The sequence below is a fragment of the Streptomyces sp. NPDC004647 genome (assembly GCF_040609575.1).
Classification (GTDB): Bacteria; Actinomycetota; Actinomycetes; order Streptomycetales; family Streptomycetaceae; genus Streptomyces.
Map to the genome: position 1 here is coordinate 1 of NZ_JBEXKU010000001.1, position 57,671 is coordinate 57,671.

Consider the following 57,671-nt stretch of genomic DNA (forward strand, 5'->3'; position numbering starts at 1 on the left):
GAGGGTGTCCACGTCGTTCGTCACAAAACGATCTTGGACACCCTCGTTCTCGTCTCCGCAGGCACCCCTTGGACCACACCACCAGGAGGAACCAGTGTCATACCCGCAACTACTCACCCCCGAGGAGAAGCTCGCCGACGCGAAGAAGCAGCTGAGCCTCCCGCGTATCGTCGTGATCTGCGGCTCCACCCGCTTCATGACCGAGATGACCGAGGCCGATCTGCGGGAGACCAAAGCCGGAAAGATTGTCGTCAAACCGGGCTGTGACATGAAGTCGCCGCACGAACTTTGGTCCGATCCTGTCGAGGCCGAGGCGCTGAAGGTTCGACTCGACGATCTGCACCGAGCGAAGATCCGGCTCGCTGATGAGGTGCTCGTAGTCGGCGACTACATCGGAGACAGCACCCGAGCCGAAATCGCCTACGCCCGGTCACTGGGCAAGCCCGTGCGGTTCACGCACCCCGAAGTCGACCCTGACGCCTGACCGCCCGCTGCCACCTCGACAACCAGGGCCGGCAGCCCGCCGCCTGACCGTCTCGCGGTGGCTTCGGCCGCCGCCCACCCCACCCCCTCCGCAGGCATCCCTTGGAATTGATCATCTAGGGCAGCAACAGCCCTGATGCTGCCACGACGTCGGACCACCTCCCCACGACGCTTACGCACAGTGAACGTCCGCCATCATGATCCGCAAACTAACTCTCTCAAGATCCGCAAACAAAAACTCTTAACGCGCTTCTGACCTGCACGGTTCAGTTCATGATCCGCAAACTAAAATCCTCGGTCACAGCGGTGAGGCGGGGGGTGCGCAGATGGGTCCCGGCGCTGGAGAGGCGGGCCACGCACTGCGGGTAATCGGAGCCGGTGACCAAGACGTGCCCGGTTCGGCGCAGGGGGCCGACGCGGTGCTCTGTGTCGTAGTGGGCGACGTGGATGAAGGGGGTGGGGGCCGCAGCGTCCGGGGTGGTGCTGAATGCTGTGGCCGTTGTGCCGTGGAGGTAGCGCACGGCCATCGCGCCGAGCGGTGCCGGTTCGATGCGGGCGGTGTGGCCGACCGCGTGAGCGGCGGTCGCGGTGACGAGGTCGACACCGGTGACCTGTTCGATGAGCTGGGCGGCCAGAGGGTCGGTCAGGTGGGGCGAGATGCTGATGATGCGCGGTCCAGTCGCGGTGATACGGAGGCGTACCTGCGCGGGGCCTGTGTGGAGACCGACTGCGGCGAGGGCTCTGCTGACGCTGGCTTCGATCGCGGTGACGCACACGTCGTCGGCGTCGACGACGAGTTCGGCAGGGACGAGGGCGTGCTCGGCGGCAGGATCAAATGTCGTGTGGGAGAGAGCGATGACGTGGGTTCCGCTGTGAGTGCCGTAGGTGTAGGCGGTGGCCTCGAGGCCGTCGAGGAGCGGCTCGATGACGGTGCCGGTACCTGGCCAGGTCGCGGTGGTCACGGCCGAGAATGCTTCGGCGAGATCGGGCAGGGCGCTCACCGTTCGCGCGGCGTAGCGTCGGCGCGGGGAGTCGGGCTTGCATATGAGGGGAAAGCCGACGTGGTGGGCTGCTTCGAGGGCCTGCTGGTAGGAGTCAGCCCGGAGGCTAGAGCTGCCTTCGATCCCGGCCCTTTCGAGGACCGCGGCAGTGCGGTGCCGCGCGCCGCAGGTTTGAAGGGCCTTGGTGTCCGGGCCGGGTAGGCCGAGCTCCTGGCGTACGAGGGCGGCCGCGCGCTGGTAGGCGGGTTGGAAGGTCATGATGCCGTCAATGGTGTGGCTGTTGGCGAGCTCTTGTACGACCTGGAGCACCTGTGTGGGCTCCAGGAGGCTCGCGGTTCTTGCTGCAGCGAGGTAGGGGCGCTGCCAGGTCGGCGGGCGCTCGTCGAGGAGGAGTAGGGGGCTTGCTGCGGCCAGGCGCTGCATGGCGTGCTCCCACTCGGCGCACGGTCCGGTTCCGAGCAGGAGCAGGTGGCTCGGGGGACTCATGGTGTCGTCCTGTGGCGGCATTGGCTGTTCAACGGCGGTGCTCCTTGGGGTGGTTGCGGTGCACCGGGGGTGAGCCGCTGAGGTGGCTGGGGCCACTCTTTCGGCGTGTGCATGAAGGGGCAATGGCTTCTCCTTGGATCCTCCCTGGCAGCGGGCGACTTGGGCGCTGTGTGCCACATGGCGGGATGCGAACCGATGTATCGATCTCTGCTGGCGGGAGGCGTTCCGCCCAGTGGGTCTTAACGTTGAAGCACCTGGTCAGGCTGGTGTCCTGGAGGAGCTGGGCTCGGCGCGGTTCGTTGCGGATAAGTCGCCGCGGATTAGTTTTCTGGGTGGCTTCTGGCGGAGGGTCAACGCTCACAGACCGGATTTGACCTGGACTGATACCCAGCCGTTAGGTCGATTCGGTGTCCTGTCAGACCTGTTGGGACTCGATAGGAAGTGCCGCTTCCTGGAAGAGGCCGTTCCTCCCAACTTCGCGGTTAGAGAGTAGAGATGTTCCTTGACGGGCCCGTGTGGCGGGACCGGGGCAGCTTCGATGGGGAGGGGTAGTCGATGATCGAGTCTGATGTCGTTGCCGCAACGGGCTTGGCCGACGACGGGATGACTGCGCATTCGCGGGTTTACCTGGTGCTGCAGACGCTCAACAGAATGGGACCCGGTCTGCATCCTCTGAGGAGGATCATCGACGAGTCGGGTGTCACCAAGAGCACGGTGCACCGGATTCTGCGCGCCGGCGTCGCGGCCAAGCATCTCGTCTATCGCGCCCCGGGCCGGTACGGCGTCGCTACCGACGTCGCGAATCATCGCCCGGACGCGAGTGTGCATCTGAACTTGGCTCACAACAGTGCTCTGGAGCGAGAGACCACGGCTCTGCAGCGCCAGACCGCGCAGGTTGCGATGGCGTTCGGGGCGGTCCTCATCGATGACACTCCCGGTCGCCTGATGCTTAACCACTCCTACGGGAGGAGGAGTGACTTCCAGGCGGCGTTTAGCCATGCCAGCGTCGATATCAGGGTCGCTCTGCGGTATTCGCCGCTGCATGCAGACGCGGCGGGTCTGGTGATCCTCAGCCATCTTGACGGCGCTTCGCAGAGCCATGTGATGCGGGAGATCCGCTCCGAGGGATACGTGCTGACCCCGTCGCCGTTGCCCGACTGGCTCATGCTGGCCGTTCCGCTGTGGCGAGGTCAGACTGTGACTGGTGCCCTCAGCGTTGTGGGTCTGCGACCTCAGATGCAGCGTAATCGGTCCGAGTACGCCTCTGCCGCGCTGGCTTCTGCTGCCCGGCTCAGCCACCGTTGTGAGCTGGCGAGCGGGCAAATGCGCCTGGCCGGCTGATGCACCAGCGTCCAGCGAAGGGAGCGGATGTGTGACTGAGCGCTTTAGACGGCGGGTGAATGCGCTACCTGGCGGATCTGAGCGTCGTACCTGGCGAGCGCATCGCCGCAGCTCACGCCGAAAATGCCCCGATGTCGAGCCTTCCCCGAAGCACTGCCACAGTACCTCGCCGTACGCCTGAACCTGCTTATCAGCCTCAGCTTACCCGTACGTCGTTGCGGATCGCGTCCACTTCACCGGCAAAGGCATCAAGGTTCACGTCTTCGGGCTTGACCGTCGAGCGCAGCACCTCTCTCACCGTCGCGACCGTGGAGGCGTCTGCCCAAGTGCATGCCGCTTCTACCGTGTCGAAGTCCACGTCAGGCATCCGCCGAGTGGTCACGCGGCACTGCAGCGGTTCCTGGGAGCCGGGCGGGGTGATCGTGCGGGGTCCGACCAAGGGGCGCGGTCCGTTATCGCGGCGATCCAGTACCCGAAGGAGTTCATCACGTGCCGTCACTGGGCTCAGGACGGTGCCATAGACCCCGGTGACCGACAGGGCCAGCGCCTGAGAGCGTTTAGAAACGGGGTTGTAGGCGCCAAAGGCAGCCGTCGGGTGCTCGACTTGCCCCGACATCAGCTCAGCCAGAGTCTTGTCCGGGCCAGCTGCATCACGGGTACGTCGGTAGTGGCCGTGCGCCAGGGTGTCCGGCACGACCAGCCGGTGGTACACCGACGCTGTCCGCTGCGGTTTCGGGGATGACTGGGCCATGTCCGAGCCGGAACCGCTGCCGCATCCGGCTGTCGCCGCCACTACCGCTATGACAGCCGCCCATGCCGTACGCCTCACACAAGACTCCCCGTTGATACAGCAGTAGATGACCACGACAGCTTTGCAGACTTGACCGGTGCAGGGGACACCGACCGGTCTCTCCGACCTGAACGTGAGCGCGGTAGGTGGCGAAACCAGCCACCTACCGTGCTCAGTCACAACCAGCGTCCAGCGAAGGGAGCGGATGTGACTGCTCCCTTCACCTAGCCCCCGTAGCACTGGTGTTGGCCGGCACAGGGGCAAGTCAGAGCGATGGACTCCGCTATTCACACGCTCCGGAGCGGCAACTACAGGATCTGTCACCCGACTGTCGAGCGAGGTGGCGTTGCAGCTCGATGTGCCGGAACTGGTACACCGCCCCGACTTGCCGCAGTACACCCCGACGCTCGTGCGCATCCTGAAGGAACGTCATCAGATCCCACGGGGTTTTGTGGCCTACTGTCAGGTAGGCCCTGGTCAGCGTGAAGTCTGCCCATGCTGTTTCCTTCCGTCCAGCTCCGAATCCGGCCGCGATTCCGACCACGAGGCCACTCGCGAGACCGCCGTGGCGGCCGAACGCAAACCCGACCACGAGACCGCACATGAGCCCGGACGGAAGGGCCAGCGTGAGGAAGGTGCGTCGGTCCAAGGCGAGCAGTGTGGCAGGTCCGACCGCGGTAGTCAGGTCTTGTCTCTCTACCGCGTGCCCGAGCACGAGCCCGAGCAGGAGTGCGCCCCCGATTCCGCTCGCGAGGCCGTCCGCCATCCCGATCCCGACCGCGAGTCCAGCCGCGAGCGACTTGGGAGACCAGCGCAGCCGGGCGCTCGGGCCGCGGCCGCCTGGGCGCACTCCCTGGCCTATGAACGCCGCCCACCCGGCCACGAACCCGCCCAGGAACCCGACAATGAGCCCCGACACGAGTCCGCTCATCAGCCCCACCACAAGGCCCAACCCGAGCCCGACCGCCAGCGCGGACAGTAGCGGCCATAGCCGGCGGGTGTGGGAGGGGATGGCGTGGTGGAGTGCCCACCAACCGATGTCGGGGCTGCCTGCGCGGTGGGTTTCTAAGTGCTGAGCGACGAAGACAAAAGTGCGGTGGGCCTGGTCTACGGACCAGTGCGGCGGGTTGGGGCTGTGGGGAGCGTAGGCGGCGGGGATGAAGGTGTTGAGCAGGTGGGTATGGAGAGCGGTGGCGGTGGGGAAGGCCGCAGCGTTGCAGAGTTCGTCCGGGTGGGGGGCAGGGCCCGGCGATGCCTGTGGGTGGGGGCGGGGGTTGTAGATGGTCCGGGCCAGGAACAGTCCCAGCGGGGTACTCAGGGCCTGCGCGAGGGGAGTATTGGTGCCCAGCTGGGAAACCACTGCGTTCCAGCGGTCGGCTGCGGCAGTGTGGGCGCCGCCCGCATCGCGACGTAGGTAGGCGGCGGCGTGGTCGGGGGGGGGGAGGGGGAGCAGTTGGATGCCTGCGGCCCCGTTGAGCCGCACCACGGTGTCCGGTCGGGTGAGGGCGGCGCGGTACTCGGTACTTCGGCTTGCCAGGATCACGGGGTGTTTGGGCGGCAGGGACTGGTTGAGGGTGTCCAGCGCCAGGGCGTGCAGGGCCGGGGGAAGTTCATCGAAGCCGTCGAGGATCGGCAGGATGCGTCTGGCGTCCATTAGGGCCTGGGCCAGGTCGTTGGGGCCGGATCCGGGCATGGCTGCAGTGCCGGGGGCGGAGGTGCGTAGGGCAGGGTGGCTTTGCCGCAGAGTATCGGCCATCCACCCTTCCAGTTCCTGGTTGGCAGGGTGCCAAGTAGCGAGGGAGAAGATCACCGGCACCATGCCGCCGCCTTCGGGACGCCGCTCGATCAGATCCTGCAGCAAACGGATCAGCAGCACGGTCTTGCCTGAACCGGGATCTCCCAGCACAACCAGGCGCCGGGTGGGCACGCGCTGGGCGAAGACCTCGCCGATCTGGGCGTCGGTTCCTGCCAGCCCCGCGGCGCCTGGGGGCCAACGGGCGGGATCGCCCGGCGATCCGCCAGGCCAGGCATGCGCCATACCGGTCAGCAGGCTCCATGGCTCGATCAGGTCAGCATCGGCCGCCCGCCAGGCGACCGGCAGTGGATAGGGGTCGTTCACCCGACGGATTCCCGTCTCGATGTCCCACTGCTTCCTCACTGCTCGCGCCAACTGGTCGGCGACTGCATCCAAACCCGCTGCGGTGGCTTCGGCGCGGTCGTGGTGGAAAGCGGTCCAGGCCAGGTAGGCCGGCCCCAGAGTGGGCAGCAACGTGGCCGCCGTCTCGGCCACCCCCAGCTCGAAATGTCGGGCCAAGGCCAGCGCCGCGACCATCCCCAACGCTGTGAGCAGCACATACCGGCTGCCCACTCGCGCCGGTCCACCGCCGTGTCCCCTAGTTCCCACGTCGACTATCCTGCCGCCTCCCGCACCGCATGGAGTGCCCTTTCAACAAGGCAGGGTTACTCCTCCGCGGCGGTCGCTCCCCCAGGCCATCCTCGCGCCGGCGATCGTGCGGCCCAGCAGGCTGATGACCGCCGGTCCCCCCAGACCGAGCGCTATGGGTTCCTGACCGCATAGGCGGCGGCCTCTGCCGGAGGGTTACTCCGGTTGGATGTTCAGCCGGAGGGCGGCGGTCACTGGGCGTTGTGGTCGTGGGTGGTTCGCTGCGTCTGAGGGGGCACGCCGCGAATACTGTCGCCTGCTGGTGCGGTGGGCACCATCGTGATGCGGGTGTATCCCATGGCCTGCAGGTGCCTGGGTGTCTCTCCTACGAGCCTGCAGCCGGTCTGGCTCAATTGCGGGTTCGGGTGGTGCAGGGCCCGCGTGGCGCCGTGCTGCTGGAGGACATCTGCCCCGGAGGACAGTACCCAACTGGGCAGGGCGTACAGGTACAGGTTGTGGAGGTCGGGGCGCAGAGCGACTTCTCTGCGGATGGCGTGCAGGGCGCGGTCCTGGTCGTGGACTTCCAGCGCTGACGAGAGCTGGGCCAGCATGGGGAGCAGCCAGCTGTTTTTGTGGTCGGCCAGGACGCTGGGTGCATCTGGGTGAAACAGTACGAATCGCAGGAAGTTGCGTTCCGGCATGGCGGTGGGGTGCTGCCGGATGCTGTCGAACAGGGCGCGGTACGCCGGGTTCGCCATCTTCACGTCCCAGCGGTGGTTGATGAGGAATGAGGGGAAGGCGACGGCGTCCATCATGGTGGCGTAGTCGTGCAGGAATGCCTGCGTCTCTGGGTCATCGGGCATGACGTGCCCGGCCAGCGACCTCAGGGCCTGCTGGGGGTCGCGGTTCACGGCGAGTCGGAAAAGACGCTGCTCCTGGTGTGCGGTCATTTCCAGGGCTTCGGACAGTGCGTGGAGCTTGTGGTCGGTCCACTCTTTGACCCGTCCGCGTTCCCAGGTGCCGTATGCGCGGGGACTGATGTCGAGTCGGACGGCGATGTCGACCTGGCGCAGTCCGAGCTGCAGCCGGCGGCTTTTGAGGAGGGCGTTGAGCCGCTCTCCCCGCAGAGCTGCGGCTTTGTGATGTGTGGTCGCGGTCAGTGGCGATGGGCGGTGGTGGGTTCGGGCCGTTGCCTCTCGCTCTCGACTTTGCGGGGCGGGCCGCCGCTGGAGTTGGCCGGGCTGTGGGAGGAGTGGGCGCTGGAGCGGAGTGGTGGGCTGCTGGGCCCACCGGCGGACCGCGGGCTGTCGCACTGCAAGAGGGGTGGCCATCGAGGTCCTGGTCCTTCCGTGGTGGTGTCCGCTGGTGGGGGCCGTTGGCGGTGTGCTCTCGGCCGGGTGGATCAGGCGGCTGCGCGTGTCGGGCTGCGAGCTCCTGCGGCGAGTTCGCTGGCGAGCGCGGCAGCGGCGGCGATGCCCGCTGGGCCGGGTGTGGCTTGGAGGAGTCGGATCAGGGCAGAGCCGACGATGACGGCGTCTGCGTAGTGGCTGACCTGGGCCGCGGCTTCGGCGGTGGACAGTCCGATGCCTACGGCGATGGGAAGCGTGGTGATGCCGCGAAGCCGTTCCACGGTGTGGGGCAGCCCGGGATCGAGGGGCCCGGTGTGCCCGGAGACGGCACGCGCTGCCGGGACGTAGATCATGCCGGTGGCGGCTGCGCATACGGAGGCCAGGCGGGCGGTGTGCGCGTGGGGGGCGACGAGGGGAACGGTGTGCAGGCCGTGTGTGCGGGCGGCGAGCAGCCAGGGTTGTGCTTCTTCGAGCGGTAGGTCGGGGATGATGGCCCCGGCAGCGCCGGCCTGGACGAGGTCGGCTGAGAATCGGTCCGGGCCGTAGTGGGCGACGGGCTGCCAGTAGGTCATGATCAGCAGGCTGGCCGGTGATGACGCGCGGAGCTCTCGAACGGCCGCGAACAGATGGTGAAGTCGAAAGCCGGCACGGAGGGCTTGCGCTGTGGCGAGTTGGATCGTGGGTCCGTCGAGCAGTGGGTCGGAGTAGGGAACGCCGAGCTCGAGGACCTCGGCGTGCTGCCCGAGGGCGTGGAGGGTGGCGAGGGACTGTCGGAATGTCGGATAGCCCACCGGCAGGTATGCGGCGAGTGCGGCCCGGCCCTCGGAGCGGACGGTTCTGAACGTGTGGTCCAGTTCCGCGGCGGCCTCGTTCGGGGCCGGCGGTGTCGTGTCGAGGGGCACAGGAGCTCCGTAGGGGTGAGGTAGGGCAGCCGGGGGCTGCCTTCAGGGGCGGGGAGTGGGGGGCCTTGCGGCTCTCGCCCCCGGTACCGGGCCCGGCAGGGGGGGTGTGGTCGGTGCGAGCCGGGAGGGTGGCGCCGGGGTCGTGTGGCCAGGGGCCGAGGAGTTTGGAGGCTGGCAGTGCGACCGCATAGAGGTGAGGGGGCAAGCGGGCCTGGTACTCGGCGAGTTCTCGGGTGCCGGACGGTTGCGGGGCGTTGATGGCCGCTGCTTGGAGCAGGCTGATCGCTTGGTGGGCTTGCGTTTCTGGCCCGCTCCAGCGGATGGCGAGGAGGTCACAGCCTTCCGGCACGCGTTCCGGAAGGCTGTGAGTGGAGGCCTGTCTCCAGCGTGGGCAGGGGTCGATGACGATGACGGCGTAGAAGCTGCCCCAGCGGTGGTGGGCGGCCTGCACCGGGGAGGTGAAGGTCATCGATGCGGGTCCTGCCGGGGCGTGGTGGAGGGCGTGGGGATGAGGAACGGCCTGTATGGCAGGGGCCGGGGACGGCAGTGGGGTGGGATAGGTCAAGTGGCTGGGGGGTGGCCGCGTGGTCATGCCGTGGTCCAGCCGTACAGGCCGAGGCTCTCTGCGGCGCGGATGGTTTGGTGGTCTTGGTTGATGGCGCGTATGTCGTCGGCCATCAGCAGCAGTTGTCCCGGGCTGGTGCCGGCGAGGACGGAGGCGCCGGGGTCGAGCGGGGTAGTGGCGACCACTGTGGGCAGGTTGACCAAGGTGTGCAGCAGCGGTTCGCAGAGCGCGCCGTGGCGGTTGGCCACGAGGGAGACCTTGGTGAGGTGGGGGCGGCGGCCGGTGCGTGCGAGACCTTCGGCGCGGCCGGTGGTGAGGGTATGGACGGTGTCGCGGATCGGGTTACTGCCGGTGGCCTGGTACAGGACGTCGGCGGTGAACGTGTCGTGTGGATCGGTGCGTAGGGAGAGCAGGACGGGGCCGCGGTCGGGCTCGTAGATGATCTGGCTGCGGGCTGGGCCGTGGGTGATGCCGAGCGCGGTGAGGATGCGCAGGGTGTAGAGGGCGAGGGCGCGCGGCAGGAGTCCGTGCCGGCTCATCAGGTCGGTGCGGTAGGGGCGATGGTCCGTGGTGCGGGTGTCGGACCAGATTTCGGTGACCGTGTGGTTGGGGGTGCCGTCAAGTCCGGGGCTGCTGACGGTGTGGACGAGGTACTGGGTGCCGTGCAGATGCTCTTGGAGGACGAGGGGGCGGGGCGCGTGGGCGGGGTGCTGCAAGAACTGCCATGCGCTGCGGATGTCGCCGCTGGTGCGGCACAGGTGGCCGCTGTCAGGGCTGGTGGGGTCGGCAGGCTTGAGGACGCTCTGCGGAAGGCGGCAGTGGGCTGCCCAGGCGAGGGCTTCTTCGAGGTGGGTGGTCCGGATGACTCGGGGTGCGGTGATTCCGGCGCGTGTCAGGGCTGCCGCGGTGCGGCCGAGGTCTTGGCGGAGCTCGGACCGCGTGGGGTCGTTGCCTGGTAGCTCCAGGCGGTGCGCGATCCGGTCGGCGAGTTCGGTGCCGTCGGCGGATCCAGCGATGACGGCGCCGACACCGAGTGCACGAAGCGCCTTCGTTGTGCGGCGCAGGCTGCCGTCGTGCCGGACGCGATGGAGGTACGGGGGGGCGGCGGTCCCGCAAAGTTCTGCTGCGGGGCGGGCGGTGGGAAGGATGACGGCGACGCAGTCCCAGCCCTGTCGGGCGAGCTCGGTGCAGTAGTGATGACCGGCGCCAGCAGGCCCGATGACAGCTGCGACGCCCGTGCGCCAGGCCGGGGGCGCGGCCACTGCAAGGGCTGAGCTAGCAAGGGCCATGGGTGAGGACTCCAAGGGGTTCGGTCCGGTGAGGCGGGGCGGCAGGTGCAGCGGTCAGTGCCGGGCGGGCGGCGGGTGAGTGGGGGCGCCTGGACGCGGGGTACGTCCGGGGCGCCCCCACGCTCAGTCGAGGGCTGGCCGCTCAGGGGGGGAGCGAGCGGGGAGCGTTGGCGGGGAGGCCGGTCTCGCCTCAACTGGTCCTGGTCAGGGGGTGTGGGATGGGCCCTCTGGCCAGGAGATCTGCAGTTCAGGGAGCGGTGGTCCCCCTGGTTCGCTGGGGGTCGGCGGCATGCCGAAGGCCCGCGGGTCGCGGCGTCGGCTGTGCGCGCCAGGAGAACCGGTCTTTGATGCAGGAGGCTGAGGGGGTGTGTGGCCGGCAGGAGCTGGTGCTGGGAGGGCCAGCTCCTGCCGGTCCACTCGCTCAAGGAGAGTTGCTGGCTCCCCATGGCGATGACGGCCGGCCCAGGTAGCTAGTCCGGGCCGGCGGGCCGTCGTCGGGCGGTTGCTAGCCGCGGTGTCCGACGACGTCGGGATTTCGCTCGTTGACCCCGCCCCGGCCGCCCGCTCTGCCGCCGGGTTTTGTACGCGTATCGGCCCTCAGGTAGGCCCCGTCGTGTGGCCAGGTCTGGCCGGAGGCGAGGGGTCGGTTGCCTTGGGAGGGCTGGCCGATGGGGCCGTGAGTGGGTGAGGGTTCTCGGCGGGGGTGTGTGCCGGTGGCGGCGGGTGTCTCGATCGGCTTGTGCTGGTCGTTGTCGGTGCATGCCGTGGGCAGGGAGCGTTTCGCTGCCTGGGGTGCGCCGAATGCGGTCAGCTCGAGAGCTGTTGCCGCGGCGATCGGTTCCGCTTCTGCGGTGAGGCGTCCGCGCATGGGTGGTTCCCCTCCGGTACGGGGCTGGCTACTCAGGAGGTTGACCGGTGCCCTGTCCCTGCCGGGATGAGCTGGTCTATCCTGAGTACCGCCGATGAGGTGCATCTCGTCGGTGGCAAGCCCCAGTGGGTTGTTTGATCTGCTGGGTTCAGTCATGTAGCGGCCGGTTGTGGTTCAGCAGACGGCCGCTGGGTGCGGGTGTGAGTGCTAGGTGCTGGGCGGGCTGGGTGTTATCGGTCCCCCCGGTACCTGCTCACGCATTCTGGTCGGCGAGCACGCCGAGGATGCGGCCTCCCTTTTCCGACCACGGATGGTGCACGGTGCCGGGTCGAGCCAGCCAGACCGTTCCTTTGGGATAGGTTCCGTATTCGTCCTTGATTTCTCCCTCGACGACGAATGCGGCCTCACAGTTGGTGCCGTGGAAGTCTTCTCCGGCATGTGAGTCCGGCGGGAAGGTGAAGACGTAGACGGAGACGCCGCCGTATTGCAGGAGACGTGTTGCCTGGACGTTTCCGGCGTCGGCTCCCATTTTCGGCTCGTCGTCCATGTGAGCGTAGGTGAATCCCGTGTCGGCCTGTGTCGTCATGAGAGCTCCTCTGGTGGTCGGGCGCGGTGATGGGGCTCGGGATCTCACCGGGGATGGATGGTTCCCCCGCGAAGAGGCAGGTGTGGGGGGGCGGCAAGGTGGCCTGCTTCAAGTTCTGCGAGGTCGAGTTCGCTGAGGGGGCCGAACAGGGCGGCCGCTGAGGTAGGCCTGGTGTCGGCCGGGAGCGAGTGGAGTGGTGCCGAGGCCAGTTCCAGTTCCAGCCGTGCGAGCGTCTCGGCCGTGTGTCGTGGCATCGGTGCTGGAGGTGTCAGGCCGAGGCCGGGCGCGGTGAGTGCCGCGAGGGTCAGTCCGTACAGAAGCGAGGCGTCTGCGTCCGCTATCGGTTTTCCGCCCTGGAGTGCGTTGTTGGGCGGCGTGCGCTGAACGGCCGTCCCGTCCGGGTTCCAGCTCAGGGGCGCGCTGACAAGGCTGAGGTGGTGCTCGGTGGCGGCGACGGAGGCGGTGTGTGCCTCTTCCTGTGTCACGGGCCCCATCTGCAGCCAGACCGAACCGACTGCCAGATGGGGAAGCACGTACGGGATGATGGTGGAGGACAGAATTGCCGGGTTCCGGAACGCTGTGATGATGATCCGGCACTCCGTCAGGTGTTCGGACCATTCCTCGCCTGCGGCAGCCAGTTCGGCAAGTGCGGCTGCTTCGCGGGCATTGCACTCCTCTGGGAGTGTCCACATTCCAGCTGCCATGCCGGCTGCGCGCAGTCCGTCCGTCACGCGAAAGGCGTCGCGGGCCGAGGCGAGCACGGTAATGGCGGGGAACGGCATCAGATACTCCGGCGGTCGGGTGTGTTCTTTCGACGCTGGAATCACGCTATGGATGCTGTCGCTTTGGCGCTATTGCATGAGTGCACGATCTGCGGCGCGGTGCCTTTCGGATGTGCACAGTCGGGCCGGGGGGGCCGTGTGACGGTGATGGCAGTGCACAGTTGCGGTGTCCGGGGGTGACGGCTGTGCACAGTCGCTGCGACCCCCTCAGTGGCTATGTCTGCTGTGGGGCGGCTCATGTCGGCTCCCCGGTGGTCGGGGAGCCGAGGTGGCGGGCACCCGGATGCGGTTGGGTTAGGGCCGGCCGGCCGGTGGCGATGAAGAGCGCCAGGGCGAGGTCTTGGACACCTATGGCGTCGGGGGTCAGGTCCTGTCGGATCAGTTCTTCCATGGCCCGTATGTGGCTGCGAACGGTAGCCACTGACTTCTCCAGGGCACGCGCGGTGCGTTCCAGGTTGGATTCGTTTTCCAGCCACACGCACGCGGTGTGCACGAGATCGCGATGGTCGGATCGCACGGGCTGGAGGAGCTGGTCGGCCCACTCTTTGACTTCCGGGGTCGTGAGCAGCTCGGCCAGGTCAGGCTGGTGCACTTCGCCGGAACCAGGGTGCTCCGAAGGCTCGGGGAGGGTGAGGATGTCCAGGGCGAGAAGGACGGGGATCTGGTTGATCAGTGAGCTGAGGTCGAGTGAGAGGAGTTCAGCGGCCGCCTTCACACGCTCGCGCACCGTGTTGCGGTGCACCCCCAAGATGCCTGCTGCTTCGTTGTAGGAGAACGGCAGGGCCACGGGAAGGGTCTCCAGGAGCTGTTCGCGCTGGCTGCGGCGCAGCTTCATGATCTGGGCCAGGCAACGTTCGGCCCAGGCACGTGCCGCATGGCGGTCGAGAATCGGGGCGAGCTTGGCCTCCGGTTCGGCGACCTTGACCCGATCCGGTTCGTGGGCGGCTTTCCTCAGTTCCTTGAAGGCTTCGACATAGGCGTCCGCGGTCCGGGCCAGGGGGTGGCGCTGGCTTCCGCCCATGAGGTGATCGTCCAGGTTCGCGATCAGGCGCCGCAGGTCAGCGGCAATGCTGTCGTACTCCCCGTCCGGTGTGGGGTCGACGATGAGGACGTGATCGGCCTTTCCGGGGCAGAGGGTCACCAGAGCGCGGCCGGCGAGGGTGCTTTCGCACCGACGCAGCGTGGGTTCGCGGTTTTCGATTCCGCAGTCGATGACGTAGACGCGAGCCATGTCGCTGTCGAGCAGTCCGGGGGCCAGGCCTGCGAACGCACGCTGGGCCTTGACCGATTCACCGACCATGAGGAGTTGGAAGACGGCATGGCGTACCCCGCGGGCATCTTCCAGCGCGACCCGGTGGTCGTTGCATGCCTGGTCCACCAGGCCGATGAGTCTGGCCGCGTGCTGAACCAAGCTGGCACTGGCGCTGTCGAACGCAGTGCGCGAGGCGACGGCGAGGACGGCTTCATTTCCCGTGCCGGGGGAAATGGAGACCAGCCTGGTGTGCGCGGTGGCCTGCTCGGCGGACGCTGCGCGCTGGGTCGCGTCAACCGCCTGGCTGATGACAGCGTGTGCGAGGTCGGCCGGGGCGGTGCGGGGGGCAGCGGCGAGGACGCCGCGCTCTGGCTCGCTGACCAGGACCTGTCCGTCCAAGGCGCCGGCCAGCCACTCGGCGATGTGCTGAATGGCGCTGTGGTCCGCGAGTTGAGCGGGCAGCCGGCTCAGCAATCCGTTCAGGTGTTTGACCTGGCGTTCGGCGCATTGTGCGCGGGACTGCTGGATGATTACGTTGGCGCCTTCCCAGGATGTGGGAGGGGCTGTCGTGGTCAGCAGTGGTATCCGCAGGCGGCTGGCGAGACCGCGGGTTGCGGCGGGGTAGATGTGGGTGCTGTGGGCCGGCACGGCGAGGGCGAGCCCCGCCGCCTGGTGGTGTGCCAGGTGGCGCAGCGCGCGGTCGATGGCCGCCGCGGAGGCACCCTTGAGGGGTGGGCTGGTGAGCCGGACGAGAACCAGGGCGTTCGCGGTCTGCGTGTAGTCGGTCTGCTTCGTTGCAAGATCGCTGAGGTTCAGGGTGACGACTCCGGTCACCTGGTTGCCTGCGTGGACTGTTGGATGGCCCGGCTCAGCGAAGCGCAGCTGCAGCTCGGTCCTCTCCCCCACCAGGTACCCGAGAGTCGGCATGGCTTCTCCCTTGCTTCCGCCAGGTCGCGATGCCCTCGTCTGGTCGGCGTTTGCAGGTGGTGACTGGATTCGCGCCGGGAGCGATGCGGGGGCATCGTGATCGCTCAGTGGCGCGCCCGGCGTTTCACGCTCCCCTCCACGGGCCCGTGCCCTGGCGGGCGTGAGGACGACCGGGGTGAGCGCTTTGGTGAGGCGAGCTGAATGTGGGCTCCGTGGCGGCCGGGTGCTCCTGCGGTGGGCCCGGCTTCGTTGAGCGGTTCGCCACGGTGGTGTTCAGGAGGTAGGTCGAGGTGGTGACGCTGGCGTACCGGGCTCTAACGGATGGGTGTTCGCGCACCGGGAATGGTGCCGCGCACGCGTGGACCGTGGGCGCCGTGCGAGGTGTCCGGCCCCTGCGAGCCGCGGCTGAGGAGCGTGTGCTCGTCGTCCACCAGCCCCCAGGGCCCTGTGGCTCGATTAACGGGGGCGGACGCAGGGTCCCGCTCATGCGCGAGGTGAGGCTCACGCAGCGCATGGCTGTGGTGCGGATCAGCCTGGTCCTCAGTGGGGCTTGCGTCTGCAGCCCGCGGTCGGTGGCTGCGGGGCGCGTGGGCGTCCACGGAGCACTGCGCCATGTCGGGTCGAGTGGGGGCGTCGAGCGCCAGAACACAAGGTGTCCCGGGTGGGGCACCGGCAATGAGGGCCGGTCAGGATTCCCCGGGTGCCGAGACATCAGGCTCCCGGGAAACTGGTTCGGACTCTGTCTTGTCTGGCGCATGTCACTCACTGTTGCTCACGCTGCAACCGGCGGCCAGTGTTGGCCTGTTGCCTATTCCGGGAAACGCTGGTGGTTGGAGCCGCAGGGGGACAGACTCCTGAGGAAACCCGGCGTTGGAACTACAGGATGAGGATCCGCATGGCTTTGACCGGCGCAGGCAGCCCGCAGGACGGTGGACGTCGGCCCGTGGTGATCGATACGGATCCGGGAGTGGATGACACCTGGGCCATCCTGGCGCTCGCCGGTCGGCCGAACGTGGAACTGGTGGCCATCGGAGCCGCACACGGCAACGTCCCTGCGGCTACCTCTGCAGAGAACGCGCTGCGTGTGCTGGATGCTGCCGGGCTGCACCAGGTACCGGTGGCGGTGGGCCATCCAACGCCGCTGCAGCAGGCCTTGCATACGGCTGAGTTCGTCCACGGCGACGATGGTCTGGGCGGCCATGCCGGCCCGCCTTCCCGGCGTCGGCCCGCGGATGAGTCGGCGGCCGAGCAGCTCGTACGGCTGGCTCGTCAGCGCCCGGGGGAGCTGTCGCTGCTGGCCTTGGCCCCTCTCACGAACATTGCGCTGGCACTGCGCCTGGAGCCCATGCTCCCTCAGCTGGTGAAGCAGGTTCACTACATGGGTGGTGCCTTCCGCAGTCCCCGCGGCAACATCACTCCTTGGGCGGATGCCAATACGTGGCACGACCCGGAAGCTGCGGAAGAGGTCCTGCGCGCGGGTTTTGACTTGACCATGGTGCCGATGGACGTGACTGAGCACGCCTTTGTCGACGAGGGGTGGCTGGAGGAAATCGCCTCGCACCGGACTCCCGCCACGGACTTTGCGACGTCGATCATGGGAAACTACTGCGAGCTCTACGCCAGTATGAACGGGAGTTACGGGTGTGTGATGCATGATCCGCTCGCGGCCGCGATCATGTGTCAGCCCTCGCTGGCCCGCTATGAAACGCACCCAGCCGTGGTCGAACTGGCTGGCCGCTCCAGGGGCGCCGTGCTCCTGGATCAGCGTTCCGAAGCTCTGCGTAACCTGAACGGCATATCTGACAACCGGCGTCCTGTGAAGATTGCGTTCGCCGTGGATGCCGGGAAGTCGAAGGAGTGGATCCGGGAGGGTCTGCTGAACCTCGATCCAGACGTTGGCATCCAGTAGTGATCGTTTCAGTTGGCCTCGTCATCGAGATCGCTCAGCTGTTCGCGTATTTGTGCGGCGCGAGGATCGCCGAGCTGCTCGAAAATGTCGTGCGCCGCTTGCCATGACTCTCGTGCTCGGTCCCGGCGCGCCTGGGCCCGCCAGCCGGGGTCCTTCGCCTCGTCAGCGGGATGATCATCGTGGAGAATCCGGGCGCGCCGGTCGAGGGCGTCAGCTGCTCCCCAGTCGTCTCCGGCGGCCCGCCGGCGATCCACGCTGCGGTCCAGGCTCTCCACCGCCGCATCCAGCTCGCCCCGCTGGAGCTGGAGGTTGGCCCTCCTGAGCCATGTCATGGCCTCGCCATACGGGTCTTCCAGGTCCCTGGCCAAGCTCAGGGATGCATCGAACGCACGCTGCTCATCCTCCTGTCGTCCCAGACGGCCATAGGACTCGGCCACGCTGGCGAGCACGATGGCCTGGCCGTGAAGGTCAGCGGCCTCCTCGAAGAGCTGGAGAGCCTGCTCGAAGCGGCTGCACGCCCCCGCCGTGTCTCCCTGGTCTGTGTCCGCGAAGCCCAGACAGGTCAGCACCCATGCCTGTCCGTGTCGGTCGCCTATCTCCAGACGCAGGGCGAGCGCCTGCTCCAGATGCTGGCGCGCCTGGTCGTAGGAACCGGACTGACGGTAGGCCTCGGCGAGGTTGAGAGCGACCCACGCCTGAGCCTCTGCTGAACCGGCGTCGGTGGCAGCCTGCAATCCGACCCTGTGCGTCTCGATCCACAGGCCCCACGGTTTCACCAGCAGAAGCCAGTTCCACAGCCGGGTCGGTATCTGCCACGCGGCCGGGAGGCCGTGCTGGGCGGCCATGCGGACGAGGGGCTCGAAGTTGGCCCCCTCCGCATCACACCATTGCCGTGCCGCGTCGACTGCCGTGAAGGTCAGCGGTGTGACACCAGGTGTTGGAGCATCCAGCGGTGCGACGATCCGCTGCGGCGCCAGGGTGAGATTTGCTGCATCGACGGTATGTGCGTACCAGTCAGCGAGACGGCGCACTGCAGCTGTGCGGTCGGGCTCATTTTCTTCCTGTTCAACGCACTCTGCGGCGTATACACGGAGCAGGTCGTGGAAGCGGTAGGTGTCCTGGAATATCTCTTCCAGAAGGTGAACGCCGACGAGCTCCTCCAGCAGGCGGCGTGTCCTGCCGGGAGGCTGCCCGATGAGCGCGGCCGCCGCAGGGGTAGTGATCCGCCGGCCAGGAAACAGGCCCAGGAGCCTGAATGTACGGGCGACCGCGGCGTCGATCTCGCGGTATGAGGCGTTGAAGACCGGCCGCATGGCCAGGTGAGGGTCCTCGCCGTCAGCCAGTCTGTCCAATCGGTCCTCGGGGTCGGCAAGTTCGGCGACTGCGGCGGCCACCGGGAGGTGGCGGTGGGTGGCCAGTCGCTCGGCGGCTATGCGCAGCGCGAGCGGCAGGTGTCCGCACCGACATGCCAGATCCCGGACGGCTTTCGGCTCGGCGTCTGCCCTCGTCTGTCCCAGGACTGCAGTCAGCAGCTGGACGGATTCCTGCTCCTCCATCGGCTCCAGGGACACCCGGCGCGCGCCGGTGCTGACCGCGAGGCTGGTCAGCCGCCGGCGGCTGGTCACCAAAACGGCGCACCCAGGGGCGGCGACCATCAACGGCCGTACCTGCTGGGAGGATGCGGCGTTGTCCAGGAGCACCAGCACGCGGCGGTCGGTGACGAGACTACGAAAGAGCGCGGCCCTCTCGCTGATGTCTATCGGAATCGCCTCGGCCGAGAGCTCGAAGGCGCGCAAGAAGCTTTCCAGCACGTGGCTGGGATCGACTGGTTGGGCCCGGTGAGTATGTCCCTGGAGGTCGGTGAAGAGCACGCCTCCGGGGAAGCGATCTGCGACGCGGTGCGCCCATTGGGTCATCAGGGCGCTCTTACCGGCCCCGGGAGGGCCGTCGATCGACAGGGCCAGGGCGGTGCCCTCTCGCTCCGCATCGGCAAGAAGGCTGTCAAGCTCGCTGAGCACGTCGATGCGGCCGACGAATCCGGCTGCCCCCGGGGGCAGCTGCGAAGGCCTTCCCAGGCCCCCTTTGTGCGGGGCTGCCTGGGCCAGGGCGACCAACTCACCACGGGCGCCCAACACCTCGTCACAGGCCCGTGCGACCTCCGGGTTCGGCGGACGCTGTCCTGACTCGAGTTTGCTGAGGTATCCGGCGGAGTAGTTCGCCCGCTCGGCCAGTTCCCGCAGGGACAGCGCCGCGTCTTCTCTCCGCTTCCTCAACGCGTCCCCGAACATGCCCCGCCCCCCGTCCGCGGGCGCTCCGCGCCGGATCGTTTCCCCTGCTGTCCGGATTGAGCTGACCTGCCCGGTTGGCCGACGATGAACAGCAAAGCATCCCCTCAAGCGACACGACGAGTCCCGGCCCGAGGCGCTCAGTCACCTTGGGGGGTGAGCTTGAAACACTCAAGCAGGAAGTGTCAACTATAGTTTCATGCTTTCCTCGTGTGCTCAGGTTAGCCGGGTCACTGTTTCCACCGTCTCCTTGGCGCCCCCGGAGCAATCCCAGCAGCCGGCCGAACCTCGGGGAGAAGCGGCCGAGAACTACTGGTACCGCGTCAGGTAAGGGCAGGCTATCCTCCGCCGTACCTTTCGTAGGGGCCTCAGGGCGTCGGCACACCCAGGAGGAGTGACCCGCATGACCGCTCACGTAGACGGGAATCATCTGGCCCCGCATGTCTCCGAGCGTCTCGGTTTCCTCTTCCGCAACACCTACCCGCTGCGACTGGGAAGGCCCTGGACGCCGGAAGAGGTCAGTTGGGCAACAGGCGTCCCGGCCCGCGAAATCAGACGGATGCTGGCCGGCGAGGGCCACGCAGAGACTGTCAGGCCGTGCTTCGCCCAACGACTTCAACACCTGTTTACTACGCGCATCCCTGACGAGGGGGGCCGGTACTCGCAGGGTCAGGTGGCACGCGCGACCGGTTTCACTCCCCAGTACATCAGCAAGTTGATCAGGGGGGAAAGCATGCCGGGACTGGAGTGTTCTACCCACCTGGCGGAGTTTTTCGGCGTACCTGTCTCCTTCTTCACCGACACGTCGGTACAGGCCGTAGCTCGCCATTTCGGTGTGATCTCCGGACCAGATCTCATGTCCTTCATGGCCGCTACAGATGGTCTGGGGAAGGTCGTAAGCGCGTCAGGAGACCACGTCTCCAAACAATTCCCAGATCTTCTGAACACCATTTTCCAGAACCTGTACCCGGCATCGCGCGGGCGCCCTTTCTCCGATGAAGATGTCGCCACCGCGACCGGTCTGGGCACTGACAAGGTCCGGGCGCTCCGCAGCGGCCAGGCCACTCCCTCGCTGATGGATGCTTCGAAACTGGCAGCGTTCTTCCGCATCCCCGTGGGCATGTTTTGCGATGAGGGGGTTGCCGACGGGATGACGGCAGACCTGGCGCTCCTGGCCGCCTACCAAGACGACAGGGCCAGAAGCATTCTGCGCCGATCGGCGGGACTGCCGACGTCCTTGCAAGACCAGATCGATGCGGCTATCAGCGACCTTCGATCCGCTGCAGGCCTGCCTCCCGACGGTGATCCAAAGCCGTAGGAGGGGCACTAGTCTGCGCACAGCAAGGTAACTACACCGTAGCGGGTTTCTGCCTCGCTCCCACGGTGTGCATCATCTGCCCCTGAGCGCAGCCACTGCTGAACACTCAGCCCCCCCCGGCACGCCGCCTAGGCGGGCAGGGAAACCGAAGGCGGGCTCGTCGGTCAAACGAACACCGGATCTGCTGGCAGACAGCCAGGTCGGCCCCGCTCCGAGCGTCTGAGAAGGGGCCGATCTATGCCCCACCGAGGATGGCGGCGGTACGGTTCTGGTGTCACCTCAGAACGGAGCCCGGTATGCCCGAGGGCATGGATCAACACATCGGGGCACGCGTGCGCGTGGCCCGAACCGCCGCAGGATTGACGCAGAGCGAGATGGCGGGCTTCCTCAGCAAGTCCGTTCGATGGGTGGAGGATGTGGAGGCAGGCCGCCACACCCTGGACCGCTATTCCGTCATCACTGCTGTGGCTGAGGTATGCGATGTGGACGTTGTATGGCTACTTGGCCAGCCATACCGTCTTCGTGGAGAAGGCGGATCGGTCGCGCACTCCTACATCCCGGCAGTCCGGGCCGTGCTCCGTCGCTCAAGCTTGATTCTTTCAGGCCATCCAGGTCTGGCACCCCAGGGGCTGCCAGCGAGCGCAGAGGTGATGCGGAGTCGCTCCCTGGCAGCCAACCGGGCTCGTCAGGCTGCGAACCTCCCAGAGGTGGCGTCGCTGTTGGCAACGATGCTGGATGACCTGAATTCCGCCGTGCTCATCTGGGAGGGTGCGGATCGGGAAGCAGCACTGCGGCTCATGGTCGACGGGGCACGAACGACTCGCATGGCGCTTAACCAACTCGGCTATCCCGACCTGGCGTGGGTGGCCGCCGAGGTTGCCGCGGGCGCGGCGCGGCAACTGGATGACCCGATGGCCAAGGCGGCCGTCGCCTGGGACCGGTGTGGCGCTCTGTTGCACCAGGCGTCTCCGCGCGACGCGGTCGTGGTTGCAGAGGCGGCGCTGCGCGATCTCGAGCCGCTGACAGTGGGCAGTGCGCCGGACCGCTCCGCGATTGCACTGCACGGCGCGTTGGTGCTCCGGTGCGCCGTGGCCTCCGCGCGTGCTCGTCAGGAGGCCGATTCCTGGGCACAGATCACGCGTGCGCTGGAGGACGCCGGGCGATTGGGGCCTGACTTCCACGATGTCGCAGGGCAGACTGTGTTCGGGAGGGCGAACTGTGCAGTCCACGCCGCCGAAGTCGGGGTGGAGCTTGACCGACCAGACGTGGGGCTCAAGTTCGTACCGAATCCTAAGGTGGAGGAGATCCCCTCCAAAGAGCGCCGCACCCATTTCATGATCGACCGCGCCCGGTCGTATAAGCTCCTGGGGCGCGCTCCCGCTGCGGTGAACACTCTGCGCCAGGCCGCCAACTACGCCCCGTACTACGTGTACGCCGATCCGATGGCGCGAGCTCTGGTAGCGGACCTAACGCGGACCGGCGTGCGAGGGCAAGAGAGCGTCTTGTCCACGCTCGTACGGAACATGGAGCTCGCGAGGTAGACGAGCCAGCGATCGGATCTCGACTGCGAGCGAGCGCCTTCCGATATTGGCCGCCCTGCCACTGAGCAGCGCGCTGGTCGAGCAACTCGCTTCGAGAGCGCCGCGTCGTTTGAAGATCGACGGACCCACTCGTATGTCGGAGACAGCTTTCTCCGTGCGCGCGGAGTTCATGCCGTTCATCTCATCCCGAGTGCCACGACAATGCACCGCCCGCCGAACCTGCTCGCCGGACAGGCCCGCCCGTTCGACCCCTAAGCCGTAACAGGGCGCTTGCGGCCGTAACTGCCTAGGCCGCCACAGTCGTACCGGCCGCCCGGGGCGCCTATCGAAGCCACCGCAGAGCCGAGCGGCGGGCTATCTGCCAATCAGCGTCGGCTGAAGCCCGCTACGTGGTTCATTCCGACCACAAGACACCCCTTTGCGGTGGCGGCGACAGCACGAGCACCGGCCGCGCGGCCACGAGCCAGGTCGGCTCCCCAGTGCGCAAGTTCCAGTTCCAGACCCTCACCGTGTTGTCGTGGCCGGCGGTGACGGCGACGGGGAAGCCGTCCAGCTGGTGCACGCCACCGCGTACACCAGGCCAGCGCCAGTGTGTCCCGTCGTCGGTAGGCCGATCGGGGTGCCAGAGGCCAGATTCCACACTCGCGCCCGTCCCGTCACCGCCGGCGGACACCACAACGGGGACACCGTCCAAGCTGGTGCACGCGGAAGCATGGACACGGTCAGTTGGCCGGTAAAGGTGTCGCGCAGGCTCAATCTCACCCGTGAACTGCCTTGGGCCACATGACGCAGGCCGCGTCGATCCGGCCTTGCGCCAATTGGCTCTGCCCCAGTCCGCCATCGTCAGCGCGTGGAGGATGCGGTCAGACTGCTTCAAGTACCCACAATTTTCTTGTGGGTACACGGCGCATTGCCATGCCACGCTGCACCCCTGTTACGCAACGTATCTCTGCGATCACACCTGGGGGTGTTCGAGGTGGAGTCCCCACCATATGGCCGTGACACCGCAGCACTGGCCAATGCGTACACGAACCTGCTGGGATGGCCTGTCATCCTTGGACACCGATATCGCCGCCGCGGCGGGTGCACCTGTCTGGACACCCCCAACTCGACTGATTGCCTCTTCCCAGGTGCCCATCCGCTTCCCAACGCACTCAACGCGGTTCGGCCTTCGCTCCTGCGCCAGGCCCTCGAGGAGCGGCCTGGGGCAGGAGTTCTGACCTTCTGCACCGGCTTCGACGCCATCACCGTCCCGCACGACATCGGGATGGGGGCAATGTTGGGGTTTGACAGGATGAGCTCTCCGGTGCCCTGCCTGACCAGCGACCACCAGACGACGACCTTCCTCGTTGAAGTGGGTTCGGGATGCCTTCTCGCTGATCTCGGTCCGCAGCTTCGTGTACTCGCTGGAGAAGGCCAGTGGATCGCCCTCCCGCCTTCGCACAACGTTCGGTGGGACACCCCACCGTGGCACCCAACTCAGCCCGAGCCCGTCCGGCTTCCGAATGCCGCCCAGCTCCGCAGTGGACTGCGCCAGCAGCTGAGGCTGAACCGGGAATCGCATGCTACGCCCCAAGTACCGACGGACAAGGGATCGTGAGGTCCATCCTGCGCAAAAATGCGCGGCCTTGTCATTGAGGCCGAGAAGCCCGCCCGTGACGCCTCTCGAGCCGATGCTCGCCTGCCTGGCCGCCCCCGCCCCCACGTTCCAAAGTGACTCCCCCGGGACCCCTCTGCTTCTTGGAGACAATCGATGAGTGCACCCCACGCTGCGACACTAGACCAGCGCACCCGCGGCCAGTCCGGGTACCAGCCCAGCGAGTCCTGGGAACCGCAATACAGCTATGAATTACTCAAACCCCTTCTCCAAGCGCTACGCGCTTCCGGGCCAGAGCACCGCGTCGAGACGGCGGTCGCGGATGGACCGGAGCTCGGGCGACAACTATGTACCCACCTCGCTGAGGTCATCGCTGGCGTAGCCATTTCCTCCAACCCGCAAGGACGGCAGGCTCTGGCGACAGCCGGGACCTGGCTGACAGCTCGACGTCGCGATGAGGACAACCCAAGCCGCGCCTGCATCGGTGTACTGGCGGGCGCCACTCGAAGTCGGCTGCATTACTGGCCAGCCCCGCCGACAGAACGTCACAGTCCGGACCCGGCTCCGGGCGGACAGGCGAGAAGACCGCCCGCCGCGTAAAGCTGGTCATCCCGTGGCACCCTGTCTCGCGCCACGGAGATGACCTACGAGGGGCTCCTCCGTCCAGCGACGCCGACCGCTGGGCCGCTCGGAGGAGAGGCGTTAATGCCACCCCGCGGGCCCCGCCGGTGCCGCGGTTGGGACGGCAGCGCGCCCGGCCGCCCATGCGGGCAGAGCCGCCCCTCCCTCTCCGGCCGCCGAGCCCCGAATCCAAGTCCCCCCGGGATTCGCTGAGGCCCGGCCGGAGAGGCCCCGCCACCCCGCACGCTCCATGAGGAATCACATGTGTCACCACCAACCGAAGTGGCCGACAGTCCGCTCCGCCGACCGGGAGGTCGCCCGCATCGTTGCGCACCACCCAGAGCAGGGCTCGGGCTGGTCGGTTATCTGCACCAGGGCGGGGGCGTAGGCGTGGACTTTCCCGTGCCTCTCCCGCCCAGTGGCATCAGCGGCCTCCCGAGAAACTGGTCGTCGTTCCCGGATACATCCCGCGTCTACGACGCCCTTCTTGGCGGTCGCGATAGCTACCAGGCCGACCGGGTCCTCGCCCGTATGCTCCTCCAGGAGGCGCAGTGGCTACCGACCGCCGCCACGATCAACCGCGTCTACGGAGCCCTGACCACGTCCTATCTGGCCCGGCGCGGCATCACACAGTTCCTGGATCTGGGCTGCGGGTACCCCTCGCCGTCGCAACGGCGCCGCCAACCGCACATGCCGAATGTGCATGAAGCCGTCTCAGCGATTCACCACACCGCCGTGGTCGTGTACGTGGACAGCCATCCGGTCGTCGTAGGCCACGGGCGGGCCCGGCTTGCCGGCCCGCCGGGCGAGCATTCGTGCATCCAGGCTGACATCAGGGACATGGAAGGCCTCCTGGCCGCGCCAGAGGTCCAGGCGTTTGACCGCAGTCGGCCCATCGCAGTCCTGCTCCACGACGTGTTGCCGTACGTCGCTGATGACGAGCTCGTGGACCAGGCCCTAAAAATTTTGCGGGCATGGCTGCCACCCGGCAGCGCACTCTCCATCACCCACGCCACATCCGACATGAGCCCGGTCGAGATGGCCGCGGTGACGGCCCTGTACGAACGGGCCCGGATCACTTACCGCCTGCGCAGCCAGGACCACATCCGCGACCTGTTCGCAGACTGGGCCCACCTCGGGCCCGGGGTGGTGGCCACCGGGCGCTGGCACGCCGACCATGTCCACGCCCAGCGGCAGCCGCAGACCTCTGGCGCCTACGCGGGTATTGCGGTCACGCCCATCTCCTCGAACTTTGGGAGGCACAAGTGATGCGCCGAGCCACGCCATCCGAAGTGCACACAAGGAGCCTGCTGTGCAACGGCTTCCTACTCTTCGACACTGGCGAGCTGCTGCCCAACGGGCGAATCATCGACTCGCACCGCTCCGCCGAGGCGCGACCGGGGGCGGCCGCGTGAGCACACCACAGACACGCCCCACACGCCCCACATTCATCCCGTACATCACGGCGCGCAGCGGGGAGGAATTGGAGTCGGAGTCGATGCTCCGGGTGCTGCCCAGGGGCAAGGGCCTGTGCTACGTGGATGAAGGTCCGAGAGACCGGGATCTCCGGGGTGTGCTCTGGGCGCGTCGTTCCCAGTGGCTCGAAGCCGGTCGACCGACAGGTGGACCTCGGTTCAGGGAGGTACATCCCGCCCGGCAGCGCGAGACGATGAATTACATGCGGTGCCAGGGCTGTGTCCAGCAGCCGAGCCGGACGTCGCTGGGCTGGTTGTTCCTGGAGACGCGGCCTGCTGAAGGTGAGATGAAGCCTGGCTGGCCGGAAGGAGCGCTGACCCAGCAACCTCCTCTGTGCCTGGAGCACGCCGTGGTCGCCACCCAGCAGTGCGGTCCCCTCGTGGATCGGGGGCACATTGCGTTGCGGGTCAGACGACCCCGCCTCTACGGGGTGATCGGGGTGCTCTACCAATTCGGGTCCCAGGGGGTGGAGGCTGTGCCGGGCGGGCAGGTGACCTTGCACTACGGCGACCGCAGGGCCCCTTGGCTGCTGGCCTCCCAACTCCTTCGCCGACTGTGTGACGTCACGATCGTCGATCTCGACGCAGAAGTCGCTGCGGCCGAAGCGACTCCACCGGCGGCTGCTCAGTGAGCGGTGCCTGCCGTGGGCCCGTCTCAATGAGCAGCCGCAGACTCCCGGCGCGAGGTACACAGCACCGCTGGGGTGAGCCCGAGAGGCTGGACACCCGCCGCAGGCGGGAGGCTGCCGCCGAGCGCACCGCGACCTCCGACGCCATCACACCGACATGCAGAGGCCCACTACGGGTCCACAAGCCCGCCGATACCTCCACTGAAAGGGACCATATGACGACCGGCACGGTGTTAGGCCAGACCGCCACAATAGAGCTGGACCAGCTCCGGGCCGACATTGGGCGGCTCGCCCACGTCGCTACATTTCGTACGGCGGCCTCGCCCGCAGCGATCAAGCGCAGTCGCGAAGAACTCTGCGAGATCGCCGCCCGGTGGCTACCGCTCGCCCGCGAACGCCGTGAGGCCGCGACCGGCTCGGCAGCGGATCAGGCAAGGTGGGACACGATTACCGCGGCTGCCACCCCGAAGACATGGGAGGACGGGTCCTTCAGTGGCCTGGTAGTCCAGACCGGGCAGGTACGTGATCTGCTGCGGGCGATCCAGGACAGCAACCCGCCCCATATCCCCGTTGCGGACGTGGCCAGGTGCATCGCCGATGCCATCACAGATGGCGCCTACCCGGTTGGATCCTCGCTGGCCCTGGGCCGACTCGCATCACACCTCGGTGAAACCGTGCCCCGCGTACGGCTGGCGCTCAGCGATCTGGCCACCGCGGGCATCGTCGAGGACCGTGGTGGCCGCAGCTACGTCGTAGAACCCGGCGGACGGCGGGAGAGCACGCGGGAGCGACTAGCGCGCCGCCTGCGCGAGCAGATCGCAGCAGGCGTCTACCCGCCCGGCACGGCCCTGCCTACCCAAGCTGATCTGGCCCACTCCCTCGTCTCAGCCTTGGGTCCTATGGCGGACGCGCTGCGCATCCTCGCCGCCGAGGGGACTTTAGTGCTCCGGGCTGGTCAACGAACTGTCGTGGACACCTCTGTTCGGATCGCCACGCCCCACGCGGAAGGTGGGCCGCTCCCCTCTGCAGTCCACCCCAACCCGGACGACGGGCCGCCCGCGAGCCCCGTCCACATCCGCAAGAGCACACGCGTCCCCAAGTATTGGTGGAAGTCCCGGGTGAGCCCCCAATCCGACACCTTGGATTACCACCTGAACCAATTGCGGGCCTTCACGAGGCAACTCATCCCGGAGGCGGACGCCTACCGCTCCCGTCTACCGGTGGGCAGCGGACTCCGGCAGCACGTCCGAACGGTGATCGCGCGGGCGGTGGAGCTGGATTCGGCGTCTCTCCCGTCGGACATCACACTCCGCGTATGGCACGCGGCCTGCCTGGCAACCGCCGTCAGTGACCTCCTCCAGCTCACCGAGGCCGCCGACAATGCAGGACAGGACGACCACGCTGCCCCCCGGGCGCCCGACGGGCGGCTAAGCCTCGATCCACCGGTCGGATCTTGAAGCGGTCTTCACGATCGCGGGGCGGCATCTTCTGGTGTCGCCTGGACTTGGGCAGGAGATGTCTGCTGGTCTGCCCAGCTTTTCCACGAGTGCGGCTCCGGTTGGGCCTGGCGGGCGGGGTGGACAGGGGAGATCAGGCGGGTTCGGGTGGGCGGTGGACGGTGTCGAACAGCTCGGTCCAGGCGTGCTGCCAGGGCCATCGCTGCGGCAGGTGGAGCGTCAGGCGCCGGGCTGAGCGGGCGATGCGGGCGGGGACGTGGAGCAGGTGGGCCGGATGGTGGCGGTGGCCTTGGCGTGGAAGGCCGAGGCCAGGGCGCCTGTGGCCCGCAGCAGGTGTAGGTGATCGCCCACAGGGTCAGCCAGGCCGCCTTGGCGTTGAACTTCCCCGACGGCAGGTGGGCCAGGGGGCCTGCCTTGCCGTCGGCGATGACCTGCTCGATCACCGCGTGGTGGCGGTGCTGCCGCTCGGCCTGCAGGGTCTCGAACGGGCTGTCGGTGAAGAACGGGTGGTGGCGCCAGACGGGGAACAGCTCGCCCTGCTTGCCTTCCACCGCGGGTTTGGCCACGCGGCGCACGATCAGGCGGGCGGTGATCTGCTCGGCCTTCTTGCGGCCGGTGCGCGGTGTAGGCCGGGATCTCCGCGACCTCGGCGTCCGAGATCAGCTCGCCGGTGTCCGGATCGAGGACCGCCCTCGGCTAGCGGATCCTCCGCCATGCGGCCTCCTCAATGGCGGCGATGGCCCGCTTGATCGAGGGGTTCATGCCGCAGGTGAGCGAGAAGTGAGCGCCGCCCCGGCGGCAGGCGGCGGCCACGTCGGCGTTGTAGAACTGCGAGTCCGCACGCAGGATCTGCACGGGCGGTGGCCAGGGCCTCGGTGACCAACCGCTCGGCGCCGTGGGAGTCGGCCGCCTTGCCCTGCCGCAACCTGACGGCGGCGATCACCGGACGCGTGGTGGGGGTGCAGATGGTGGCCAGCAGCGGATGCAGCGTCCGCACGCCCTTGAACCGGCCGATCTGCGCGCCCTGCTTGGCACGGCCGAAGACCCGCTTGTGGGTGGAATCGACATCGATGAAGGCGAGCTGGCCCGCGCCGGGCAGCAGCGGCGTGTGAGCTGCCAGTTCTCGAAACACCTTGCGGTGCACCGCGTGGCACCTTGCGGTGCACCGCGTGCAGTTGCAGAGCGTGGCCGTGGGTGAAGGAGCGCAGGAACGTGCCGAGTGCCGAGCGTCGACGGAGCCCGCACACCGCGGAAGGAGACCGGCATGGCACCGTGCCGCAGCCGATCGGCACCGTCGATGCTGTCCGCCCCCACGCACATCGCCGCCACCAGGGACATCACCTTCGCCGCCGCATTCGCCCCACCGCCGTTGCCCGCCTCCTTGATCCGGACCGCATCACCGGCCAGTCGCGGCAGGCCGACCCGCTCCGCCAGCCGGACCACCGGCACCAGCCCGGCGTCCGCGATCAGATTCGGCTCGTCGAAGCGGGCAGAGACCGCCGAAGCGACATGGGAAGATTGCATCTCGCGGATATTCTCTCGATCTGTGGACGTGGAACCCTAGACAAGTCCCATCACCCCAGTTCAGAGGGCACCCGCGCCCTCATGTCCACGCTCTGAACCGGCCGTTGACCGGTGGATCGAGGTTTAGTGTCTGTGGGATGGGTCTGGGACCCCGGCTCAGCTGGCGAATTTCTGCACGCACCAGCCCACGAACGCGATGGCTATGAAGATCAGCAGGGCTCCCTCGATCCAATCTGAGAGGGTGAACCGCTGGTTTCCGTTCTTCTTCGGCTCTTCGTCTTCCATGCCTCGTTCCTCCGTGCGGTGTTCGGAGCGCGCCCGGCGGAATTCCTAGCAAGAAATCTTCCCGTAGGGCGGGAAGGAGTTGCCGGCCCCGGTCATGGAGGTTGCCTACATCGCGCTGATGGCTAGGGTTCCGGAGGACGAGTTCAGGAGAAGTTCCTCCACGGCTCGTTAATCGTGTACGGGTCCTATTTGCTGTTGGTCCAACCCATTCCTCAGTCGACGCTAAGCACTGGAGTAGACGACTGGGCAAGAGTGGGACCACGGTGGAGGTGGAGAGATGGAAACGAACCAAAATGCAGAGACGACGAGCCTTGTGGCCGTCCGCAGCGACGAAACAGGGGCCGTTGCGGGTCAGGCCTGGAGTCGGCGCCGGCTTCTCGTCGGCCTGGCCGCGACGCCCGTACTCCTGGCCGTGGGGTCCGGCCCCAGCATGGCTTCTCCCGTATCGCGATCGCAGCCTGAGGGTGCAGCGGCCGCCGGGGTGGAGCGGGGCGGGGTACGCCGGTTCAGCCGACCGTTCCTCAAGCCGGGCCATCGGATAGTGCTGCCCCGAGGAGTCGAGGTCCTTCCTCACAAGGGCATTCACAACACCGTACGCCGAACGGCGAGTGACGGCCCACTCCGGTGGCCGCACGCACCGATGCTGGACGGTACAACGGTCGACTTGTCGGTCATCCCGAAGCGCGGCGCGCCATCGCAGATGGCATATCTGACAGGCTTCACCGACGGCTGGTACGAAATAGCTGACTCGCAAGGCCAGAACGCTGTTCGAGTCGAGTGGGACGCCCGGAAGCTGCCGTACCTATCCGTCTGGCAGGAATGGGGCGCCTCAACTGATTTTCCCTTCTGGGGGAAATTCTACATGGTCGAATTGGAGCCCATTTCGGCGGTCTGACCGTTCGCACTCGCTTCCGAGGGGGACTGCGGAAACCGCAATACGACTGACCATCTCCGCACCCCCTCTCATTCCAGCCAGGTGTCACCCGGGGAAGGGTCATCTACCCCCACGGCGGGTTCCCTAGACACCTACTCTTCACTTGCACCCCAGGAGTCCAAAATGTCTGACCACCTTGACGGTCTGTCAGCGCGGGAGGATCCCCGCCTGGACATCAGTGACGTGTACCTCTTCCGAGGCCAATTCGGCACGGTGTTCGTCATAAACACCAACCCGCTGTCAGGCCCAGGAGGATTCCATCCCGAAGCGCTGTATGAATTCAACATCGACACCGACGGTGATGGAATCGAGAACATCGCACTGCGCGCCACCTTCCTGCCACCTGACCCGACCGGAGATCAGCCCCTCGTGCTGCGCCAGGTCACCGGCTCAAACGCCACTAACCGGTACGCCCCGGGGCACATCGTGGCCTACGGCCGCACCAACGAGAACATCACTGGCTCAACCGGCATCAAGCTCTTCGCTGGCAGCGCCGGCGAACCCTTCTACATCGAGAAGAATGTGGTCACAGCAGTCAGAACTGCAGTGATCAACGGCAGCAAACTCGACCTCAGCGCCTACGACCCCAGCAAGGCGACGAACCTGTTCGGCAAAACCAACGTCAGTGCAATCGTCCTCGAAGTTCCGAATACGCTCTTCGGGAGCGCCACCACCATTGGCTTCTGGGGCTCCGTCACTCTGCCCACCGACGCACCCGGCGGGTGGCGTCAAATCGACCGAGCAGGAAATCCCTTGGTCAGCACCCTCTACGGCTTCAACGAAGGCGATGCATACAACGCGGCGCCCACCAAGGATGACCTCGCAAGCTATGGAGAGAAGATCGCTAGCATGACCGCCCGTGCCGTTGCGGTCAACGGCACGGCCGAGGACCCAGACAAGTACGGCGCCTCCGTACGCGACATCCTCGTGCCCGACATGCTGCACTACAGGATTGGTTCCGCCGCCTTCTTCGGCGTGGACCGACGCAACGGCCGAGGCCTGACCGAGAACACCCCTGAAGCAATGTTCCACATCGTTCTCAACAGGAACGTCGACATGGGCCTGGACGCCGGCTCCGCTACCGGCACCCTGCGCCCACGGTTCCCCTACCTGAGCAAGCCAGTGCCTCCTCCCTACGGCTGAAGCCGCGGGGCCTCCCCTGGTCCTATACGCGCCCAGTCCGACTCACGACGGCACCCGCGGCAGCCGTTGACCGTTCCTGGACAGTGAGCGGCAGTGAGTCTTGTTGCCAAGACTGCTGCTCAGCGGCCTTGCCCCGAACGGTGTTGGGCAGGCTGGTCCCCCGCTTTCGCTCCAGGTCCGGGCGACGCGCATCCTGTGCGCGGTCCGGGCCGGTGGGGCCGGGTTCCCTCACTCCCAGGGCCCTGTGCGCGGCTTGGACGGTCTGATGCCCGTTGCGATCGCTCTGGTCGCAAACGGGGCGGTGCTGTCCGGCGCCGGGCCCGGTATCCCTGAGCGCGTCGTCCATTCACGAGGCCAGGGGCATCGTGACGAGTGGTCTTACGGTGAGGCGCCTGCATCGGCCGCCAGTGCTCGGCGCCCCAACGGGATGTGTACGAAGGGTCGACGCCGATCACGTTGATGCGCAGCTCGGCGGCCCTGGAGATGATGCGGGTCTTCAGCTTGGCGGTGGGGGAGCGGGAGATCAGCCTGCGTAAGCTCTTCCGTCGGCCGTGCTTCTCCCTTGTCTTCTCCCGCTCGAAGTCCAGATCCTCGATCGCGTTCGCGCCGGTGCTCTGGGCCCAGTTGAGGAGGCGAGTGAGGGGGCCCAGAATCGCGACGGACAGGGGGCGCACGGATGGGCAGCGAAGCAGACGGCCGTGTGCGGCTGGCTGGCAGAACTCTGTCCCTCGCCGCTCTTCGGGGGCACGCCGCCGACTACGCCACCGTCTTCGCCCGGGCCAAGGCCGAGGTGGGGCACGCCCAGTGCCTGTGCCGCACGCCCGCCCTTCGGCTGGTTATCCGGTGCAGTCGAGCGGGCCGCTACCACTTGGCCGGCTGGCCCGGAGAGGGCGAGCGCCACGAAGCGGACTGCGCCTTCCACAAGCTCGCCCCCGGACTGTCCGGCCGCGACACCTACAGCACAGAGGCCATCCGCGAGTCCGACAGCGGCATCTCGATCCGGTTCGACGCCGCGCTCGCCCGCAAGCTCTCCGAGCCGGAACCTGCCAAGGCCTCCGCGGAACAGCGCGAAGGCCGTGCCCGTCGGACAGTGGGACTTCTGGGCCTGCTCCACTGGTTGTGGGAGGAGTCGCAGCTCACCGCGTGGCACCCGCGCTGGCGACGCCGCAACTGGTGGATCTGCCACTCCCGGCTACGGCAACAGGTCACCGGATGCTCCATCAACCAGGAGGACCTGGGCGACGCCATGTACGTGGTGCCGCCGTTCCGGAGGGAAGCCTCCGCCCGCAACGCCGCGGCGTTCGAGACGTTCCGCGCACGCCTGGGGCGACAGGGCGACACTGAACGCCGCGGCCTGATCCTCGGTGAGATCAAGGACGTCAACCCCACCCAGTACGGCGTCCGGTACACACTCGCCCACCAGCGCGGCGCGCTCTTCGCCACCGCCGCCCTGGACGAACGGATACGCCGCCCGTACCGTCCGGCCTTCTCCCAGGCCACCGCCGAGCTCGAAGCCCGGCGGATCGGCCTGTTCCTGGTGGAGCTTAGCCCCAAGGGCTACCTGACGGTCGTCGACATGGCGGCCATGCTGGTCAGCCGCCTCTACATCCCTGCGGACTCGACTCCAGCCACGAAGTCGTCATGGCCGACGCCCTCGCCGACAACGGCCGGGCCTACATCAAGCCCGTCCGATACGACGGAACCGATGCGGTTTTTCCCGATTTCGTCCTCACCGACACCGAGCCGCCCAACTACGTAGAGGTGTACGGGATCCGCGGCCGTGAATCCTACGACCGGCGCAAGCGCGTGAAGCAGGCCCACTACCAGCGGCGTGGTGCCGGGCTGATCGAGTGGGATGTCACTGAGCCGATCCCCGATCACTTCGCTCCGGTGGGCACACGGCTGGACCGACCAGCATGATTACGGCGGCCATCCTCCATCCGGCGACACGGGACGGAGGATGGTCGCGAGTGCGGTACCGACACGAGGAGCGATCCATCCGGGCGATCGCCGTGCCTGCCGGATGCCGCGCTCCCCACTCACCATGCCGGCACCCGGGACTACAGCCGTCTCTCCGTGGGCCGACAGCATGCGAACAAGCGCGGAACTTGTCGATGCGGCCCGCTCCGCCACCCGTCTGCCAGCGAGAGTGTCGGCACGAGAGAATGTGGCCAGCCAGCGAGGGCAGCCCGTGCCCTGTGCGAAGCATCAGCCACCCATACGCTCTCCCCTCCCCCGGAGAAGGTCCACACCCTATGCGTGCACTCCGCAAGCGCAGCTTCGTTCTCATCCTCGCTTCTTGGCAGATGGATGCTCCCACTGGCATGGAGCGGGCTACAGCTGCGCTCGCTGTTGGACTTGCCGCGGTGGGCCACCGAGCGACCATCGTGACCGGCGCGCATCAGCCGTCCAGCTCGGGCCTTCCCGGCGTCGCGGTAGAGCAGCTGAGCCTTCCGGTCGCTTTCCCCTGCGATGAGGACTCCCTGCGCAAAGCGATGGCTGCCAACGAAGCCGCACTCCAGACACAGTTGCTGACAGTCGTCGACCGCCACCAGGCAGACGCCGTCGTCTTCATGGATGCGCTGTGGGGGCTGGGCCGTCTCAGCGTCAGCCTGCCCGAAGGAGTTCGCCGTGTCCTAGCCGTCCATACCCTGCCAAGTGGGGAAGACCTTGCCCAGGTACTCCCCCACACACATGAGGTAGTCATTCCCTCTCTCGTCGTACGGCTTGAGGCCGCAATGGCGGGCTGGGACCCCTCTGCGTGGAAAGTTGTCCCTAACGCACTCCTGCACGATCACCGATCGCACGATTACGAGAAGCGGATGGCGCGGCGCAGCGCGCCGGTGCGGATGCTGGCCGGGCTTGGACCCGATCAGGGCATCGCTCCACTGCTCACCGCGGCGGCGACCTGGCACCGCAGACTGGAGGTGACGTTGGCATTATCCGGCAACCGGGAGACCGACTGCGACCAGGGCGAACTGCTGGATTCCTGCCGCCAGATCGTGGACAGCGCGGCGAACATCTCTCTTCTCCCACAACTGTCCTGGAGGGACATTCCCGCCTGGCTCGCCGAGGCGTCGTCGGTGATCGTTCCCTCGATGCGCGGGGCTTTCGGGCTTGTTGCGTTAGAGGCGATGAGCGTGGGTACGCCGGTGATCGCCAGCCGGGTGGGCAACCTTCCTGCTCTGCTAGAGCCGGCCATAAGGGGGCGGGAACTACTGGCGGAGCCGGTGCACGGTCCCCACGAGCTGCTCGATCTTGTCGATAAGTTGCTCGACGATCCGGTGGCCTATGGCGCGACTTCCGAAGCCGTGTACACCCGCTCACTGAAGTACAAGCCAGGCCCTATCGCCCGGCAGTTTGTGGATGCGGTGACGTGACGCACGAGCGATGCGCCGGCACGGGGACGGATGCCACGCGAGGCCGGTGCCGGCCACCGCAGTGCAGAGGAAGTACACCGCAGTCGTCACAGCAGGCCAGTGCGCGACGACGACCGGGTCAGGACGGGAGCCTTCGCCAGAGCGTCATCGGCCAGGAGACCCGGAGTACGAGAAGCTCGACTGCAAGTTCAACGGAGGGGACGAGTCGCCCCGCAGCTACCTCGCAGCCGACTTCGTCGCAAGCGAGGCGTGAGGGCAGCATCGTCCGCTGCCTCCCATCCGGCGCAGAGACCCACGCCTGCACCGCGGCTATCTCGGTAGCGCGGCGCCGAGGGCGGACACTGGCCAGCTAGGCTCTAACCCTGGACACTGCGGTCATGGAAGCCTCACCAGTACACCGCGGGCTCAGTAGGCAGTCCCTCACTTCTCGGATCCGAGCAAAGCCGCACCGATACCCTCGGCGCAACCTGACATGACGCAGCCCAGAAAGCCCCGTCCGGGGCGGCAGGCGATTCGGTTGGGAGATGTCAACGCGACAGCTCTGATGGACCGCCTACGTGAGCTTCACAGACTCGGGGAGGATCCCGAATTCGAACGATTTCCTGATTCGGCGGAGCTTTTTCTCGGACTACGGCACGCAGAGCGGATGGCGGGCCATCTGAAACCCGTTGACGGGTTGAATGTGGTCGGCGAGGCAGCCGTGCTGCGGGCAACGCTGTGGCAGTATCTGCGCGAGCAGACCGACCGCGGTCAGTTGAAGGCGATTGACGACGGCCGCGCTGCAGGTCTGCCATGGCATCACTTCATCCAGCCGCTCTGCGTAAGCACCAAACACGGCGCCTACCAGAAGGCTCGACGGTTGGCGGCTGAACAGCTACGTGAACCGTACGAACGACGCTCGCCCGAGGTCGCTCGTGAGCACGAAGACCGCCGGGTGGCCGAGGAACGAGCAGAACGGCTTCGGGTGAGTGCGCAGGAGCGTCGCTTCCCCATCGCCCAGCGGATCACCCGCCAACTGCTTCAGCATCGCGACGGTCTGGTCGTCGCCGGCATGGCCGCGTATTGGCTGGATGAGCTCTCCGAGACCGCTGACGACCGTCAGACTCCTCTGGAGCGCGCGAATTTCAGTGACTTTCTGGAAGCCTTCGTCCGTGCGATCCACCAGCTGGCACGCGAGCGTAAGCAGCCCGCCACCACGACAGAGGGAGCACATCAGGCGCTGGCACGCGCCACCGACTTCCTCCACCAGGAGCTGCCCGATCGGACAGATTGCTCGCAGAGGCACAAGGTGTGACTCGGCGCGGTAGTCGCCATCGTGCCGCTGGCCAGGTCCTACACCGTCCGCTCTCCGCCCTGCATATCGGCGTAGAGGGTGCCAACGTTGAATCCTTGCGCCCAGAAGATCGCCAGCAGGCCACGAAGCGTCTCCTCCGGTGTCTTGCTCTCCGAGAGACCTCGGAGCATCGTCTCGGCGTACTGACTCTGCTACCGCACTCGCCACCAGCTTGATCGTCTCTGGACTGACGGAGCCTCCTGACCACATCGCTCCTTCCAGGCTGAGCTCCCGGTACTGAAGGGCGATCTGCGTGTCGCGATCGCAGCGGCCTTCTCGCGCTCACACGTCCTGAGTTCCCATCCGGATCGATCTTGTCTGCGGCGTCACTGGCAAAGTTGCAGGACAACTGTCGTGTCGTTCGCATGCTACTTGTCGCCTCCCCATGCCGGCCGTGAGCCTTGCGTCGCTGAGGGTTCGACACGCTCCACGGTGAGACGACAGTTGTCGTGCAATCATGACAACTTCCGTGCTCATCCACACGAATGACTGAGCAGCTCCCGACACCCACGATTGAGTGACCTGATCGTCTGCCGGGTGGTTCCCAAACTGGGAACCACCCGGCAGCGGCCGGGGCTGCAGTGCATGGTCAACGCCACGCCTCGACCTGGGTGAGGCTGAGCACGATAGGTGTCGCATTTGCAGGACAACTGTCGTACCGCGCCTGAGCTGGGAAAACGCGAAGCTCAGGGCGACGCCTGCCACCTCCGCCGGGGAATGGACGACTGGGGTCTCACCCATCCCCTGGCCAACTACCCCCGACGAAGCACTGGCCTCCTGCGATTGAGTTACGTCGAACTTGGACGCTGTGCCGACACGGTCGTCTCTCGCATCAGCGGGAGCTGTGCCCGGCTAACGTGCTTGCATGACCAGTTCCTGTGGGCACCCTCTGCTGTACCGGTTGGCCATTGCCGATCAGCTTTCCCCCATCGACTGCCTACTGTGCGGAATCCCGTTCGAGCACGATCAGCATCTGCAACTTTGGGGCCACCGCCCCGATGGGACCCAATCGGTCATCTGCAATGGCTGCGTCGACGCGCACGTTCCAGAGGCCGTCAGTTTCTTCTACACGGCAGCCTTGGCGTGGGAGGTGACAAGCCTCCTCTATCCTTTGGGCGCAGATTTGCACGAACAGGCCGCGACCCGACTCAGGACGGCTGAGAAAGGTGTCGTGGACCTGCTCGTTCACGAGGGTGACTAGTGCATTCCCGCTGAAGTTCCGGGAGCAGCGTGCACGACCACCATGCCGCGGACCTGCGGCGTGGTGGTCGCCCCCTCCTCGGCCGAGGAGTCCGAACGGCTCATCACCGGCCTGAGACCGATGCCCGACGGGCTGGCGTGGATCGACCTGCTCGAACCCGAGGACCTGGACGGCTTCCTGGCCGCCGAGTAGCGCATCGGCCGGTGCTCTTCCGGGGCCGGTATCCGCTGCTCAGGTCAAGCCCTCGTGAGGGTTGAAGGGGTTGGTGCACTCGGCTGAGGGCTGGTCGACGGGCACGAGGCAGGTACGGCACAGGTCGATCTCGGGCCGGCCGAGCGGGTGGGACGCGGTGCCCTGAGCGTCGGTATCCACGATCATGGAACGCGCGCGTTATCTTGCTGCCGCCGGGCAGGTTCCGGGCGATCTCGGGGCCGGGGCCGCCGACCGCAGGCGAGTTCAGGTGGCGCAGCGCGGCCTCGTACTCGACCGCGGCGATGGCGAGGAGCCCGAGTCCACAATCGGCGTCTCGGGCGGTTGCCGCGCCCCCGCATCCTTGTCGTGCTCACGCTCGGGCTGCTCGTTCTCGCTCACCGTTTCCCCTCCCGGCAAGTGGCGGCTATTCCTAGCGGGGGGACGACCGCCAAGGGCTCCCTGGCCGCCTCTCCGCCGATCCGGCCTACGGGGCGGAGTAACGGCACGCAGCGAAACACTGCGCCGACGCAACCCACCCGAGCACTCACCTGGTGTCCGAGGATGACGGGTCCGCCGGGGCGGTGATGCGCGAGGTCCGGGGCGTGCACGTGGCACCCTCGTCCCAGCCCATCGCGGCCTGGATGATCAGGTGCAGCCGGCCGAGGGAGACGTGGGCGGGCATCCCCGGAGCGCCGACTCTCCGGGGTCACGAGTGGCCAACTTGGTGTCGTGGTGCATGTTCTTTCTCGGTATATCCCACCCCTTCTGACCTGCGAAGATCCTCTGTACGGCTCCCTGTGGGGCGAACCCTAGCTCCGGAAGGGATTCACCCCGGCCCGACGCTGATCGGCCTTCACGCAGGGATTCACCATAAACTTGCAGGTCAGATCCCTATGGCACAGCGGAAGGCGTTGGCCGCACCATTGTCGTCGCCTGCGGAACTGCCGTGTGTGTTCGGTCTTCGTGGTCAGTTTGCCTGGGCTGTCGCTCGCACCATGATCTCGTTGGTCGCGACATTGGGGCTGATTGATCATGAGCTCTGGAGCGGGCGATACAGGGAGGTGGCATGTGGTGGTCCTCGGGCCCCTCTTTACCTCCTTCACGTGGCTGTCCTTACTTACTTGGGGTCGTGTCGCACACTGAGCGCTGCAGTTGGCGCATTTCGCCAATTCCAGCGCTCAGTAGGTTGGCGTGGGCTCGCGCTATGGGTGCGCCATCGCATCAGGCCTGCTCGGCCGAGTGGTTTGCTCTGGCCTTGCCATAGAGCATGCTCCAATGCGTAGCGTTCGGTTCATGATCACACCTCAGCACAAGATCGGATCGGGGTTCGGAGCCCGAAGCACCACGGACGACGTCCTGAGCGGGATCGACCTCTCCGGAAAGCTGGCGATCGTTACCGGCGGCTACTCGGGCCTCGGTCTGGAGACGACACGGGCGCTCGCCCGCGCCGGCGCCCACGTCGTCGTCCCCGCCCGGCGGCGAGCGACCGCTCATGAAGCGGTCAATGGCATCGACAACGTCGAGGTCGACGAGCTCGACCTTGCCGACCTGTCGAGCGTCCGGGGATTTGCCGAGCGCTTCGTCGCTTCGGGCCGCAGCGTCGACATCGTCGTCAACAACGCCGGGATCATGGCCTGCCCGGAAGCGCGGGTCGGCCCCGGCTGGGAGGCGCAGTTCGCGATCAACCATCTCGGTCACTACGCGCTCGTCAATCGGCTCTGGCCAGCGATCGCGCGCGGCCGGGCCCGCGTCGTCTCCGTTTCCTCCGCCGGCCACCACGGCTCGGGCATCCGGTGGGACGACGTGCAACTCGAGGCCGGCTACGACAAGGTGCAGGCCTACGCGCAGGCGAAAACGGCCAACGCACTGTTCGCCGTGCACCTCGACGCGCTTGGCCGCGACGCCGGAGTGCGGGCGTTTTCGCTGCATCCCGGTAAAATTCTCACCCCGCTGCAGCGCCACCTTTCCGACGAGGAGATGGTCGCCGCCGGCTGGATAGACGAGGACGGCAACCTGGTCGACCCCACGTTCAAGACGCCTGAGCAAGGCGCGGCAACGCAGGTGTGGGCGGCGACTTCCCCGAAGCTGGCCGATATGGGCGGCGTCTACTGCGAGGACTGCGACATCGCCGAGCCTGCCGCGGGCGATGACGCGTTGGTCGGCGTGCGCGAATACGCGTCCGATCCCAAGCAGGCTGCGCGTCTGTGGACGCTCTCGGCCGAGCTCACCGGCATCGATGCGTGTGCGGAAACCGCATAGCGCCCGTGAACGGGGTGGTGAGCCACCGCTCACGGCGGCCTAGAGACGCGCCGGCCGATCGCAGTCCGCAGCGTGACCAGCGTTCGTCTGCTCAGGGCCGGTTCCGCAAGCTGGTCACGAGATCGCCAACTATCGCGCTCGGAGTCGCCAAGCATCGCGCTCACTCGCCAAATGAAACGCACCCGACACACACATGGGTAACTGAGCGTTTCATTTGGCCCGTTGGGCCAACTCCGACGCTCACCGCGAAGCCCGGGCTCTGGTCGGCGGAGGTGGGTGGGGGTGGGGACACGGATACCACTCCATTCCCGAGCTGGATGCCGGGGACCTTCTACACCCGCCCCCATGGCCGCGAGTCCCTCACGATCTCCGTTCGGCCCAACACCCCGCACCGTATCCGGAGCCACTGACAAGGCCGTCAGCTTCAGAGTATGGAGGAGCAGACGCTTCAGCGGGCCAACTCAAGCGCTCGGTCTCGTCATGTAGGCATGCGCGCTGGCCAATTGGGCGGATCGGCTTTGCGTACCGGAGAAGCCCGTGTGCGCCCCCTGGAGGGCCTATCAGCCCCGGCCCCGCCCAGTCACACCAACACCTCAGCGTTTGGCGCTTAGGCGGCATTGCCGCAGGTCAAACACTGTGCGCCGAGATCGACATAGAGGATAATTTACCTCCAATCGTGCGCTCCCTTACTCCCAGATCGGGCAGCTGCCGTCGTCCCACCCGCCTTCGAACCTTCTAGACGATGCTGGAACCCTTCAGAATTCGGACCCAACCTTGGGCCCGGCTTGCTACGTGAGCTCAGCTCATCGAGCACGTCCCAGCTGTCTGAATACCTGCCACCACCAGTGCATATAACGATGGACATCATGATGGTTGCAACGAAGCATGTGGTGATAGATATGTCACCGACTATGTCGATCAACATAGTCTGTGAGCTAACGTTACTTGCTGCGATGGAAATGCTCATGGATATAGCGCTATAACTAACTAGCTTGCTAGCTACAGTCCTTGCCTACGTGCCTCCTGATCGCATACATTGCCCCGATGCGAGCTACCTGACCCACCTCTTGACTTGCCATCGAGCCTCGTACCCTACTGACCAGCTGTTCCGGTTGCTCATTACCTCGCCCCTGAACGAACCCATCAGTTGCTAAGCTTCTACGCCGACGCACCTACCTGCGCACAGGCTTGCCCCTCTCTCTCTTAGCTTCCTTGCCAGCTGCCATGCGCGCTCGTTTTTGGACCTACTTACTAGCCGGTACGCTTGTTAATCTACTTGCGACTCACTTTGCGTCTGACCTAACTTGCGTACCAGTGCGCGGCTGACTTACTGAGTGGACGAACGGGTCTGCTACACCACTTATCTGCTAGCGGGTCAGCTGATCGCATTACGGGCGCCAGAACTAGCTGATGCACCTACTACTGAGTCTCCTTGCGCTCAGCCCGATCCCCTACCGAGCTATTGAGTCAGCTAGTCACCCGGCTCGCTTCCCGCTGTTATCGCCAGCGCCCCATCCCACGGACGGACACGGCACCTTGCCGACCTCTACCCTCACGACCGGACGCACCTTCGTACCCGCCGCTCGGTCCGCTAGAGATGTGAGTGTCGACCGAGCGCGCTCGTTTCCCAACTCCTCTGCCGCCCAGCCGACGAACGCCCGGGCTTCAAGGGCACCTGACTACGGAGCTCGGACCCTGCTCAGCCTTGGCGCGCACCACCCCCCTGCCGCGCGCCCGTCACCTCTAGCCAGCGGACACCTCGTCTCACCGTGCATCCCCCAGACTCCTCGATCACCGAGTCGTTCTCGGAGCGAGTGGACGGCCACCGTCTGGGTCGGGCTACGTGCATTGCGACCAGCAGACCTAGTCGGCACGGGAACTGACGACGGAACGAACGATCACCTGCCCTCGCCAACAACCGCACCAGCCCTTGTGCCGCCTGACCCCTTGTCGCGCGTCACTCGGTCCACGCGCACGTGCTTCCTGTATCGTCAGCGTGGATGATCAGGGTGACACGCGGAGAGTGGCATGATCACGAAGCCGCCAATCAGGACAAATTACCCACATTGGCGCTCCAGATGCCGCGTGTCACAGGGAATCAATAGAACAAGTCAGACACATAGTTCACTCAAAGGGGTGCGGACGCATGCAGGTTCTCGTGGTGGCAAGTCAGAAGGGCGGGGTGGGGAAGACAACCACCACCGTGAATCTCGCGGCGAGCCTCGCGCTCTCCGGCTGTCGGGTCCTCGTCGTTGACCTCGAACCTCAGGCTCAGGCCGGGGAGGCCCTGGGGCTCAAAATCACGCAGGATGAAAAGAAGCGATCGCTCGGATTGGCGCTGCAGCTGGCCGTTCAGGGAGCCATGCCGGACTTGCGCGCCCTGCGCTTCGACCGAAGCGAGCTCCTTGAGGGCTGGGATTGCGAAGGAAGCCTCCATCTGTTGGCTTCCGAAGAGTCCACTATGAGCGTCGCGCAGAACCTCGTAGTCGCAGAGGGATACAAGGCCACGCCGGTTCTCCGGAGGATGCTCCTCAGCATCGCCGCAGACTACGACTTCGTCGTGGTAGACACCCCTCCCGCAGTGCAGGGACTGTCCATCGTGGGATGGAGCGCCGGCGACTGGGTTCTGACGGTGTGCAACCCGGAGTACGCCACCGTCAAGGGAGCGGTCACCCTCCGCGGCTCCGTGAAGTTCGTACCTGAGCGGACCGCTGGCGAATGCACTCCGAGGTACCTGGGAGCCGTGCTCGACAAGTCCAACCCGCCGTCCAGGTGGAGCGGTGAGGAGATCGAAGTCCGCGACGGCATGGTGGCGTCCAAGTTGCTCCCATTTAAGACCGACATTCGTACCGACACCCGCATCTCCTCGGCCTTCGGCGTCGGTATTCCAGCAGTCCTCAGGCACGCCAACCACCCCCCGGGCAGGCACTATGCAGCCCTGCTCGATGAAGTACTCACTCGTATGGAGACCCCCGAGGAGTCCTGGGAGGTCGCCCCAATGATCGATGTGGAGCAGACCGTTGCCTGACAACCCCGCAGGTCGGAGGACCAAGAAGCCAGCTGCAAAAAAGGCGGCGGCCTTCCCTAAGAGGGCTCGTCAGACCGGGGTGTTCGCTAACGTCATCCAAGGGGCCGATGATGTGGCCAGGAACGCGGTACTGGCTAGCGACCCCACGCAGGAACAGCCCCCGCCTTCATCGTCGAACGGAGGGGGATCCGATCGCGTCCCTGGTGACCTCCCCCCTCCGCTCGCTGCATCGGTGTCTACCCTCACCGATGCAGTGGCGACCTCCCCTGGTGCCAACCGTGCCGAGTCGGCGACGGCTGCGGAAGACGTGGAATCCCCTCCAATCGCCGCTGCAGACTCGGCCCCAGTGCCGGCGACGGATGACGCCGGCACTGGGGCTCTGCGAACGAGTGACGACAAGGTCAACGTTGTCGCAGCGTCAGCTCAGCCCAATCGACCCGGAAATGTATCGAGCGCGAAGGCTACGAATACGGGAGGAGCCGCGGCAACGGCTTCTCCCCAGCCCAAGCGCGCTACCCGGAGGTCATCAGGCGAGCTGGCTTTCCAGGAAGGACGGCCTTGGGCTCACCAGGCCGTCCACGAGAGCTTCGCCGACGCCAAGATCTGCTCCAACACCTGGGGCATGCAGGGCTTCCGGATTGTCCCTGACGTGCTCCGCTCGCTGAAGACGCGAGTGAGCCGCGATCGACGTACTTCGCGCAACCCACAGTTGGCCATCGGCCATTACCTCGACGCCGCGTTGCGGCATGCCCCCCAGGACATCGAGACGCAAGTTGCTTGGGCGCAGAAGTTCCTTGCAGAGCGAATGGGATTCGTGGAGGCCGGTGTGCAGTCGACCTATCGAATCGGGCCAAAGGCGCAGGCGTACTCCACTGAACTGAACCTTGCTCTACAGGAGGCGGACTACGCGCGCAAAGGCCTCTACGTTGTGTCAGCATCGCTCACGGCGCTGCTCCAGGCGCTTGAGACAGAGGGCGAGCTCCAACGCCCAACGCTTCCCCAGCGCTGAAACCGGCTCCTCACCAGCCAATATAACGAAGGGTATACCGACCGCGAAAGCGACCGGTATACCCTTTGCCATGTCCCGGATCCTATGGCGCTGCGCAGTTAGCGTAAGGTTCCGGCCCCCAAGGACGGCGGCGCCGGGGGCCGCTCTTCCGCCCCCTGTCAAAACTGCGCCCGCCGAGACGGGTTGGGGCTCAGATTTGAGTTGGACAGGGCACGGCCGTCGCAGGCCTAGCGTCGCTCAAGCTCAGTGAACTGGCCATATACCGATGTGTATAACCATTGCTATCGCGCCACATACAACCTTCGCTATACCGCGCTAACTTACGACGTGGCTAGCCCGCGACCTAACTACATAACTGCTCTGCAACTCGCCTTCCAGGCTCCCCCACCTCCGATCAGTTTCCCAACCTATCCGCGTGACAGCGGAACTAAGTCGCGGGCCGCCTACATGAACACGCCCGATTTCAGGTAGTTTTCGCTAATGCGGCAACCACTGGGACACGCCGATGTCCTAGTGTCACGAGGGGAAGGGGCGTTGCTTCCTGTAGCCTTCGGTGTGCTGATACAGGTGCGACCGGAAGGCCTTTGAATGCCGCGCAACGCCTTGACCACACATGCGCTCTTCGGCGCAGCCGGTGTAAGTGAGCATTGGGCCTGGAAGGCCCTCAAGGCTGGGGTCATCCACGAGCCTCACTTTGAGGAAGACGTAGTCGCCCTTCGCGTCTACGCTTGCGTCGCCCAGATCGCTTGGCCGGGTGAAAAACGCCCCAGGAGCGCGAAGCAGCAACTCGAGTTGTGGCAGGCACTGGCAGTAAACACTGCCCGTGAGGCGCTTTCTGACCCAGCCACCACTCGCAATACGACGATGTGGGTTCTGCCTGACGGCGTTCAACTAGCCACTACAGCTGGACAACGCGCGGCCCTCGAGCTCGACGTGCTGTCCGAACGGTCAGCCTTCCGCATTCCCATCGGTCTATGGATCGCCGAGCTCCCGGACACGCTCGAGAAGATGCCGAAATCTCGGCACCGTCGGGCCTCCAAGTCAGCTACCAAGAAGGCCGCATCCGAGACATGAAAACTACACAAGCCGCGCTACCGCATCCGACGAAACCAGACAGCAGGGCGGCGCCTTGGAGTACAGGCTCTCGAACCTGTGCCCCAAGGCGCCGCCCTGCGGCATAGCGAGGTCGCGGGGCACCACCCCCACGACCTCATCAAGAACGCTCGGCGTCGTACCAACGCCGAGCCACAGAGAAGAGGTGTCGCCCAGCCAAACCGCTAACTGAACACTCCTGTCCCGCTCTCCCTCCAAGCCGAAGCGACGAGCGGTCAGTTTTCCATTGCCTCTTTCTCCCGCACTAGCTCCGGAGTCCATCATAGCTGCCACTCCCGGGGCCGGTTTCGTGCTGCCCAGAGCCGATCCGTGCCCTGCTCTTGACCTGCACGTTTCCCGCAGTGAAGCGCCGTCTGGTCACACGCCGCCCCCAGTAGAAACCTCTCAGCGTGAGCCCGCGAGGCGGGCCGGCTCTGCGGCTCAACCTGTCCCTGGGCGTGTCCATCGAGTAAAGGTGCCGTGGCGCATCGTGTGCTCGCCGAACTATCCAGACGCGGCTTTGTCGGTATACGTCAAAGTCGCTGCATTGGCGTTGCGCCCGGAGGGCTGCACGGCTGGGGTGGGGGTTCTCTGCTCGTACCTTCGGTTGAGCAAGTCGACTGTCGAGCGGGCTCTACGCGCTCTGAGCAACTCCGACCCCCACGACGGGGTCGTGGAGTTGTCGAGCCGACGTCGCACGAAGCCGGGCGGCCAGGGCACTACAGCCCTGCGTCGGGTTCGTCCGATCAGCAGGAGCGAACGGTTCGTGTGGGTTCCGGTGGTCGCTGCGGAGCAGTTGGATCCCCGGCAGTTGCGGGCGTGGGCAGCGCTTGCGTACGCCGACGCGATGGGCGCGGAGCTCTCCGAGACGCAGTTGGGCGAGATTCTCGTCCATCACTCGGGGAAGCGTGCCGGCCAGCCTGTTGGTGCCGAAGCGGCGGGGGCAGTCGTTGATGCACTAGATGCACATGGATGGATCGAAGTACGGCGTCGGGCGGGTCGGCAGGGTCGTCACGGCTTTGTCGTGCTGAACCACCCCCGGCAAGATGCGGACGCTACCGGGGACCCGAGCGGCGGCGGGGGAGACGCCAATTCGGAGAGGGGGAAGTGGGGGAGTAGTGCCCAGGCTGGTGACGGATCGGGTTCCCGCGGCAGTGAAGGTTCCCTCGCGTCTAAGGAAGACCTGCAGATTGACCGACTTGATGACGACGGTGGGTGTTCTTCACCCGCCGTAGGCGAGGTACAGGTAGCTACGCGCGAGACTCCTGTGGACAATCCGACCGAGTGCAACACGACCGCTGTCCAGGGCACAGCTGGTCTCGCGCTTCGCGCGGATCCACCCACCACCCCCTCGCCAGCCTGCACATCCAACCGATCCTCGGGCGGTGTTGGCTCGTACGCCGGACCAGCGCTGACGTTCAGCCCCCGCATCCACCAGATCCTCGAACCCGTCCGGTGCCTGCTTGGCCAGACCACCGTGTACGTGCAACGTCGGGTGGCCCGGGAGGTCGGTGCACAGCTGGCGCTGGGAATCGAGCCGGAACGCTTGTACCAGCGTCTGCAGGCGCGATTTGCCGCCACGAGCCCCTCGGAGATCCGCAACGCCGGTGGCTGGCTGCTCAAAGCTGCTCTGCCGCGGTGGGGCTGCCACGATCCGAAGTGTGAGTCCGGCGTCCGCTGGGCTTCTGGTGACGCCTGTCAGGTGTGCGCAGCAGAACGGGCGCACCGCCGTGAAGTGCGGGAACGGGCGGACGCGGTAGCGGCAGTGCGGAGCACACATGGCCATTCTCCGCCTGCGGGGAAGCGGCATTGCCCAGTGTGCCCGCCCCAGCCGACACCGCGGCACGAGGAGGTTGCGGCGGAGGGAGGCTTGCGCGGTAACAGGGCGGGGCCCGGCCCCGATGGTGTCGCTGAGATGCCCGTTCGTTGTCGGGACTGCTCCTGGTCGGCGCCGAGGATCGGCCCGGATGGTCGGTGCCGGCCGTGTGCCCTGCAGTATGCGCTCACCCAAGCGATCACGGAGGCCATGGATGCCGCGGGGGCGCACCGGGTGGGCCGGGCCAAGGTTGCCGCTGCGGCCGGGGCCGCAGCGGATGTGCGGGATCACGTTGACCGGGTCCTGGCCGACGCGCAGGCGGATGGGATGGACGGCGACGAGCGGAGCTGGGCGGCATTGTTGGCCGCGCAGTCCCGGGCCGCCCACTGGGTAGCCGGAGCAGCGGCGGCCGGTGGCGATCCAAAGTCTCATGGTCCACTCGAGTGAACTCTCAACTCTTACTTGAGAGTTTTGAGTTGTTGAACCCGAGTTGCGTGCGGCACTAAGCCCGACGGGGGCGGAGCGCGCCGAGCCGCCAGCGGCCATGCCGGCGGGCCGGTTCGAACCGCAGAGGAGTGCCCCCCTCTGGGCTCGGATGCCAGCAGACCGGCTGCAGTGCGCACCCCGCACGAGCGGGGGAGAAGGCGGTAACGCAGAGCAGAGATGAAGAAGCGACCGGGTGCTGATTCAGAGCCACTTCCCAGTGGCCGGTCGCTGGGGCGGGTCCACGAGCCGGTGCGGTGCGCAACGTGGGATTTCGATGCCGCCGTCGCGACGCTCACGCGAACCTTGTGCCGCCGTTTCTCGGCGGGGGAGGGGTCAGGGGCTGGCTTCCAGCGGTGCGCATCCTGTGGGAAGCGGCGGTAGAGCCTGCTGTCCCGCCCTGCGGCACGCGTCACAGGCTTGTGGTGGCAGCCCGTGAACGAGTGGCCTGGTGCTTGGTATTGGCACGCGGGAGCGTGCGTAGGCTTGACGGCTGCAGGCCGCACACAACCTCGCTGGGAGTCACGCTGACATGGCTGAACTGTTCGATCTCGACCGTGCTGCGCGGACGCGCGCGTCGATGCTCACTGACCTCCCCGCCGGGATGCCGCAGGACATCGCGGAGGCCTTGAGCGGTCCGGGTGTGCCGGACTACCTCCTGAGCCGGGGCTTTGAAGTCGTCGACGACATCGGCGCCCTCCAGGGGCCAGCATCCGGCCCCGTGGTGGTTCCCACCGAACTGCACTACGGCGGGCTGGCCCCCGAGGTCCTCGTGGACGACACCGAGGACTGCGCCCTCCTCTACCAGAACGTGCTGGCCGAGGGCACCGTCGACGCCCAGCAACAGGTCCTGAACGAGGCGCGGCTCACCGCGCTGTGGCCATCGCTGTCCCTGATGCTGCCGGCCGCGATCGCGCAGGTCTGGCAACGGCGGTTCCCCGTCCTGTCGGCTGACTGAAATGAGGCCGTGATGCGCAAACCTGAAGAGCAGCGGGCCGGCTTGTTCGTTGCTGCTCATGCAGCGGATGCCTGCGCGGCCCGTGGCTATGCCTTTCAGGTGGCCGGGGGCCTGGCCTTGGCCGCGCATCGGGCTACAGAGCGGGCCACCTATGACATCAATCTGACGTCCGAGCACCCGTTTGATCCTGTGCAAGCCCGGGAAGCGATCGCCGGCCGGTTGCTGCAGCTGGGGTATCAGGTAGCTGACGATGACGGCGTAGCACGTCGGGGAGTCACCGGCAGGCTCAAGGTCACCCTGCCGGGGGCAGGGCCGGTGAATGTCGATCTGGCTCAGATGCCGCAAAGCCAGGACACCGTGATGCTGTGGGGCCGCGTGCCGGTTGCCGGCCTCGCGGACTGCGTGCTGCGGACGCTTCAGGCAGTGCGTGGGCGGTCCGCGGTGCAGGACTATCTCGACGTTGTGACGTTGGAACGGCATCTGGGGCCCGAGCAGTTTGACCGGATCACATTCGAATTCCTCCAGCACGAGGCGGCCCGTCTGCAGCCGGGCAAGCGGCGGGTTCCGTTCATGCACCTGCACGAGCGACTGCTGCTGGTCATGCACCAGCCGGTCAGACGGTTCGAGCACTACGGGTGCCCGGCCCGCCAAGCCGAGGGCATGCGCGACGCGGTGGTCACCATCGCCAGCAGAAACATGGCCTCAGCGCCGGGGGTCGATGGAAAGCCCTCGATCTTCTCACTCCCGCGAAAGCGGCTGGAGACGATGCGAGCGGAGATGCTGGCCACCCTCATGGACGACGCTTATGGCGCGGATACCAACCATCCCGATGTCGTCGCCGGACACCAGACGCTGGAGCGGACCATCGCCTACCTGGAAGGGGAACGGCTCCGCCGGGAGGCACAGAGGCGACTACCGGCGAACCCATCGCCGCGGCACTCTCCTGGTCACCAGCGGCAGCATCATCAGCCCGGGCAGCAATCGCCCGGTGGTGCGCCTCGGTACCCGTGAGTTGCGCATCGAGGCGGGCGCACGGCGCTGGTGTCAGATGCCCTGTGCGGCGTCGTGACGACCCGTATCTCCGGTGACGCGACCGGCCTCAAGGCCAGGTGCGCCCGCCGCGAACCCCTTTCGGCGTGAACGAGGCGAGTAATCCAGCCAGACCCAGGCATCGGGGCCAAGCCCGACGGTCGGACCGGACTGGAGGCGGTGAGCGCTACACTCCGTGCTGCGCCGCGGTCCCGGCAGCGTAGAGCTGCTCGCAGATCGCCGGCACGATCCGCGCTGCCCCCCCAGCAGTGAACCTGGACCCGTCATGCCGGTGTGAGCTGGGCAGCCTGATTGGCGTCGACAACGAGGCTGATCCGAGCTGTCGGGCGGCCGCGATTCTCTGGTGCCCGCGCAGCAACCCCCACGCGCCAGACTGCGGTCCCGCCCGGCCAGCCCGTGGGTCGGCGGACCGCCACTACTGAGAACCGATACTCCCCACCGGCTGAGGCGGGCTCGACGGGGAGAGGGCGGCAACAGCGCCGGAACGTCGACAAGGCCTGCTTCTGTACCGCGATAGCCACCAACCTCGGGCCGGTGGCTATCGCGGTACAGAAGCAGGCGCACGACGAAGGCCCCTACGGCGGCCGGGAACGCGCCATACCGCGCATCGCCGGTGCAGCCCCCGGCCCCGTCCGCCATATCACCCGGCGCGGTCGGGCATCACAACGGCGGGCTGCGCGAGGCGACGCCCGGTCAGCGGTTGGACGGGCAGCGGTCGTCTTCGGGGAAGCACGTCTGCCAGTTGACGTAGTATCCGGAGATCCAGCCGTGCGTCCCGGCACGCATTCCATAGCGCGACCGCTTATCGAGCTTCGCGTACACCCAGCGACCGCCGCCCTTACCGCACAGAGCAGTCAGGCGGTCACGGGAGTGCAGCTGGCCTTTCGCGTAATGACCGGTCCCGGGCCCGTTGCGGAGGTTGACTCCATTCGACGTCGGCCAGATGTCCTGGTCCTTGATGTTGTAGGTGCATGACGAGGAATTCGCGGCATTCGCAACCGGGGCGGTTGCCATGGTCAGGCCGGTCGCGGCGACAAGTGCCAGGGCACCGGAAGCCACGGTGGAAACCAGCTTATGGCGTGTCATCTGTTGCTCCTCCGGAAGGCAGGATTGGTGCACCGAATTTCGGGTGCGGAAGGAGCCTGGCGAGCAACCGTCGGAGCGGACAAGGCGTCCCGTCGAAACACGGGCTGTTTTCCCGCCGTGGGGAACACTTAATGGCAAGGCATTCCGTGAGGCGGAATCGGACGCAGCGAAGGGAATTTGAATGCAGTGCCGGGACCCCACTTGGCGGGAAAAGACCGATGCAGCGGGCTCGGGTGCCGCAGTACCGCGCTCCTGTTCGTTGTCGCCGCAGGCACGCCGTTTCGTGCACCACGTACCACGGAGACGTGCCAGTGGGCGGGACTCCAGGCCAGCGGCAGGGTGTCGGACCGATCACCTGGGACAGCCACTACGAGCTGCTGACCCTCGCCGTCGAGCGACCGTCGCCTACAGCCATCGCCGAAGACGTCTTGCCATCGTGCCGCTCGTAGCGCTCCCGATAGGTGACGCGCGAGCGGGCCAGCTTCTCCACGACTCTCCGCGCAACCCTGTCCAGGTATTCCTTGCCGATGGCTCCGGTTCGCCGGCCGTGTACGCTTTCAGCGCTGCGCGTATCCAGCGCCTGGAAGACGCGTGCAGTCGTGCCGACGACAGTGGGGCAGCCATAGACTTGAGAAGTCGACTGGAAGCCTCCTCAAGGTCCTCGCGATCGGCCATGCATGAACTTTTGTAGAAGGCCGCGACGATGCGATGTGACGGTTTTACCCCCAGCAGCATTCCTCCAGGACCAGTTGATAGCCGCAGCGGTGTCGGCTTGGGAGCGGAGGGGCGGAGCCGGGGAGGCCACGAAGTCCTCCTGGCTCTGTAAGGGGATGAAGGTCCCCTCGTCAGCCAAAGGCCTCCACAGTCCGTTGAGCGAGTCAGACGGGCCGAAGGAGCTTCACCGGCCGTACGCCATCGGCTCACACAGCACCCTCGCCGGGCGTAGCGAAGTGTGATGTTCTCCCCGGCCAAGGGGAGTCGTCGGAGATTGGACGGCGCGGTGTGGATGTCCTGGGTGCTATGAGCGGACTGTATCGACGTCGCTTCCGCCTGCTGATCGCTCGGTGGGATGGGACGCCCGCGGGTGATGGCGGATCAATGACGCGTCACTCCCCGGGCCCATGCGGCCGCGAGGGTCAGGGGTGGATAATGCCGGGCATGCCACCGACCGGGAGCTGGTCCAGCACGGTTCGTGCGGCCGTGGCGAAATACTCTGCTTCATCGGCGTTGTCATCGGCGCTCTGGAGGCACTCCCACCACACCTGAGCTGCGGCATCGGCCAGCGCCTGGACTTGCTCCGGTGAAAAGGATCGCCTCCGGCCCTCGTCATCCTGATGCCGAAGCCGGGGCCGGGAGAGCTCGACGAAGGCCCTATTGGGGAGACAGCGTCGCAGTGCATCGACGAACGCCTTGGGAACGGTGACCGTCACGACGGGGGAGTACAGCTCCTGTCCGGTCTGCGGGTCGCTGATCGTCCAGGAACCGAGAGGGCGGAGCTGCATCTCGCGGCCGCTGTTCAGCGTCAGGTGCAGCGTGGTCTCGGCGCCGAAGCCTTCGACCGCCTTTACTGTCCCGGTGTGCCGTGTGGGACGGGCCAAGTCGTCTTCTGGGTCCTCGGACATCCACGCGTCGTCCGCAGTGATCTCACACCCGAGGAGCGCTTCCCAGCCGTTGCCACCCATTCGTTTCACCTCAATTCTGGGTGCCGAGGATGAAGGCGAATCGGTCGGGAAAGGCTACTTGCCCGCTCGGAATTTGAGCGGCGACTTCGGCCAGGCCCCGCTCAATCTCGGCTGCGCTGAATGTGCTCAGGAGAGACATGAAGCGGTCCCGGACCATGGTTTCCCACCGGTCCAGGCTGAATCGGAGGGGGAAGTGGGCGTAGCCCAGCTCGGTGTGGAGGGCGGCACTGCGCATTGTGGCGGCGATGACTGAAGGTTGAGGTTGGCCCTGGGTGAACCGGGACAGGGCTTCGGGCCACAGTGGGTAGCTGATGGTGGTGGGAAGCATGGTCACCAGGAGGCGTCCGCCGGGCGATAGAAGCCTCGCCAGTCCGGTGACGACCTCCATCCGGTCGGTTGCCGGCACATGGTGCATCACCTCTTTGGCGAGGATCATGTCGAACTTGGGGAAGGGCAGACGCGCGCTGCCCCGCGCGACGTCCTGAGCTGAGGCCAGAACGGGCAGCAGCTCGGCTTGGCCGACTGCGGTCAGTTGCAATGTCTGCTCAAGCATGGCGGGTGAGGGGTCAATGACTGTGATGGGCCTTCTCGTGGGGGCGAGAGCGGGAGTGTAGATGCCGGTGCCACACCCCAGGTCCAGTGCGTGTTCGCCCTCCACCGGCTGCAGGTAGTCGCGGATAGACCGCCGCATCCAGGCGACGTACTCCCTCGAGTGCATCCAGTGGTCGTTGAACTGGGGCGCTATCCGGGCGTAATGCGCTTCGCCGCTTCCCGGAACCTGTGGTTGTCCCACCCCGAACACCTCTCCGGATCGATCACCCCAGCTGGTGGACAACACGCTAGCGACACACAGCGGCCGGGACGACGAGCCTCGGGGCTGTCGAACGGCTGACGGCGGCGTCGGGCACTGGCCCGGCGCCGCCTCCGGCATCCCTCTTTCCCCCTGGCAGCCCACCAGGACCCGGCGTCGGCCGGGCCCAGGCCGGTGGCAGCGGGCGAAGCGGCACAGAGGGCCGGATGCATCGCGGCAGTACAAGCGAGGCAGAAGCCTTTCGTGACTCGCGATATCGCGAGGCGATGCCTGGCTGGCGTGCCGTGCGCGCCGCTTCGCTGTGGTGGGTACGACCGATGATCGGGTTGTGATCACGACTGCCCCCGCTGTCCTGTAGGTTCCCATCGGCTGTTTCATTGTCAGGTCACCTGACCTGCGGATTCGTGGTGCTGTCCCACTGCCGTGGCCAGGGTTCTCGCCCAGGGAACTGTCCTTTTCCACGCTGGACGCTCAGCCGTACTGCCGTGGCCACCGCTGTACCCATCGGACCACCAACCCCGCGTTCCCGAGGCGACCCCGTCGGCCGCCAAAAACGCTGAGGTCCTGCCCCGACCACGCGTGCAGACGGCGGCCGGGGCGGTCCTGTACGCAATGAGGGGAACTACTCGCTCACGGGGCATGAATCCCATCCCCCTGCCCTATTGGCCACGCGGTGGACATCGCCGCTGCGAAAAGGACACGGGATCTGGGATCCCACATCCATGCAGGACCAGTCGACTGGTGTGCTTCAGGCGCCTGGTCTGGTCAACAAGACCACCGGTGAACAGGCGCCGGGCGAAGGCCTCACCGCATGTGGCGATCGTGATCTCGATGAATGCGACGTCCTTCTGCGCTGCTGCCCGCAGGTCGATGATCTCCTCGCGTGACAGCTGCTCGAGGTCGAGTGGCCCCGTTGCGGCGGCGGAGGCCTCCGAGGAGACCTGTTCTGCACCCCGTACCTGCTGGACAGCTGTATGGACTTGACGGACCACGGTGGGGTTGCGCGGGCCACTCCAGGTGCCCTCCCATTCTTCGTGCCGGGCATGGGCTGCACGGTGGGAGTCACGCCATTGCGTCACCGCTGCGGCTCGCTTGGCCGGGGTGTCCAGGACCTGCGGGGCGTTGCGCAGGAGCTGAGCAAGGAATCCTGAGGGGCGGCGGACATGGCTTGCGCCCCCGCGCAGGTGGAGCCATGCCCGGACTTCGACCGTGGTCCAGCCGGCGTCCGCAACGTGCCGTGCCACCCACGCAATCCGTGGAACGGAGGCGCGGCTGAGCCAGGGGATCTGCTGGATGAGCTCATAGGCGAGCTGGTAGCGCCGTCCCACGGTGTTGTGCTTCCGGCGGGTTCTGCTCTTCGGCTTGCTCCGGGTGGTGGATATACGGGCCCCCTCTGCGAGCTTGCTCTCAGAGGGGAGGGATGTATGACCCGCAGTTGAAGATGTACCAGTAGTACCCCCCATTGGGGTGCAACGGCGCCGGGCCCGTGATGCTGTCGTGGAGGCGTTCGTGCATCGCTGACGGCGGGGTTTCTGGGCAACCTGCTTAGCCAGTCCGGCGAGCAGTTCACGACCGTGCGCCGATGCGCCAGACATCCAGCGGTCGACACCTTCACCCCTGGTTCGGATCCCGAGAGCTTGGTCGAAGGCGAGGGGAATCGTGCGAACGAACTCCGAGGCCTGCGGTCGCTCCCCCCTGACGCGGGTGCCTTTGACGGCATAGACGAGCAGGCCGGATTCGCGGAGCATCTCCAGGTGGTACTGGATCGTGCGCTCGCTCAGGTCCAGGAGGCGAGCGAGGTAGGCCACGCCCGGGCGGCATGGCGAGAGCCGGGCCATAACGTGCGCGACCCGCACGGTCGTTACTCCGAATCTCGGACCGTGGGAGCGCCCCGGCTGGTAGAGGCCGGCGCCCGCCATCCAGTGGACCGCCTGTTTCCACGCGAACGGACTCCGAGCGACCCTGCCCGTCGTGGTGGCGATCCACTGCTCCGTGTCCGGCACGTGGAGCACCGTCGGTATGGGCCCCGGAAGGCAGGGGCCGGGCTGGATTTCCTCTGCTGCGGCGTCGAGCGCCCCAGGCTCGAACGGCCACGGCAGCAGCGGATCGGAGCCGGAAAGACAGGGATCCGCAACCGCGGGCCCGTTTTCTGCGGGCATGTCGGTTCCGCAGGACACGCTTCCTTGACCACAACACCCTGGGGGTGACGGCCGCTGGGTGTTGTGGCGGGCTATGCAGCCTCGTTCGCCGCCGACCGGGCTGCAAAACGGTCCGGGGCGCGCCTGCACCGGGGGTAGGGAAGTGGGGTGCCCGGTGTCGGGACATGCTCGAGCGGATTGCTTCGGCAGTGTGCTCGGAGGACTACCGTCACCTGCCCGCGCGACCGTGTTTACAGTGCCGCCGGTAGCCACATCAGGGTCGACGGCGCCGGCCATCACAGGGGCCAAGGGTGGCGTCGGCACCCACCACATCTCCTGGGTGCATCGCGATATCGGCCATGCCTGATCTGGCAGGCGGCTGTGACCTGGGTGGTCGAGGAGCGGCTACAGAGAGGCAGCCGCCGCAGGACGGCCTGCCTACTTCGCCTCACAGCTGTGCCGGGTGAGGACGTACGCACGTCACCGTGGTGATCAGGCTGTCGGCAATGAGGATTGCCGACAGCGGTTCGTTCGGTGTGTCGGGGCGTGCGACAAGGCGGGAGGATGTGGTCCGCGTTCGGCACAGCCTGCGCAAGAGCTTGCCATTGATGTACGGACGGTGACCGTGTGGCAACGAGAACCGCTCGATTGGCCGAGAACAGCTGGCGCGCGGGCCGAGCAAGCTGACAAATGCCAGTGCGGTACTGCAAGATGTACTCCATCTCTGGTGTCCTCCAGGGATGACTGAAGCCCCCTTGGGGCTGATGCTGCTGGGAAGCAGTTACTGCCAGACCGTGAGGTCTGGTTCTTCGCTCGACGGAGCTGCTAACTCCGTTGGAGCGGTGACGGCCGGACGAGGAGCTGCTAACTCCGAGTCGGCAGGGGATGGGCGAGGAGCGTCCTTGCTAGGGCGCCCGCCCGAAGTTCTATGCCATTTCGCCCTCCTTGATGGGGGCGTTACGTCCTCCGCGGCGACCACACGACAACAAAACCCGGTCCAGCGGCGTCATCGACGCGGCTCGGATACCGGGCTGACCGTGCGTTTGTGTGTGGTTGCGGGTACGCTCCACCACGAGACACCGCCTATCTCGGTTTCTCGACTCGATAAGCCCCCGATGACTTGCCTAAGGTCTCGGGGGCGTCGTGTTGTCAGGACTAGCAGTAGCGGGGATCACACTATCCCCAACCCTGGCCACTGTGCACAGCCTGTGCAGCAGTCCAGCGCGTCGCGAGCGTCTCGAACGGCCTCCTCGCGCTCCCCAGTTCACCACTCGCCGTACATCCCTGATGCTTCGCGTCATATGTACTCGATTCGTCCACCTGCTCATGAACCGGTCACACAAGCCCAGTTCGGGGATCGAGCTTCCAGCCGATGAGTAAGTCCGCTGGCGGAACGAGGGACTTGGAGCTACTGCTCGTCGCGAGCACGTTAGGGATCTGTGCCCTGACGTCGCGAGCGCGGCCTCGTCGGGGACCTGGAACTGGTGGTTTCGGTTGGGAGCGCATCCGCTGGGGCCTAGTGTCTCGTGATTCCGTTATGTCACTACGAGTTATTCCTGACCAGCTTCTTCATGTTGGTCTGGACGAGGCGGACCTTCGCGAGCACCTCACCGGCGGTCGCGGTCCACGTGAAGGATTTCGCGTTCTCGTTCCAGGAGTCGATGTAGTCGCGGATCTGCTTGATCAGGACGTTGACGCTGGAGAAGGTGCCGCGGCGGATCGACTGCCGGGTCAGGATCCCGAACCAGATCTCGACCTGGTTCAGCCAGGAGGAGCCGACGGGGGTGAAGTGGAAATGGACGTGCGGGTTCTTCGACAGCCACGCCTGAACCTCCGGCGTACTGGCCGAGCATGTTCCGCAGTTGGGTGAGTTGGTCGGCGAACGTCTGCTGCTCGGCCGGGAGCATGTCGTCGACGATCCGCCGGGCCTCGGCCGTCTCACCGTGGAGGATCGCGAACAGGGCGGCCGTCTCGGCGTAGGTGGTGACGGAGATGGCCCTCACGGCTGCTTCTCCTTGCCGCTGCTCGCGGCGTCGGCGGGGAGTTCGTCGACTTCGCTGTCGTCCTCGGCGGGCTCGGTGCCGATGTGGTCGAGTGGCGACCTGCGGCTTGGACAGTGCCTTCATGCGACCCGATGGTTCCGTGCGGCGCTCGACCCGATCGGGGGTCGTCTTCGGTCCCCCTTGGGCCTGCCACCAGCCGATCGCCTTCCGCGCGACGATGGCATTGCTGCGGCAGCGGCTGCCACTCCCAGGATGCGCTCGACGCGCGGGCCCAGGCCCCGGGGGCCGCGGGGGGATCGATCTACGGTTGGGTCGTTCGCTAAATCGAACGGAGTGTGCATCATTTCATTCGTTCGTTATAGTGAACCTATGGTTCATTCAAGCGGGACGCTTCAGAACAGTGCGCAGATCGCCACCTATCTGGAGGA

General features: G+C 66.4%; 42 protein-coding genes and 2 pseudogenes (1 of these 44 running past the window's edge). 24 read left to right on the forward strand and 20 right to left on the reverse strand.

Annotation, left to right across the window (positions count from 1 at the left end; genetic code table 11):
* Positions 1-94 precede the first annotated feature (94 nt).
* A complete protein-coding gene (locus ABZW18_RS00005) occupies positions 95-484 on the forward strand; it encodes a hypothetical protein (protein WP_356179758.1) in 390 nt (129 codons plus the stop codon).
* Positions 485-749: 265 nt separating this feature from the next.
* Here ABZW18_RS00005 and ABZW18_RS00010 read toward each other — a convergent pair whose 3' ends face one another.
* Positions 750-1,970 (reverse strand): hypothetical protein, encoded by a 1,221-nt coding sequence (locus ABZW18_RS00010; RefSeq protein WP_356179760.1) that lies wholly within the window; start codon positions 1,968-1,970, stop codon positions 750-752.
* Between the two features lie 555 nt (positions 1,971-2,525).
* Here ABZW18_RS00010 and ABZW18_RS00015 point away from each other — a divergent pair.
* Positions 2,526-3,311 (forward strand): helix-turn-helix domain-containing protein, encoded by a 786-nt coding sequence (locus tag ABZW18_RS00015; RefSeq protein ID WP_356179762.1) that lies wholly within the window; start codon positions 2,526-2,528, stop codon positions 3,309-3,311.
* A gap of 196 nt (positions 3,312-3,507) precedes the next feature.
* On the opposite strand, the gene ABZW18_RS00020 is transcribed toward ABZW18_RS00015, so the two are convergent.
* The 8 genes from ABZW18_RS00020 to ABZW18_RS00055 form a co-directional block, all read right to left on the reverse strand.
* Positions 3,508-4,005: a hypothetical protein gene (locus ABZW18_RS00020; protein WP_356179763.1), complete on the reverse strand. Its 498-nt coding sequence runs from the start codon at positions 4,003-4,005 to the stop codon at positions 3,508-3,510.
* Between the two features lie 379 nt (positions 4,006-4,384).
* On the reverse strand, positions 4,385-6,433 hold the full coding sequence (locus tag ABZW18_RS00025; RefSeq protein WP_356179764.1) for an NACHT domain-containing protein: 2,049 nt from the start codon (positions 6,431-6,433) through the stop codon (positions 4,385-4,387).
* 302 nt (positions 6,434-6,735) lie between these two features.
* On the reverse strand, positions 6,736-7,815 hold the full coding sequence (locus ABZW18_RS00030; protein ID WP_356179766.1) for a helix-turn-helix domain-containing protein: 1,080 nt from the start codon (positions 7,813-7,815) through the stop codon (positions 6,736-6,738).
* A 71-nt stretch (positions 7,816-7,886) separates the two neighbouring features.
* The gene (gene trpA / locus ABZW18_RS00035) at positions 7,887-8,735 is read right to left on the reverse strand and encodes a tryptophan synthase subunit alpha (RefSeq protein WP_356179767.1); all 849 of its coding nucleotides are present in this window, start codon (positions 8,733-8,735) and stop codon (positions 7,887-7,889) included.
* 588 nt (positions 8,736-9,323) lie between these two features.
* Entirely contained in the window at positions 9,324-10,589 is a 1,266-nt protein-coding gene (locus ABZW18_RS00040) for a glutathione synthetase (protein ID WP_356179769.1), read from the reverse strand.
* A 1,121-nt stretch (positions 10,590-11,710) separates the two neighbouring features.
* A complete protein-coding gene (locus tag ABZW18_RS00045) occupies positions 11,711-12,043 on the reverse strand; it encodes a cupin domain-containing protein (RefSeq protein ID WP_356179771.1) in 333 nt (110 codons plus the stop codon).
* Between the two features lie 44 nt (positions 12,044-12,087).
* Complete coding sequence (locus tag ABZW18_RS00050) at positions 12,088-12,870, reverse strand: NAD(P)-binding domain-containing protein (protein WP_356179772.1); 783 nt, start codon at positions 12,868-12,870, stop codon at positions 12,088-12,090.
* 190 nt (positions 12,871-13,060) lie between these two features.
* Entirely contained in the window at positions 13,061-15,004 is a 1,944-nt protein-coding gene (locus tag ABZW18_RS00055; RefSeq protein WP_356179774.1) for a helix-turn-helix domain-containing protein, read from the reverse strand.
* An 895-nt stretch (positions 15,005-15,899) separates the two neighbouring features.
* Here ABZW18_RS00055 and ABZW18_RS00060 point away from each other — a divergent pair.
* On the forward strand, positions 15,900-16,913 hold the full coding sequence (locus tag ABZW18_RS00060) for a nucleoside hydrolase (protein ID WP_356179775.1): 1,014 nt from the start codon (positions 15,900-15,902) through the stop codon (positions 16,911-16,913).
* 8 nt (positions 16,914-16,921) lie between these two features.
* Here ABZW18_RS00060 and ABZW18_RS00065 read toward each other — a convergent pair whose 3' ends face one another.
* Positions 16,922-19,201, reverse strand: a complete 2,280-nt coding sequence (locus tag ABZW18_RS00065) for a tetratricopeptide repeat protein (protein WP_356179777.1) — start codon at positions 19,199-19,201, stop codon at positions 16,922-16,924.
* Positions 19,202-19,601: 400 nt separating this feature from the next.
* Here ABZW18_RS00065 and ABZW18_RS00070 point away from each other — a divergent pair, with 400 nt between their 5' ends.
* The 7 genes and pseudogenes from ABZW18_RS00070 to ABZW18_RS00100 all read left to right on the forward strand — a co-directional run bounded on the left by ABZW18_RS00070 (position 19,602) and on the right by ABZW18_RS00100 (position 27,836).
* Positions 19,602-20,516: a helix-turn-helix transcriptional regulator gene (locus tag ABZW18_RS00070; RefSeq protein ID WP_356179778.1), complete on the forward strand. Its 915-nt coding sequence runs from the start codon at positions 19,602-19,604 to the stop codon at positions 20,514-20,516.
* Between the two features lie 308 nt (positions 20,517-20,824).
* Positions 20,825-22,057 (forward strand): helix-turn-helix domain-containing protein, encoded by a 1,233-nt coding sequence (locus ABZW18_RS00075; RefSeq protein ID WP_356179780.1) that lies wholly within the window; start codon positions 20,825-20,827, stop codon positions 22,055-22,057.
* Between the two features lie 2,480 nt (positions 22,058-24,537).
* A pseudogene (locus tag ABZW18_RS00080) lies at positions 24,538-24,645 on the forward strand (DUF5999 family protein); the annotation flags it as partial.
* A 32-nt stretch (positions 24,646-24,677) separates the two neighbouring features.
* Positions 24,678-25,544 (forward strand): SAM-dependent methyltransferase, encoded by an 867-nt coding sequence (locus ABZW18_RS00085; RefSeq protein ID WP_356180113.1) that lies wholly within the window; start codon positions 24,678-24,680, stop codon positions 25,542-25,544.
* Positions 25,544-25,690: a DUF5999 family protein gene (locus ABZW18_RS00090; protein WP_356179781.1), complete on the forward strand. Its 147-nt coding sequence runs from the start codon at positions 25,544-25,546 to the stop codon at positions 25,688-25,690. The genes ABZW18_RS00085 and ABZW18_RS00090 overlap by 1 nt, the downstream gene beginning before the upstream one ends.
* A gap of 347 nt (positions 25,691-26,037) precedes the next feature.
* A complete protein-coding gene (locus ABZW18_RS00095) occupies positions 26,038-26,382 on the forward strand; it encodes a hypothetical protein (protein ID WP_356179783.1) in 345 nt (114 codons plus the stop codon).
* A gap of 212 nt (positions 26,383-26,594) precedes the next feature.
* Positions 26,595-27,836 carry a DUF6415 family natural product biosynthesis protein gene (locus ABZW18_RS00100; RefSeq protein ID WP_356179784.1) on the forward strand — a complete coding sequence of 414 codons (1,242 nt, stop codon included), beginning with the start codon at positions 26,595-26,597 and terminating at the stop codon, positions 27,834-27,836.
* Positions 27,837-27,969: 133 nt separating this feature from the next.
* On the opposite strand, the pseudogene ABZW18_RS00105 reads toward ABZW18_RS00100, so the two are convergent.
* Together ABZW18_RS00105 and ABZW18_RS00110 are read right to left on the reverse strand one after the other, a co-directional pair.
* A pseudogene (locus tag ABZW18_RS00105) lies at positions 27,970-29,360 on the reverse strand (IS1380 family transposase).
* A 156-nt stretch (positions 29,361-29,516) separates the two neighbouring features.
* On the reverse strand, positions 29,517-29,645 hold the full coding sequence (locus ABZW18_RS00110; RefSeq protein WP_356179786.1) for a hypothetical protein: 129 nt from the start codon (positions 29,643-29,645) through the stop codon (positions 29,517-29,519).
* A 664-nt stretch (positions 29,646-30,309) separates the two neighbouring features.
* Here ABZW18_RS00110 and ABZW18_RS00115 point away from each other — a divergent pair.
* The 5 genes from ABZW18_RS00115 to ABZW18_RS00135 all read left to right on the forward strand — a co-directional run bounded on the left by ABZW18_RS00115 (position 30,310) and on the right by ABZW18_RS00135 (position 36,396).
* The gene (locus ABZW18_RS00115; protein ID WP_356179787.1) at positions 30,310-30,540 is read left to right on the forward strand and encodes a hypothetical protein; all 231 of its coding nucleotides are present in this window, start codon (positions 30,310-30,312) and stop codon (positions 30,538-30,540) included.
* 162 nt (positions 30,541-30,702) lie between these two features.
* Positions 30,703-31,722 carry a DUF4331 family protein gene (locus ABZW18_RS00120; RefSeq protein ID WP_356179789.1) on the forward strand — a complete coding sequence of 340 codons (1,020 nt, stop codon included), beginning with the start codon at positions 30,703-30,705 and terminating at the stop codon, positions 31,720-31,722.
* Positions 31,723-32,398: 676 nt separating this feature from the next.
* Positions 32,399-33,481 carry a DUF1173 family protein gene (locus tag ABZW18_RS00125; protein ID WP_356179790.1) on the forward strand — a complete coding sequence of 361 codons (1,083 nt, stop codon included), beginning with the start codon at positions 32,399-32,401 and terminating at the stop codon, positions 33,479-33,481.
* A gap of 496 nt (positions 33,482-33,977) precedes the next feature.
* Positions 33,978-35,102: a glycosyltransferase gene (locus ABZW18_RS00130; RefSeq protein ID WP_356179792.1), complete on the forward strand. Its 1,125-nt coding sequence runs from the start codon at positions 33,978-33,980 to the stop codon at positions 35,100-35,102.
* A 646-nt stretch (positions 35,103-35,748) separates the two neighbouring features.
* Entirely contained in the window at positions 35,749-36,396 is a 648-nt protein-coding gene (locus ABZW18_RS00135; RefSeq protein ID WP_356179793.1) for a hypothetical protein, read from the forward strand.
* A gap of 38 nt (positions 36,397-36,434) precedes the next feature.
* Here ABZW18_RS00135 and ABZW18_RS00140 read toward each other — a convergent pair whose 3' ends face one another.
* Complete coding sequence (locus ABZW18_RS00140; RefSeq protein WP_356179794.1) at positions 36,435-36,566, reverse strand: hypothetical protein; 132 nt, start codon at positions 36,564-36,566, stop codon at positions 36,435-36,437.
* Positions 36,567-37,300: 734 nt separating this feature from the next.
* Here ABZW18_RS00140 and ABZW18_RS00145 point away from each other — a divergent pair.
* Positions 37,301-37,636 (forward strand): hypothetical protein, encoded by a 336-nt coding sequence (locus tag ABZW18_RS00145; RefSeq protein WP_356179795.1) that lies wholly within the window; start codon positions 37,301-37,303, stop codon positions 37,634-37,636.
* Between the two features lie 42 nt (positions 37,637-37,678).
* A complete protein-coding gene (locus ABZW18_RS00150) occupies positions 37,679-37,828 on the forward strand; it encodes a hypothetical protein (RefSeq protein WP_356179796.1) in 150 nt (49 codons plus the stop codon).
* Positions 37,829-37,867: 39 nt separating this feature from the next.
* On the opposite strand, the gene ABZW18_RS00155 is transcribed toward ABZW18_RS00150, so the two are convergent.
* Entirely contained in the window at positions 37,868-38,014 is a 147-nt protein-coding gene (locus tag ABZW18_RS00155) for a hypothetical protein (RefSeq protein WP_356179797.1), read from the reverse strand.
* Between the two features lie 358 nt (positions 38,015-38,372).
* The gene (locus ABZW18_RS00160; protein ID WP_356179798.1) at positions 38,373-38,510 is read right to left on the reverse strand and encodes a hypothetical protein; all 138 of its coding nucleotides are present in this window, start codon (positions 38,508-38,510) and stop codon (positions 38,373-38,375) included.
* A 611-nt stretch (positions 38,511-39,121) separates the two neighbouring features.
* Between ABZW18_RS00160 and ABZW18_RS00165 the strand changes: the two genes are divergently transcribed.
* From ABZW18_RS00165 to ABZW18_RS00190, 6 genes are all read left to right on the forward strand, one after another.
* Complete coding sequence (locus tag ABZW18_RS00165; RefSeq protein ID WP_356179799.1) at positions 39,122-40,087, forward strand: SDR family NAD(P)-dependent oxidoreductase; 966 nt, start codon at positions 39,122-39,124, stop codon at positions 40,085-40,087.
* Positions 40,088-42,233: 2,146 nt separating this feature from the next.
* Entirely contained in the window at positions 42,234-43,115 is an 882-nt protein-coding gene (locus ABZW18_RS00170) for a ParA family protein (RefSeq protein WP_356179801.1), read from the forward strand.
* Between the two features lie 622 nt (positions 43,116-43,737).
* Entirely contained in the window at positions 43,738-44,124 is a 387-nt protein-coding gene (locus ABZW18_RS00175) for a hypothetical protein (protein WP_356179803.1), read from the forward strand.
* 588 nt (positions 44,125-44,712) lie between these two features.
* Positions 44,713-45,198 (forward strand): hypothetical protein, encoded by a 486-nt coding sequence (locus tag ABZW18_RS00180; protein WP_356179804.1) that lies wholly within the window; start codon positions 44,713-44,715, stop codon positions 45,196-45,198.
* Positions 45,199-48,047: 2,849 nt separating this feature from the next.
* On the forward strand, positions 48,048-48,473 hold the full coding sequence (locus ABZW18_RS00185; RefSeq protein WP_356179805.1) for a hypothetical protein: 426 nt from the start codon (positions 48,048-48,050) through the stop codon (positions 48,471-48,473).
* Between the two features lie 12 nt (positions 48,474-48,485).
* Positions 48,486-49,484 (forward strand): hypothetical protein, encoded by a 999-nt coding sequence (locus ABZW18_RS00190; protein ID WP_356179806.1) that lies wholly within the window; start codon positions 48,486-48,488, stop codon positions 49,482-49,484.
* 732 nt (positions 49,485-50,216) lie between these two features.
* Here the strand turns inward: ABZW18_RS00190 and ABZW18_RS00195 are convergent.
* The 5 genes from ABZW18_RS00195 to ABZW18_RS00215 all read right to left on the reverse strand — a co-directional run bounded on the left by ABZW18_RS00195 (position 50,217) and on the right by ABZW18_RS00215 (position 57,182).
* Positions 50,217-50,609, reverse strand: a complete 393-nt coding sequence (locus tag ABZW18_RS00195) for an SH3 domain-containing protein (protein ID WP_356179807.1) — start codon at positions 50,607-50,609, stop codon at positions 50,217-50,219.
* 1,136 nt (positions 50,610-51,745) lie between these two features.
* Positions 51,746-52,291, reverse strand: a complete 546-nt coding sequence (locus tag ABZW18_RS00200) for a hypothetical protein (protein WP_356179809.1) — start codon at positions 52,289-52,291, stop codon at positions 51,746-51,748.
* Positions 52,292-52,301: 10 nt separating this feature from the next.
* Positions 52,302-53,084: a class I SAM-dependent methyltransferase gene (locus ABZW18_RS00205; RefSeq protein WP_356179810.1), complete on the reverse strand. Its 783-nt coding sequence runs from the start codon at positions 53,082-53,084 to the stop codon at positions 52,302-52,304.
* A 677-nt stretch (positions 53,085-53,761) separates the two neighbouring features.
* Positions 53,762-54,430 carry a hypothetical protein gene (locus ABZW18_RS00210; protein WP_356179812.1) on the reverse strand — a complete coding sequence of 223 codons (669 nt, stop codon included), beginning with the start codon at positions 54,428-54,430 and terminating at the stop codon, positions 53,762-53,764.
* A gap of 2,353 nt (positions 54,431-56,783) precedes the next feature.
* Positions 56,784-57,182 (reverse strand): hypothetical protein, encoded by a 399-nt coding sequence (locus ABZW18_RS00215; protein WP_356179813.1) that lies wholly within the window; start codon positions 57,180-57,182, stop codon positions 56,784-56,786.
* Positions 57,183-57,612: 430 nt separating this feature from the next.
* Here ABZW18_RS00215 and ABZW18_RS00220 point away from each other — a divergent pair, with 430 nt between their 5' ends.
* Positions 57,613-57,671 carry the 5' end (the start) of a metal-dependent hydrolase gene (locus tag ABZW18_RS00220; RefSeq protein ID WP_356179815.1) on the forward strand. It continues 664 nt past the right edge of the window, so only the first 59 of its 723 coding nucleotides appear in the window; its start codon is at positions 57,613-57,615; its stop codon lies beyond the right edge, outside the window.

Bases quoted from the DNA above. Each gene is read 5' to 3' on its own strand.
- ABZW18_RS00010 (WP_356179760.1), bottom strand. From the start codon at position 1,970: ATGAGTCCCCCGAGCCACCTGCTCCTGCTCGGAACCGGACCGTGCGCC.
- ABZW18_RS00015 (WP_356179762.1), top strand. From the start codon at position 2,526: ATGATCGAGTCTGATGTCGTTGCCGCAACGGGCTTGGCCGACGACGGG.
- ABZW18_RS00025 (WP_356179764.1), bottom strand. From the start codon at position 6,433: ATGGTCGCGGCGCTGGCCTTGGCCCGACATTTCGAGCTGGGGGTGGCC.
- ABZW18_RS00030 (WP_356179766.1), bottom strand. From the start codon at position 7,815: ATGGCCACCCCTCTTGCAGTGCGACAGCCCGCGGTCCGCCGGTGGGCC.
- ABZW18_RS00040 (WP_356179769.1), bottom strand. From the start codon at position 10,589: ATGGCCCTTGCTAGCTCAGCCCTTGCAGTGGCCGCGCCCCCGGCCTGG.
- ABZW18_RS00045 (WP_356179771.1), bottom strand. From the start codon at position 12,043: ATGACGACACAGGCCGACACGGGATTCACCTACGCTCACATGGACGAC.
- ABZW18_RS00055 (WP_356179774.1), bottom strand. From the start codon at position 15,004: ATGCCGACTCTCGGGTACCTGGTGGGGGAGAGGACCGAGCTGCAGCTG.
- ABZW18_RS00060 (WP_356179775.1), top strand. From the start codon at position 15,900: ATGGCTTTGACCGGCGCAGGCAGCCCGCAGGACGGTGGACGTCGGCCC.
- ABZW18_RS00065 (WP_356179777.1), bottom strand. From the start codon at position 19,201: ATGTTCGGGGACGCGTTGAGGAAGCGGAGAGAAGACGCGGCGCTGTCC.
- ABZW18_RS00070 (WP_356179778.1), top strand. From the start codon at position 19,602: ATGACCGCTCACGTAGACGGGAATCATCTGGCCCCGCATGTCTCCGAG.
- ABZW18_RS00075 (WP_356179780.1), top strand. From the start codon at position 20,825: ATGGATCAACACATCGGGGCACGCGTGCGCGTGGCCCGAACCGCCGCA.
- ABZW18_RS00090 (WP_356179781.1), top strand. From the start codon at position 25,544: ATGCGCCGAGCCACGCCATCCGAAGTGCACACAAGGAGCCTGCTGTGC.
- ABZW18_RS00095 (WP_356179783.1), top strand. From the start codon at position 26,038: ATGAAGCCTGGCTGGCCGGAAGGAGCGCTGACCCAGCAACCTCCTCTG.
- ABZW18_RS00100 (WP_356179784.1), top strand. From the start codon at position 26,595: ATGACGACCGGCACGGTGTTAGGCCAGACCGCCACAATAGAGCTGGAC.
- ABZW18_RS00110 (WP_356179786.1), bottom strand. From the start codon at position 29,645: ATGGAAGACGAAGAGCCGAAGAAGAACGGAAACCAGCGGTTCACCCTC.
- ABZW18_RS00120 (WP_356179789.1), top strand. From the start codon at position 30,703: ATGTCTGACCACCTTGACGGTCTGTCAGCGCGGGAGGATCCCCGCCTG.
- ABZW18_RS00125 (WP_356179790.1), top strand. From the start codon at position 32,399: ATGGGCAGCGAAGCAGACGGCCGTGTGCGGCTGGCTGGCAGAACTCTG.
- ABZW18_RS00130 (WP_356179792.1), top strand. From the start codon at position 33,978: ATGCGTGCACTCCGCAAGCGCAGCTTCGTTCTCATCCTCGCTTCTTGG.
- ABZW18_RS00135 (WP_356179793.1), top strand. From the start codon at position 35,749: ATGGCGGGCCATCTGAAACCCGTTGACGGGTTGAATGTGGTCGGCGAG.
- ABZW18_RS00140 (WP_356179794.1), bottom strand. From the start codon at position 36,566: ATGCTCCGAGGTCTCTCGGAGAGCAAGACACCGGAGGAGACGCTTCGT.
- ABZW18_RS00145 (WP_356179795.1), top strand. From the start codon at position 37,301: ATGACCAGTTCCTGTGGGCACCCTCTGCTGTACCGGTTGGCCATTGCC.
- ABZW18_RS00150 (WP_356179796.1), top strand. From the start codon at position 37,679: ATGCCGCGGACCTGCGGCGTGGTGGTCGCCCCCTCCTCGGCCGAGGAG.
- ABZW18_RS00155 (WP_356179797.1), bottom strand. From the start codon at position 38,014: ATGATCGTGGATACCGACGCTCAGGGCACCGCGTCCCACCCGCTCGGC.
- ABZW18_RS00160 (WP_356179798.1), bottom strand. From the start codon at position 38,510: ATGCCCGCCCACGTCTCCCTCGGCCGGCTGCACCTGATCATCCAGGCC.
- ABZW18_RS00165 (WP_356179799.1), top strand. From the start codon at position 39,122: ATGATCACACCTCAGCACAAGATCGGATCGGGGTTCGGAGCCCGAAGC.
- ABZW18_RS00170 (WP_356179801.1), top strand. From the start codon at position 42,234: ATGCAGGTTCTCGTGGTGGCAAGTCAGAAGGGCGGGGTGGGGAAGACA.
- ABZW18_RS00175 (WP_356179803.1), top strand. From the start codon at position 43,738: ATGCAGGGCTTCCGGATTGTCCCTGACGTGCTCCGCTCGCTGAAGACG.
- ABZW18_RS00180 (WP_356179804.1), top strand. From the start codon at position 44,713: ATGCCGCGCAACGCCTTGACCACACATGCGCTCTTCGGCGCAGCCGGT.
- ABZW18_RS00185 (WP_356179805.1), top strand. From the start codon at position 48,048: ATGGCTGAACTGTTCGATCTCGACCGTGCTGCGCGGACGCGCGCGTCG.
- ABZW18_RS00190 (WP_356179806.1), top strand. From the start codon at position 48,486: ATGCGCAAACCTGAAGAGCAGCGGGCCGGCTTGTTCGTTGCTGCTCAT.
- ABZW18_RS00195 (WP_356179807.1), bottom strand. From the start codon at position 50,609: ATGACACGCCATAAGCTGGTTTCCACCGTGGCTTCCGGTGCCCTGGCA.
- ABZW18_RS00200 (WP_356179809.1), bottom strand. From the start codon at position 52,291: ATGGGTGGCAACGGCTGGGAAGCGCTCCTCGGGTGTGAGATCACTGCG.